Genomic DNA, 56,193 nt, shown 5'->3' with positions numbered 1-56,193 from the left:
CAGGGTACCTTCGCCCCGCCGCCCAAGAAGAACCGCAACGGCCTGATCGCCGCGGTCGGCGGTGTGGTCACGGTGGCGCTGGTCGGCGGCGGCATAGCCCTGTTCGCGTCCGGCGGCGGCTCGGGCGGCTCCAGCGGCGGCACGAGCGGCGGCACCCTGGGCGGCACCGGCGGCATCGACCAGAGCGCCATCCCGGCCGACTTCCCGCTGTCCAGCCTGCTCACCGACGACGACGCGTCGCAGTACCTGAAGACCTCGGCGACCGCCGGCACCCCGGTCGACAACACCTCGGACGACCCCGCGACGTACGACAAGGCGTGGAGTACCTCCACCGGTGCCGAGCTGCGCATCCAGGCCTCGAACTACAAGAAGGACGCGACGCAGGCCGTCGGCGCCTTCCTCGGGAACACCTCGACGCTCGCCACCGAGGCCAAGTTCGAGGACCAGGGGAAGCTCGGCAACTCGGACAAGACCGAGATCCAGGTCGACACAGATGCCAGCAGCGGGTTGCAGCACTGCAGGATCGAGATGATCCGCGGCGGGCTGGACATCACGGTGCGGTTCACCGAGGAGGGGTCGGCGGCCGGCGCGCACACGGACGTGGTCAACCTGGCGAAGCTGGTCGCGGGGCGGCTGCCGAAGCGGTGAGGCGGGGAGCGGCGCGGGTGCCGGCGAGCGGCGCGTGCTGGCGAAGGCCGCGGGTGTCGGCGAGCGCCGGTGCCGGCGGGTGCTGGCGAACGCCGCAGGTGCCAGCAAGCGCCGCAGGTGCCGGCGAGCGCCGCGGGCGTCAGCGAGCGCCGGTGCCAGCAAGCCCCGCGCGTGCTGGCGAAGGCCGCGGGTGTCGGCGAGTGCCGGTGCCAGCCACCCCTGCGGGTGCCGGCGAGCCGGGCGCGGCAGTCCGGAGCGGAGCCCTCAGCCCCGCACGCCCTGCCCGCGCGCCCGGCACACGGTCACGACGCACCGCTCCAGCGCGTAAGCCGAGTCGTCACCGCCGCCCTTCACCGCCGCGTCGGCCTCGGCCACCGCGAGCAGCGCGACGCTGATGCCGTCCGGCGTCCAGCCGCGGACCTGCTGCCGGACCTTGTCGATCTTCCAGGGCGGCATCCCCAGGTCGCGGGCCAGGTCGGCGGGGCGCGCGCCGCGCGGCGCCGAGGCCACCCGGGCCACCGACCGCACGCCGGCGGCCAGCGCGCTGGTGATCAGCACCGGGGCGGTGCCGGTGGCCAGGGCCCAGCGCAGCTGCTCCAGGGCCTGCGCGGTGCGGCCGTCGACGGCCAGGTCGGCCACCGTGAACCCGGACACCTCGGCCCGGCCGCTGTAGTACTTGGCGACCACGGTCTCGTCGATCGGGGTGCGGGCGTCCTCGCTGGTGTCGGCGACCAGCTGCGAGGCGGCGGCCGCCAGCTCGCGCAGATCGTTGCCGACCGCGTCCAGCAGCGCTCGGGCGGCCTCTTCGGTGATCTGCCGTTTGGCGGCCTTGAACTCCTCGCGCAGGAACGCGATCCGCTCGGCCGGCTTGGTGACCTTCGCGACGTCGATCCGCCACGCCCCGGCCTTCTCCACCGCCGTGAGCAGCGCTTTGCCCTTCACTCCGCCGACGTGCACCACGACCAGCGTGATCTCGTCGGCGAGGCCGCCCAGCGCCGCGATCAACGCGGTGGCGTCGTCGGCGGCCAGGTCCTGCGCCGCGCGCACGACGACCACCCGGCTCTCCCCGAACAGCGAAGGGCTCACCAGCTCGGCGAAGGTGCCCGGGGTGAAGTTGCCCGGCGACAGGTCGCGCGTCTCGGTGTCCGGGTCGAGGGCCCGGCGTGCGGCGGCGACCCGGGCCACGGCCCGGTCGACGAGCAGTTCCTCGGCCCCGACGACGAGGACGAGCTGGGGCGGGGCGGCGGTCTCGGCAGGCATCGGGTCAAGCATGGCACGGCGGGGGGACAAGCCCGGCTCAGTCCTCCGCCTTCGCCTCCTTGGCCGCCGCCTTCATCTCCTTCTTGAACGCCCGCACCTTCGCCAGACTGGCGGCGTCCACGACGTCGGCCACGGACCGCGTCGATCCCTCGGTCCCGTAGTCCCCGGCGGCCTCTCGCCAGCCTTGGGGCGTCACGCCGAACTGCTTGCCGAGCAGCGCCACCAGGATCTGCGCCTTCTGCTTCCCGTAGCCGGGCAGCGCCGAGACCCGTTTGAACAGGTCGGCGCCGTCCTTCGCCCCGGTCCAGACGGTCTCGGCGTCGCCGTCGTACTGGTCGACCACGGCCTGCGCCAGCTTCTGGGTCCGCTCGGCCATCGCCTTGGGGAACCGGTGGATCGCCGGCACCTCCGAGAAGACCGCCACGAACTCGTCCGGGTCGTAGCCGGCGATCTGCTCGGCGTCGAGGCGCTTCACGCCGAGCCTGGTGGCCAGCACGTAGGGGCCGGAGAACGCCTTCTCCATCGGCACCTGCTGGTCGAGGAGCATCCCGGTCAGCACTCCCAGGGGGTCCTGCGCGAGGAAGGCGTCGGCGTCGGGGTTCTGGGCCAGATGCAGCGTCACCATGCCCCAAGCCTGGCAGAACCGCCGCCCGGGCAGCGGCGGTTCTGGTCCGTTCGAGGCACCGGGTCGGCGAGGCGGCGCGCGCCGCGCCTCAGTCCTCGGATTCCAGACGCCTGAGAATGTCCAGCACGGAGGCCGCCGCGCGCGGCTCCAGCCACGGGCATGCCAGGACCACGCTGCACATCGACCCCAGGATCGTGACCGGCCGCTTCTCGGCGATCTGGACGAACAGCGCCAGCCGGTTCAGCAGCCGTTCCAGGATCTCCTCGCGCGTCTCGGGGAACGCCCAGCCGACCGCGACCAGCGCCATCCCGGCCGCCTCGCAGATCCAGTCCTCGGGGCCGTCGAGCAGGTCGAACAGGATCCGGCGCCGCCCGGAGACGTCCCACGGCTCGTCGGTGCGATGGTGCGCGATTCCGACGCAGGCGATCGTCTGCACCGATCGGACCCAGTAGTCCGGCGCCTGCAGCGCGAACCCGTCCGGCCAGGGCGCGTCCTGCGGCGCGGGAAGGTGCGCCAGGACGCCCAGCAGCTCCGGCACCGGCACGCCGGCCAGCGCGACGGCGCGGTCGTACAGGCCGGTCGGCCCGGGCCAGTTCGGGGTGGCCAGGTCCCGGACCAGCGCGGTGGTCTGCGGCGACGGCGGGTCGAAGGCCGGCACGGCGTCCAGGCCCTCGTACCGCCAGGCGGCGACGTCGACCTGGCGGGACGGACGGCGCGGGTCCGGGTCGCCGATCTCCAGGAAGGACATGCTCAGCCCGGGGACCACCAGCCGCAGCGTGGCCAGCGCGCTCGGCGGCTCGATGATCGACAGCGACATCTCGCCGGCGATGCCGTGGTTCTCGGCCTCGATGAGCTGCCGCAGCACGTTGACGCAGGCCTCGGTGGCCCCGGTCACCTGTCCGACCCAGGCCAGCCCTCGGCTGTGGTGGCCGAGCAGGTAGGCGGCGTAGTCGTGATCGGGGTGCGCGCGGTGGTGGTCGGCCAGGGCCAGCAGGTGCACCGGGTCGTCGTCGGCCTCGAACCGCATGCCGAGCAGCGCCGGCGCCGCCTTCTCGTGCGCGGGCTCGGCCGCGACCACCTTCTCGAGCAGCGCGATGCCCTCGGCGCGCCGTCCGACCAGGGACAGCGACTCGGCGAGGTCGACCATCAGGTAGGTCTGCGAGGGGTCTTCCTCGACGGTGCGCGTCCACAGCGCGATGGCGTCGCCGATCCGGCCGAACCGGCGCAGCGCGTTGCCCAGCATGATCGCGCCCATCGCCCCGGCGCCGCCCCGGACCGCCGCCTCCCCCCAGCGGATCGCCCCCTGCGAGTCGCCCATCCGCCGGGCCAGCCCGCAGGCCACGGCCGCGAGCTGCGGGTCGGCGTCGTGGCCCAGCACGGCCTGCACGACCCGGGCGAAGGGCACCAGGGCCGGCAGCTCCTCCTCGGAGACCGGATCGCCCAGGCCCTGGCACAGCCGCAGCACGGCCTGTGTCAGCGACGCCGCGTTCAGGCGCGCGGGCAGCTCCGGGTCGGCCAGCCAGGCCACGTCGGCCCAGGGCCGGGCGGGCGCCGCGCTCATGACGCCGGCCAGCAGCTGCACCGCTTCGTCGTACCGCCCGACGGCGGCCAGCAGCGAGGCCCGGCAGGCCAGCGCGCCGGTGTAGCGCTCGGTGTCCGGGAACAGCGGCAGCGCCGCCCCCGGCCCGCCGACCCGCGCCACCAGTTCGGCCAGCGCCTCGTGCGCCTCCGGCAGCGAGGGGTCGGTGCCGATCGCCCCGGCCACGTGGTTCGCGGCGTGCACGAGGTCGCCGCCGTCCAGGATGAGCCGCGCCACCGCGACCTCGCCTTCGGCCTCCAGACGCTCGCAGCATCCGGTGTCGCAGGCGGCGGTGTGGGTGTGGCTGTGGGCGTGCTCGTCGTGGCCGTCCATGAGCCGGCTCCCCTCCTGACTCGGCTTCGGGTACGGGGCACGAGACTATCCATAAGCTGCGACACGCGGCGACGACGCTTTACAGCTCCTCTCTTTTCATGGTGGCGACCCGAAGACGGGACGCCGTCCCGAAGACGACGATCTGCCCGTCGCGATCGGTGCGGAAGACCCGCGCACCGGCGGTGGCGGCCAGGTCGAGGGTGCGCGAGGCCGGGTGGCCGTAGGTGTTGCCCGCACCGACCGATATCACGGCGAGGCGCGGATGCACGGCGGTGAACAGGTCCGGGTCCTGATGCGCGGAACCGTGGTGGGGCACTTTCAGCACGTCGGCGGCGAGGTCCGGATGTGCGGCCAGGACCGCCTGCTGGGCCGGTGGTTCGATGTCGCCGGTCAGCAGCAGGCGGACGGGGCCGTCGCGGGTTGCGATGGTCACGTGGAGGACGACGCTGGCGTTGTTCGGGCCGGAGCCCTCTTCGCGGCGGTGGGGTGAGGCGCGGGAGCGGTGGTTGTGCTTCGGCGGCGGCACGGCCGCGGGGTCGGGCCAGAGAACGTCCCAGGACACGGGGCCGTATGCGCGGCGTTCTCCGGCGGTGGCTTGTGAGGTGCGGATTCCGGCCGAGTTCGCCCAGGTCGCGACTTCGGTCACGCCCCGGGGCGGGTCGGGGTCGTCGGTGGTCTCGATCTCGGCGACGGCGCGACCGCGGAGGACGCCCGGAACGCCGTCGACGTGGTCGGCGTGGAAGTGGGTGAGGAGGAGCAGCGGGATCTTGTGGATGCCGAGGTCGGTCAGGCAGCGGTCGGCTTTCGCGGGGTCGGGGCCGGTGTCGACGACGACGGCCGTGCCCGGGCCGACGGCGAGGGCGAGGGCGTCGCCCTGGCCGACGTCTTCCCTGTCAACTCTGCTGGTGTTGCGGCAAGACCGTGTCGGGTTAGGTCTGACTTAGCTCTGTGACCGCAGGGCACAGGTACCGAAATTGAAGCGCGGCGGATGACGGAACGGGAGGATGATGTTCACATCATCCTGAACCACCAGGCTCGACACCGACCAGGCCTTTCCGGAGATCCGAGGAACCACCTTGCACAGCACGGCCAACACTCACGGCGCCATCCCCGGCTGGTCCGTTCTGGACTCCGCCACCGCCGAGTTCGGCATCCCGAAGGACGCACTCGTCCTCGCGCTGCGCTTCGCCGACCAGACCCCTGAGTATCCGGTGTTCCCCGCCGCAGAGAACCGGCTCAAGGTCTACCTGGACCTCAAGGACTGGGTCTCGCTGGCCAAGGCCCGGCTTGGCCGGCCCCAGTTCCCCGCCGACCAGGTCGCCTACGAGATGCTGCGCGCCACGACGGCCGCCCACCAGGTGATCGCTCCGTTGTCCGCGACGACGTACATGGAGGTGGCGAAGATCTCCTCGCTGCGGCAGCGGACCGATCTGACCGACGTCATCACCGAAATCAGCGGCTTCGCGACGATCACCGGACGGTGGATCGCCGTCGATCACCAGCTGCGTACCGCGCTCGCCGCGCGGTACGGCGGAGACGCCCCCGCGCCGATCCATCCATTTGGACTCGGCGCCATGTTCGCCTTCGGCGACAGCCGCGTCATGGTCCTGAAGGGCAAGGACGCCGCCGTTCCCGGCCTACCCGCCGACGTGGTCAAGGAGATGGAGACCACCGGGCGGGTGCTCGGGGAGTACATGTTGCTGCGCGGCGCGCTGCCCGAGGACCTGCCGGAGCTGCGCAAGCTCGGGTACCAGCCCGAGGCCGTAGCGCAGATGGAACAGGCCCGTCTGAAGCGGGAGACGGACCTGGCCGCGATGGTCGCCGACGGCACCGTCGACCGCTCCCGGTTGGGCAACATCACCGCGGCCCGCCACATGTTCTGGGAGCTCCGCCAGCACCTAGTCCCCGCTCTGGCCGACTACGGCGTCGGCATCGATGACTTCTTCGACAACGGTGCGGAGTGGCTGACTGCGTTCCTGGACGACATCCCCAGCGCAGCCGTCGACATCACGCTCCACGAGAAGGGGTTCCGGAACTCCTACAAGAAGTGGACCGGCAACGACGTCCGTGACGCCGACGCCCTGTCCGCCGCGATCCCGTACTGCCAGGTCGTGATGACCGACAAGTACGCGGCCGCCCAGTTGGCGACGTCGTCGGCGGCCAGCAAGCAGGGCACGCTGGTCTTAAGCCGCCTGTCCGACCTCAACGCCGCTTTGCCCGACATGCTTCCCGCCTCCAGCACCGGGACGCCGTAGCAACCTGGCCGACGCTTAGCAGAAGGAGCGGCTGCGGTCAGGAGACGCCACGACCGCAGCCGCTCAGGCGTGCGGCCACTACCGTCAAGCCACCAAAACACCCGGGGCGCCCGGGGCGATCATCCACATGCTGGCCGGACCGCTGCTGCGCTCCCTGGGCATCGAGCATCGCAAACGGCAAAGAAGCGGCGGAGCCCAAAAGCTCCGCCGTCCGAGCAGAGCGCACCGCGCCACGTCCCCGCACCCCGCCGTCGGCCGACCAGAACGCCGTCCGCCGTCACCAACCGCCCAGTCGATCGTTATGCGATCAAAAGAGCCGCCAGAGCATAGCGGCCCGGGCGGAAGGGACAGATCAGTGGCGCACACTACGGTCAGCGACCACGTTGTCGTCAGCGCCGACGCCGGGCGTGCCCAAGCGCACCAGGACCTCACCTCCACGGCTTTAATTCCCGCCCCTGTAGAAACCACCGGCGCCGACTTCGAACGGTGGCACCGCCGTGTCTTCCTGGCCTTCGGTCTCCGACTCGCCGAACACTCCGACGGCCACCGATTCACGCTCTACGACCAGCGCCTGGCAAAGGAAGAGTTCGACGCCGCGGACACCGCCTACCACGACGCGTTCAACGATGAGGTCATCGCCTGGCCGCTAGAACGGCTCCTGGCCGATGCCCAGCGGGCCACCGCCGTTGCCGCATGCCAGGGGATCACGCCCCCTCCGGGCAAGTTCCAGCTGGTCGCCTGGCAGTAGAGACTGGTCGAATCAGCTGGCCGCGATGTCCCGTTAGGAGTCCCGAGCCTGCCTCCTGGCTGCGATCTCTCGACGCTCGGTCTCCAGCCGAGCTTCGTACTCGTCTGACAGCAACTCGCCCTATGAGCTTGGTCGTGCAGCGTTCTTCCGCTGGCTGGCAGGACCGCCAGGGTAGAAGCGGTCACAAGTAGTTCTGTACGTGCTCGTCGTCGTAGTCCGCGTCGCCGTTCATCATCATGATGGCGAGGCCCTTGTTGTAGTTCGACTCGGTGTCCGAAATGGCGCAATCGGCGCAGACACCCCCATCGTACTGCTCGTCGTAGTCCACATCCCCTCCAAACTCCGACTTGTACTCCTCTCGCGCGTCTTGGACGTCAAAGGGCTCTTGGCACACGCCACAAGTCACCATGACCGGCATGCTATTTGCCCGGGACCAGGCTGGCGCGCCGAAACCGTATATCGGCGTGCACGGCCGTTATCATCAGCGCTGTGAGCAGCGGTTCTGGGGAGGGCATCCAACGCACTAGTTCTGTAGATGTGTTTCTTTCAAGGAACAGTTCAGCGCGTTGGGCAGGGCGTTCTTCCCTGGTCATGCGACGGGTCCGCCGCCCGCTCTGGCCGAGACTTCCGGCGGCGGACCCAACCCTGTGCTTAAGCACCAAGCCCGGCAAGAAGTCGCGGTCAGCACTGCCACCCAACAACGAAGCTTCGCGCTCTCAGCCTGCGTAGGCCGTGTCCAGATGATCCGCCGTCTGTTGCAAGATGGTGGTGTCCATGGTCGTGACGTCCATGGCGTTGCCGCCAGCCGCGCCCTGTGCAAAGAGGCTGATGAGGACGAGGACGTTGCCGCGCTGGACGAAATACTCGTGTGCGTCAGTTCCCCAGTGCCCCACGCCGTTGCCCCGCGTTCCGTCGAATCTGCGGGCGGTGTGCAAATAGGCGAAGCCGCCGCCGATGGTCGCCGTCTTGTTCAACCTGACCAGCTCGATGCCCTCCATCCCGAAACCCGGTAGAGAGGTCACCGTCTTGCAGGCGGTGAAGTCTGCAGCGATCTGGTCGAGCGCGTGGCCGGCAGCCTGCGGGTCTGGGAAGAAGATCATCCGCTCCTCCAGTTGGGCCTGGGGGTTGCCGGGAAGTGCGGTGAAGTTGGCAGCCTGGACGCCGTCTTTCGCCGGGTCGTAACCCCATTCTCTTCCGGTGGGGTTGCAGGTGTACCAATCCTGCTGAATCACACCCGTTGCCCCAACTGGTGTCTGGCCACTGCTCTGCCACGAGAACGCTGCGGCGAAGGGAAGCTCGGTAGGGGCCAGCCAGGCTTCCGCGACGTACTTGTGAAAGTCGGCGGTGAACGACATGGAGCTTGAAGTAGTCGAAGGGTATGTCGACATCGTTGGGATGGGGTTCATCCCGTCCGTCGTCGGGTTCGGGGTGGCAAGCGGGGCTGCGACTGGCGAGGTCGTGCTCGGTCCTGGCGCCGGCGCGGCCGTCTGGCGGTCGGCGTCCAAATCAGGCCCGTTCGGCCCTGCCGCCGACGCGGCGGTCCGGAAACTGCCCGCTGAGGCTGGTCCGGGACTATCCGGCGTCCAGAATGCCGAGTAAATCAGGACCCACAGCACCAAGCCGACTCCCCCGAGCACCAGGGCCGCAGTCAACAGGCCAGCGAAGGCCTCATTTCGGCGCGCGAGCAAAGCGATGACCGAAATCACCACGGTGATGAACCACAGCAACATGTGCGAAGCATCGCATGGAACGGCACGTGTGGAACCCACTCGTTGTGGCCGCCGTGGCGGGGGGCGACTAACCCGCCAGACGTTCCCCATCCTCGGCTCCCTTGGTGTCAGGATGCGCCGGCCGGGCGGCTTTCGGGCGCCGGGACCGCGTAGCGCTCGAGCGCTGGCGCGGCAGCTCCTTGAGGACCGACGTCGCGACGGTCGGCTGTTCGGTGTTCGACAGCTCGATGCCGAAGCCCGACGAGGGGTCCCTCGAGTTGAGCTTCCCGGTGCGGATCGCGCAAACCAGCTGCGCCAAGCGCAGGCTGCGCTTCCCGTCGCTGAGGACCCATACCAGCGTTGCGACGATCGAGATGAAGACGACCGCCGCAACGATCACGGCGGGCCAACCGAGACCGATCCCGGCGGCCCAGCCCGCGACCCCGGTGGCGGCGCTGGCTGTGGCTGCGCGCATGTGACGGATTCCCTTGGAGACGGCGGCGGCGGGGTGCGTAGTCATCGGATCCTCTGTCGGCGGCTGTGGATGCGCAGTCCCCAGGCCAGGGCCGGAAGCTTGCGCCAGATACCGATGACAAAAAGCGCCCGCTGGAGACGGGAGTGAACGAACAGTTCGGCGTTCCACTCCTCGGCGAACTGGCCGCGGTCGGCAGCTGGCAGAACGATCGTGGCCAGCGCCGTCAGATGGCGTGACAGCCGTGGAGGAGCGGATCCTTCGCGACTAGCAGACGACGACGTCTGCCACGACGGCAGGACAGATGGCAGCAGCTTGCGGATCGCCCTGCCCAGCGCCTCGCCCGCGTTGAGGAATTTCTCGTCGGCGAAGTTGTTCCAGAGCACGTCCGCAACGAAGCGGATGAACCGCAGGACGAGCAAGACCGCTGCGATTGCGCGAGTGGTATTCGAGCTCAGACCTAACAGGCTGGGCAATCCCATTATGGCCATACCCAGAGCGACAAACCCGACAGGGTAGGCGGCAATGATGCCGATGACGATAACGGTCACGACCACGTCCTTTGCCTTGGCGAAAGGACGGCGGAGGGATGTGGTCATCGGATCACCTGCCGACGGCCATAGGTGCGCAGTCCCCAGGCCAGGACCGGCAGCTTCCGCCAGATACCGATCACAATCAGGGCCCGGTGAAGGCGAGGATGGACGAACAGCTCCGCATACCAGTTCTGCGCGTACTCCTCGCGGTCGACAGGCGGCAGGGCGAACGCGGCGAGCATCGTCAAACCGCGAGACAGCCGCGGAGTCGAACTCCGGTGGCCCAGCCGAAGTCGGCGCAACGACAACGACGGCATCGACGGAAGAGACCGCGCCGGCAGGTTGCGAATCCAGTTCACCAGGACCGGATAGATCGCCAGCGTGGTCCGTCCGGTGTCGAATGCGAACTCGCCCGCGGCAGCGATAGGCCGGGCGATCAGGATGGCCAGGCGACGAAAGGGCGTCACGACCACCGCCATCGGAACGTAGTACCGAAAAGGCGTCAACGTCACCCAGCTCAATGCAAAGGTCGCGGTGTTCATGTGGCTTGTGACGCGGTCTCGTGCGGCTTGGATCGTGTAGACCCGGGGCGCGACGACCTCCGCAAAGAGGATCACGTCCGAGCCGACGCGACCGCGGCTGATCCGGAACCGATCGATCGACATCGCCAACCCGACGATCTTCATCATGAAGCCGTAGGCGATGTTGAGCATGCTCAGTCGTATGCGTGCGCGGAAGAGATCGAACGCGACGTCGAGCACGCGAACGCGGTTTGTCATGGTCACGAAGTCACACCCGCGGGTCCGGCCTTGCCTCCGAACTTGCGGCCGTTGTGATGCCGAGCCTGGTAACTCTCGGCAAGGGCGAGCCGGGCCGCCTGGGCGCCGTCGCGGCTCAGCTGGTAGTACCGGCGCCGGGGACGGCCCTCGGCGATACTGATATCAGGGTCTTCCCACTCCGACTCAAGCCAGCCGTACTCACGCTCCAGCCGGGCCAGGATCGGATAGATCGTGCCGGACGGGAGGCCGGCCTCAGCACACACCTGCGAGCCATACATAGGTTTGTTCGGCTCGACCAGGAGCGCCCGGAGCACGGCCTGCGTCGGCTGAGTCATCCGCGGACTTCGGTTAGTCTCCATGCGTAGAACTCTACATAGGTAGGTTGAGAGAGCGCAATCTCGTTCGCTTCGCCGCGCCGGGGCTGCAGAAGACCTCTGATTCACGGCTCTGTGAGTCACCCGTATTCTGCCGAGATGAGCGACGCTGCCGACGATCCACGGTTCATGCTGCAGACCGCCATCCTTGGGTTCCACCAGGCGCGGGTGAGGTTTCGGGAGCATGACGCCGACGCTCTTCCCGAACGAGTGGTCATCCCGCTCGCAGAGGCAATGTGGTGGGCAGTAAGCATCCACGAAGGTTTCGCCGAGCTCTGCGCAGCAGACTATGCGAAGCTGTCCGGCCAGACCGGAGCGCTGGTTCTTCAGGGCGCCCGATACGCCCGCAACCGTCTTGGACACCAGCGTGCCCTCGCCGTGGAGCGCGTCAACGGAATCATCCCGCCGCTCACCCCGCCCTTGAGGATGTTCGAGTTCATTTGGCGGCCGGCAGCCGATCTTCCGCCGCCAGATCGTCCGGATCCGCGCGGGCTCGCCAACTACGAGCGATATCTATCGGGCAAAGCCGCGCGTCAGACCTTGGACGACTGCGCTGGATGGTTCGAGACCTGCCGGAACAAGCTGCATAGCCACTTCGGGTTTGCCTGGCCCGCAAGCCCCTGACTGCGAGAGGGGGAGACACAAACGCCCCGGGACGGAGACGCGAGCTTGCCCTGTCAGGACGGTACGACTCCGGCCAGGTAGTCTCGTTTCCTCAGTGCGGCGCGGCCCGTGGGATTAGTCCTCGCCTCGAGCAACCCTGGGGTCGGCTATCTAAGCCTCGGGCAGCGGCCTCAGAAGATCGGGTCCTGCTTTGATCTGCGTCGTCTGCTGCGCTGCTCTTCCTTCAAGCGCGCTGGCCTGGTTCGATTTCACCCCGACACAGCGCCAAGCGGCCGGACCTCCGACAAACGGTGCCGCCTCTGGAAAGCCACCGCAACCGAAGGCTAAAGCAGGACGCCAAATTTAGAGGCTTCTTGAACGACCTGATCCCACAGGGTGCAGATGTCGCTATGCACAAGAGACACGGTCTCGGTCCAGCCGCCGCGAGGCAGGAACTGTTTGGACTCGACTACAGGCGGCCAACCGTGGGTCTGGCGCCAGATGCGAAGAACAGCCTGCTCGGTGGTCCAGATCGGGTAGCCGTCGCCACCGATGGTCTTGTGCGTCACCCATTCGCGGCGGTCGTGTCCGCGCAGACGGCCCGCTGAGTTCGCGATGCCGACCTTCGCGGTGGCGATCGCCGGATGCCAGATCAGGTATAAATGCCCCGGTATAGCCGGGTTGTATCCGCCACCGCCGGAGCAGTTATTGCAGATGCCTTGGCCGCTCTTTATGTTGTCGATTCGGGGGCGGATCTCGTTTCCGCACTCCAGGCATTCGGCGCGCCAGGGCGTGCGGGCGTTGCGGAACCGTTCTAGCGGGATGCCGCCAAAGGGCGGAGCATCCCTAAGCACGGAGGCTGCAGCCTCGTGGGTAAGCGGTATGAGACCTGAGCAGAACCCGCAGCTGCGGATTCCGGCGTTCTTGATGGCGTCCAGCCGCGGCTGGCCCTCCACGCCGCACACGCGATGTCTGCTCGGCCAGGGCTTCGTGACACCGGGGTAGTCGGTAAGTGGGTCCCACCCCGCATCCTGCATGTGCCTCTCGGCCTCCTCCGGCGAGATCGCGATGCCGGCGCAATACCGGCATGCCGCACGCTTTGCCTTCCTTGCCCAGTACAGCGTGGGGTCGGTCGACTCGCCGCACGTGAGACATCGGCACAGCCATGGCGCGTTCAGGCCGGGATAGTGCCTCTGGGGCTCAAGGCCAGCCGCACGCATAGCCGCGACCGCCTCCCGCTCCGGGATTCGCGCCTTGCCGCTGCAGAAGACGCAGGGCCCCTGGCCGGTGCTTACGACGTTCGCGTACCGCGGCCAGATGTCTGCTCCACACGTCATGCACTTGCAGTGCCACCTTGCCAGCGCGTTCTCATACGGTTCCTGCGGATCGGCGCCGCAGTCACGCATTCGCGTCGCGGCGATCTTCGAATCAAGTTTCTTGGTCACGGATCATCCCCCTGGCGAGTATCGTCCGGTGACTGTATCGACAGGCTCTGACTACGCTGTGCAGTACCCACACTGAGGTGGCCGAGGAACTTCGCAACAGCCGCGGCCGAAGGCCAGCATCTGGCGAACCAACACCTCTATCTACGTGCATTCGGCGCACACTTAGGCACACGAAGACGCCTGCTACCGGAGAAGGCTGGCGCCGTACATGCCTACTTCATCGATCTCATCCTCAGAGTCGAGGAGACGCCCCTAGGGCGTGGCCTTGGTCCCAGTGCTCGGCGGGGCGCGTCTAGAACTCAGAGTGCAGGTCTTCACCAACAAGGCGCCGATTCCGGCCATGGGTGGGTCGCAGGTGTCGGGGACAGCGCTCTGCGGCATCATCCATGAGTATCAACATGCCGCCTGACGTACCTGGACGACTTTAGCGGTAGATGCACAGCCTTCGGAGGGGCTCATCCGCTGGCACGAACGAATCCCGTGAAACCGCTTGCCAGCACTTCTGCGAATCTATTGGATTTCACAATCATGCGGCTCAGGAGGCTCCGGTCGAAGAAGCCTCTCGAAGTCCTGGAGCAGGTTGCCATCCCAGCTGATCTTCACCGACGCAGGTGCCTGCTGCGAATCACGACCGGAATCGCTCGTCTTCGCCCGCTGGAGTGCTTCGCGAAGGCGTTGCTGGAGGGCTGGCGGGCTGAGGATGTCGGCGATGGACGCCACCTCGAGAAGGCGGTCCACGTCCGGCTCGTTAGAGGTCTCCGCGAGGTACTCCAGCTCGCCGACAACGAAGTCTTCGAACGCCTCCTGGACTCTAGCGGAGCCGGCGAGCTCGCAGTCACTCCTGTGAGCCCTGATGTGCTCAGCCAGCCTGTCCCACGTGTCGAGGTAGTCGTCGAAGAAGTCGACATTTGTCTTCGCATCGACGCAGGCGTGGAGCCGTTTCCCGACGTCCGTTCCCCTGAGCTCCGCAAGTACTGAATTGTAGGGATATGGATCCACCGTGTCCTCGTCATCGTCCGTTGACAGCTCGACGATATGTGCCTCCACAACCTGCGTCAGCCACTCGCGATCCGGGCGCCATGCGGGAAGCATGCAATTCCAGAAAAGGATGGCGCGGTAGTAGCGTTGCGACTGCGCGGTCACGCGTTGGGCAGCGGCTACGAACGCCTCGCGAACCTGTGGGCTGAGCCTGGATGACCATTGCCTGCGCCCGTCTATCAGCCCCTGTTCATCGCCGAACCACAGCAATTCCAGCGCGTTGAGATCAGTGGCCGTGCGGAGCACGTTCCTGCAAACGGAGACATCTGCGGCGATCCTTCTGAGAACGAACGCTCGGATCGAAGGGTTCATGAACCGCACCTCGCGAACGGTCTTTTGTTGCCCCGAAGACCAGTGGGTCGCCATCTCGACGTTGGTGAATGTCCCTTCAAGTACGTCCAGTGCCCGGTGAAGTTCGCTTTCAGTGAAGCGCAATCCCGTTTCGCGGCATAGGGCATCGAGAATCGCGCAGGCCTCCTCCACGGTGCTGAAGTTACCGTGCAGAGTACTGAGAACATAGAGCAGAAGCCGGTCGAACTCGCGGAGTCCGTTGAACGTGGTCTCCCAGATCGTCTCCGGATTGTCGAGTGCTGCCACGACTCGGGAGACGTAGTGTCGGCCGTCGCCGACGAATTCGGACTGGACACACCAGTCTACGACCCGTGGGTTGAACCCGTGGTGGCCCGCGATCCGCATCCAGCCGTCGTTGGCCAGGTCACCCAGGGCCGGGCCGGGTAGGCTCGCATGCCAGAGGTGGTTGTACAGAACGCGTGCCGCATCAGGAAGCGGAAACTGCGCGAGTCGCACGACGAAGGGCTTGGCGGCGATCCTCCCCACTGGATCGTGCATCCTCCGGGCGTCGCGCAGAATGTACTCGCGACTGGTCATGACGAGCAGAGCGGTCGAGCTGTGCACGACCTCCTCGATGAACTCCTCGATTCGCCTCTGTTCGTTCTTCCGCCCCAGGTGCTCTGCGTAGGAGAGCTCGCCGAGGAAGTCGTCGTAGAAGAAGACCTGCTTCTCGTCCTCGCGCAGCATGGCGAAGGCGTCGTGAATGTCCTCTGACACTTCCACCGGCTGATATCCATCGCCGATGGCCTGCGCGACCAGCATCATGCCAAGTGAGGTCTTGCCGATGCCGGGCGGGCCCACGATGACACAGACCCGATGCTTCTTCAAAAGATCCGTGGCTTCATGATGCGCTTGGGTCACCGCGTAGGCTGGACGCGCCCGTTCGATTCGCTTCTGGAAGGCGCGGGTGCGATTGACGATGCCTGCGTGCACCAGCGTAGTCAGTTGCTCACCGGTGGAGAACAGCAGTTTGATGTGGCGACGCTCGACCGCTGGGAACCGGGTCAGCATGCCGTCCAGATCGCGAGCCCCCAGAACATTCCCGGGTGATCGCATCCACGGCTGGAAGAGTTCGTGGATCTCTTTCTTCTGACGCCCGGTGAGATCGACCGATGTGACCACCCAGTAGTCGTCAGGCTTGTTCTTGCTAACCTTTTCAGCCTCGCGACGCAGTTCACGGAGCAACTTGCTATAGCCAGAGCGAGCATAGTGCTTGCACTGTCCGATCACGGTCTCCTCGCCTAGCCGCCATTGAAGGTCGACGCCGCCGTCCCGTCCAGGCGGAAACCGCTCCACATGTGTGTCGAGCTCGGCCTGAAGCAAGTCAGCCACCAGTTCTTCGAACTCGCGGTCGGAGACGACTGTGAAGTCACGCACGAACACATCATGTCTGCTCCGAGCCCACGCTGGTGCCCGTACCGGCGACCCGGGGCGGTCTTGCCCAGAGGCCGAGGACGCGGCTTGGGTTGAGTGACTTGCCCGTTCAGGTCGCGAGGCCATGTTGATGCTGGTGGCAGCAGCTATATCGGGGCCAGTCGTTCCCGATCGCCAACACGGACGGGAGCCTGTCCGGACCCGCACCTATCGGCACCTGAACGCCACAGCATTGGAGCCGACCGCTCAGCACATCGCGCGCCCTACGTGCAGCTACCACTGTTCAAGCAGGCCGCGTTCCCGTAGGGCGGCGACGATGAACTCCGTTGTCGCGGCGGGGTCTGTCGCCGGTACACGGACGGTCTGCGCCGGGTGCTCGGCCGCGAGCAAGTCGTAGGCCTCGCGCACCTCCTGGCGGTTGTGGTCGTCGCGCTTGTGAGGCGTGGTGAACAGGAACACAGTGTCGGCGTTCTGGCCGGCCCAGACGGTGCCGATAAGGCCGTGGAAGAGTTCGTAGTCAACGCCGTGTTCGGCGAGGTGGCTGGCGTGCCAGCCGTAGGCCACGGTCGACCACCACCACCGGTCCAAGACGACGGCCCGCTCACGGCGGACCTGTTGTAGCGGGCCTAGGTTCTCGGCGTGGCAGGCGAGGTGGAGCAGTTGCCGAGCCAACGGCGAGGCGATGGTCGTGTCCTCGGTCAGCCTGTACACGGCCTGGGTCAGCTCGGTAAGTCCAGAGGGCATGTGCGTGAACTTCGGCGCTGGGTCGGCCCAGCGTAGTTGTTGCAACCGGGTAGCCTGCGAGGATTTGCCGGTGCGGTCCAAACCCTCAAGCACCACCAGCGCCCCGGGGCGCAGGCGCACGGCTTCCCTGACCACGGTGACCCCCTCTTCCTGCGCAGGGTCTATCCCCGTCGGCAGCGGGTCCGAACCAGGGCCGGCAAGTTTCTAATCTCGGGGCTTGCGTCGCGGGCCCCGGCGCCGCAACTCGGGCAGCCCTACCGGGTCTATCTGAGTCCGGAACTCCTCCTCGTGCAGTTGCCGGTACTCCTTGACCAGCTGCGTGACCTTCTCTGGATCGGTGGGACACAGCGCGACAAGAGCGCCGAGGACCTGCGCGGCGCTGGTGTCCCCGCCCTCAGCGATAACCTGCCGCACCAGGATCTCCAGGCGTTCGTCGACCGATTCGGGCCAATGGACGAGCCGCTTGCGCGCGTGGGACCGCCACAGCAGCGCCATTCTTACCAATCCCATCGACCCGAAATGTATCTATCGAATATATACTAGATGTATACTTCAACCATGGCCACTGCGACGAGACCTACGGCAGACCGTTCTGGCGGGCAGAGCCGCAGTCGGGGCGTTACGGCTACACGGCGGCGCGGGATCCGCGTCGCCGGCCGGACGTTGACGCCCAGCGCAGTGTTCGACACGTATTGGCGGTTCGCTGCGGCACGGCAGGCGATTTACGAGGCCCGACTGGCTGGGCAGCCCGGGCCGTGGACCGAGGACCCGATCCTGCTGAACTACCGGTTCACCAACTGCTACCGGGCCGCCGACCGGGTCAGCCAGTACCTCATCCGGAACGTGGTCTACGCTGGCAGCCAAGCCTGGCCCGAAGTGTTCTTCCGAACAGTGCTGTTCAAATCGTTCAACCGCATCTCTACATGGGAGCTGCTGGCCGAGCACCTAGGGACGCCGAGCTGGACAGGATACGACTTCCACAGCTACGACAAAGTACTCACCGGCGCGTTCGACGCCGGGGAGCGGCTGTACTCCCCGGCCTACGTAGTGCCCCCGCCGGCCATGGGCGAGGAGCGCAAGCACAGCAACCATCTGCGGCTAATCGAGCGAATGATGGCCAGCCGGGCGCCAGAGCGGCTCCGGGCGTGCCAGTCCATGGCCGAAGCATTCACGCTGCTGCGTTCCTTCCCGGCCGTGGGGGACTTCCTCGGGTACCAATTCCTGATCGACCTGAACTACTCCGCCGAGCTGAACTTCGACGAGATGGACTTCGTAGTGCCCGGGCCCGGAGCCCGCGACGGCATCCGCAAGTGCTTCGGCGCGCAAGCCGACGGGATCGAGGCCGACGTGATCCGCTACATGGCCGACACCCAGGAGGAGCACTTCGCCCGACTGGGCCTGGAGTTCCACGGGCTACGGGGCCGGCGCCTGCAGCTGATCGACTGCCAGAACCTGTTCTGTGAGGTCGACAAGTACGCCCGGGTCGCCCACCCAGAGATCGACGGCATCAGCGGCCGCAGCCGGATCAAGCAGTCCTACCGGCGCGACCAGACACCGCTGGACGCCTGGTTCCCGCCAAAGTGGCAGATCAACGACACCGTCGCCGGATCAGCCGCCTGACAGCGTCGGCACTATCCCATCTTGTCGAACAAAATTTCTAGCGCCATGGTGGTCGCATCCGCCATGGTGATGTAAGGAGTTGCGCATGATGGAAACGGTCGCCGGCGCTGACGGTGCCGAAAGGCAGGCTGTCGTGGTGCTGGTGGAGGCGCTGGAGCGGTTGTCGGTGCGGATCAACAGGGACCTGAACGTCGAGGTGGGCGAGGGCGCCGCACCGGAGGACCCGCGGTGGGCGGCGACGCTGGCCCGGTTCGTGGACTTCGCCGACGAGTGCCTGACGGTCCTGGACGATCCGCGGGTGCTGACCACGCTGGGCGCCGCGGTATAGCCCCTGGGTATCAGAACAGCGACTTTGGGTGCGATAGCAGGGCCCTGACCTTGGTGATGTTTACCTCTATCTGAGCGTATCCCGCAGTGACGGTCAGACGGCCCCGGGCCAGGCCGGTCTGCCGGCACACGTAGTCCAGCAGCCGGCCCAGCCCCAGATAGTTGCCGTAGCCACGCTCAACCAGGTACTGGCTACGGTACTGGGCCAGAGCGTGGACCCGACCTTCGCGGTCGAGCTGGAACGAGCAGTGACTCAAGCACGGGAACCCACCGACCGGCAGCTTGTCGTGTTCCGCTGAGTAGATCGTCGCAGCAGCTGCGACAGGCGGCGGCAGACGGTCGCCTTCGACAGCGTCCTCGGTATCGTCGAAGCCGCCGGTGTTGCCAAAGGCCGCCTCGTACAGGGCCGTCTTACCGTTGCCCCGCGCGTGCTCGGCGGCCAGCTTGCGGATGATGGCGCCCAGCTGGTCATATCCCGGGTCGGTGCCGGAGGCGCCGAAGGCGATGAGTCGGCCGAAGTACGTCCCCTGGCTGTTCTGGTGCCAGCGGGAGCGCAGCAGCGGATAGATCTCGTGGTAGCGGTTTACCAGGTCTTCGTGGCTGTCGGACAGGGCGGCCAGACTGGCCGGGAAGATGGTGTTGGCGACGGTGTTGATCGGCGCCATGTCGAACTGGGCCAAGAGCCGATCGGCCTCGGCACGCACCTGGGGGTCCTCGGCGGTGGGGTCGTCGATGGTGACGACCGTGTGCAGGGCCGAGCGCTGCGCGTTGTTGTGCAGCGCGGTGAGGGCCTGCAGCCAGGCGTTGGAGACATCGGTTTCGTGGACGGGTCGCGCGAGCATCGGGGTCCTCCTGGATCTCCCGGGTTGGCTGTTCCTTCTGGGTGCGGCGGCGCCGGGCGCCGCCGCGGTTCACAACGTGGGGTTGAGGTGCCCGCGGCGCTCAGGGCACGGCACCAGCGCAACGTGCCAGTCATCGCTGGCGGTGAGGGTGGACGGCTCCTGCAGCAGGCGGTTCACCTGCAGCCGCAGCGTCGGGGTCAGCGTGCCGTCGGCCGGCAGAGCCTGGATTCCGTCCGGCAGCACCGTATGCTCCACGTCTTCCCCGGCCAGGTCGACCGTCAGTAGGTCGCCGGGGCGCACGTGCAGCCGGTGCCCGGAGGCGGCCAGGCCCAGCTGCCAGTGGCGCGGCGACACCGAGTCGGCGTCCAGGGTGCGGCGCAGCCGGGCAGGGCTGGCCGCAATCCAAGCCTGCGCCTGGCGCTGGGACAGTCGGCGCAGGTTTGCCAGGTGACGCACGGTCCCCCGGAAAGAAGTACCCAGCCACAGCGACAGCTGATACACCTGCTCCGGCGAGGCCACCTTGGCAATCCCCAACCCGGCCATCGCGGTCGCGACGCAGTCCGGATGCATCAGAAACCAGGCGGCGAACGCCTCGGCGGCCATCTCGTGCATCGGCCACGACCGGCGCCCGAGTTCCTCCAGCGAGTCGATGTGGTCGTCGGCCTGCGTACCGTGTCCGAACACGTGGTGCCCAAGCTCGTGGGCGGCCGTGTGGCGCACCGCGGTCTCGTCGAACCGCGTGTTCAGCAGCACCGCCGGGCCGGAGTCCTCCGGACCGAAGTAGATGCCGAACGTCTTACTCTGCCGACCACCCAACTCCATGCCCTGTACGAGCACCCCCGCAGCGTCCAAGGCCCGGATCGGGTCCACGTAGCCCCCGGGCTCCCCGAGGAAGTCCGCGTGTGCCTGCACTGCCGCGATCATCGCGGGCCCGTGTGCCGCGTTCCAATTCACCGCTGCTCCGGCGACTCAGCCTCAGCCTCGAGCTGCCCAGCCTTGCGTTGGCGCAGAAACTCTGCGAACTGGATGACCTGCTCGCGCTCAGTCTCGTCCAACGGGTTGAGTGCGCGTGCGACTGCCTTGATCGCGTGATCCCCGACAGCAGCGTCCTCGTCAGCATCCAGGAAGAACGCAACCGGATAGCTGTACAGCCGGGCCAGTTTCTTCAGCTCCAAGCTGTCCACCTTCCGTTCGCCGCGTTCGATGTCGCTAACCGCCGAGCGCGGGATACCGGTGCGCTCCGAGACGAACTGCTGGGTGTAGTTCAGGTACTCGCGCACCTTCTTCAGCCGCTCGCCCAGCTGCCGGGACTCGCCCTGCTCGGCGGAATCAGCGCTCTGCTGCCGATCTGGTTCCATCATCAGCCTTCCTTCCTCGAGGCCTCGGCGATGGTGCGCGAGAAATCCCGCACCGAGCCCAGCGAGCGCGCGGTGTCCTCGTCCGCAGACAGCCGGATGCCGAAACGCGCCTCGACAGCGGTCAGCACCAAGACCATGACGACCGAGTCGACCGGCATGTCTTGGCCCCGGCCCTGCAGGTCCTCGCGCAGCGCCACCGCCTCCACGCCGTGCCTAGCCGCCAGCAGCTCGATCACGACGTCCTCGGCCTCCTCGACGCTCACACCACCCTCGCCCACCGCTGCCGCCTCTCTCTTTCTTGCCGGATTTCCCGACAGGCCGTCGGTTGTGTGTCCTATAGTAGCGCACGGTGTTGGAAAAGGACACACCGTTGTTCTAGATCCCGACAGGGAGTACCCCATGGACCTGCGTTCCTACCAGCAGGCGGCCCTGAAGACCGCCCAGCCGACACACGACGGCCACGACGCGCTCATCGTCGCGCTGTTGGGGCTGGCCGGAGAAGTCGGCGGCGTCGCCACCGCCTACAAGAAGCTGCTGCGTGACGGGCCGGCCTACCGCGGCGCGAAGGCCAAGATTCGGGAGGAGCTCGGCGACGTGCTGTGGTATATCGCCGCAGTCGCCGACCACTTCGACCTGGACCTGGAGGATATCGCCGCAGCGAACCTCGGCAAGATCGCCGACCGGTGGAAGCCGAGCGCGGCTGGCCAGCCGTTCCTGGACCAGGAATACCCTCCCGGGGAGCAGTTGCCGCGCACCGGCGTGGTGACGATTAGCTTGGAGACCAACGAGGGCGGGCGTATGGAGGCCCACACGTACTTCGACGGACAAGCGATCGGCGACAGCCTCACCGATGCCGCCCACATCCAGGACGGGTACGCGCTGCACGACGTTTTCCACCTGGCCTACGCCGCCGTTCTGGGCTGGTCGCCGGTCACCCGCATGCTTCTGGGCCGGAAGCGCCGGAGCGTACCGACCGTCGACGAGGCCGAGGACGGCGGCCGGGCCATCGCCATCGAGGAGGGCATCTCGGCGCTGGTGTTCTCCTACGCCGTCGAGCACGACTACCTGGAAGGCGTCGAGCACGTCGACCACGAGCTCCTGCAAGCAATCAAGGTCATGGTCGCGCTACTGGAGGTCAGCGCCCACCGAGCCGCCGACTGGGAGAAGGCAATTCTCGAAGGCTTCGCCGCCTGGCGCGCTGTGCGCGCCGCTGGTGGCGGGGTCCTCGATCTTGATATGAACAATCGCTCCCTGCGGGTACGTGCCTGAGCCCATTCGCCGCGAGGCCCGGCGTCAAGGGGGCTGGCTCGGCCGGGGTCGGCTCCCATATTCTCTGAGACTGGAGACCGGCAGCATGTGGACCAGACACTGGCGTCGCCAGGCCAAAAACGATAACGCGTCCAGACCATCTGGGGTCCCTACGTGCTCGGACTCGCGACTGCCCCTCTGACCAGCGGAGTCGGAGCATCGAAGCGGCTCCTCGCCGCGACCGACGAAACCGACCGGCGCAGCACCGCGGTATAGGCGGCCGTCGCCATCAGCGCCGCGAGCAGCGGTTCTGGCTCATGCTGGGGTGGCTGGGGCGAAGCGATCGGGGTTGCTCAGTCGACGTGACCCATCCTGCGCTGTGCGTGGCTTTGAGGATGGCGTGGGTGTGAATCCGGTCCCAGCCCCACTGTCTGCCGACCTCGCTCCAACAAGGCCCGGTCCCGTGTTCCTCAAGGTAGCAGCTGATCCATTCCGCGATCTGTGGACCGAGGAGGTCGTAGTCGAGATGGGCAGCCAGGGCGGCGGCTTTGGCATGTGCTTGTTGGCGTCGCCGGTGGCTCTCCATGAAGAACAGGCGGTTCCGCACGGCCTTGCGGGTGGGAGTACGGCCTTTGAACACCTCGATCTTCCATGCCCTGTCCTGCGGCCGATCGCCGGTGAACTCTGGTGGCACCATCCGAGCCAGGGCGAGCACGGAGGCGCGGTCGGCGGGCCGGCCGCACTTCTTGGTGTAGTAGCGAGCGACACCGAGTTGGTGATCGGTGACCGGCCCGGTCTTGGACATGTCAGTTCCTTTCCTTTGCAAGTGCCCCGCGGAGGTTGTCTCGCGGGGCCCGACTGCCCTGCGGTCCCGTAGATCAGAGCCCGGCGACGGCGTGGGGCAGCATCTAACCGCGGACCAGACCCACGTGGTGCGCCGGGAACACTCGCCGCTCCGAATCAGCGGTGACCCAGTACAGGCTGCGCCGTATCGTGACCGTCCCGCCGAGAGCTAGGCCGTCTTGGAGCCAGTCACGCAGCTGGTCCGTGCCAGTGTCGATTCCGCCGACGAAGGAGAAGACACCAGTGCGTTTGGCTTCTGGGCTCCACACGCCGGCCCGGTACAGGTCCCAGGTGCCAGAACCGGATCCGCCGAGCAGCATGTCGTCCGGGAAGTAGGCGAGTACGAACTCCTCGGTCGCCGCGGCAGCGGATTCGGGATCCAGGTGGTGACCCACGGCTGGTGATCATAGTCGTGAAGTGCCCAGAGTCCCGGTTACCGAGCGCGATCGATTAGCGACGCGTCGGTGTCGACGAGCCCGCCTCGGCCGTTTGCCCTGGGGCGGGCGGATGCCATGCCGAACGGACCAGACGCCTTGACCGGTCGCACTGTACTGTCAGCCGCCCGGAGATCAGTCCTCCGGTGCGACGCCCTGAGCAGGGCCCGGCCACAGCCGACGGTACCAGGGGCGGGTCGCCCCCGTTCACCTGGGCGGGTCCGCGGGGTTCGACGGTGTCGTCCATCAACGACCTCCAGTGCGTAGCGGCAGAATCGAGATGCCAATGGAATAGCATCTACAGAAAGGTGTGCCCCTGCGCCACTTCGGAGAGCCGGATGGGTGAGACTGTGCAACGTGCCCCGTGGAGTCAGTCGATCGCGCAACCCTCGCGCGTTCCTGCTTTCCGGCACCTGGCCCCACGGACAGTTGGCTGATCACTACGGCGCCCATGTCGCGCAGGCTCTTGCCGCGCGGCTGGCTGCCGCGATCGAGGCTAAGGGCTGGACCATCGCCGAGTTGTCCCGGCGTTCCGGTGTGGCCCGGCCGACGATCGATAACGTCCTGGCCGGCGAGGTCTGGTGCGACCTGTTGACGATCGCGAACCTGGAGCACGCCTTGGACGTTGACTTGTGGCCGGGCCGCAACCCCTAAGGTTACGACCGAGCGGTCAGCGATGTGTCGGGAACGAGGACGACCGAGCGAAGACCGGCTCTGGCAGATGGCTTTTCCGGCCGTCTACGTGACGCCAGCCTTGTGAACTGGGCCGTCCCAAGGCCCCCGCCAACTGGGTGCGTTCCAGCGCCATCCCGCAGCGCCGACACACCATCGCGGCGTCATGCTGCTCGGGCAGGGTCGGCTCGGTGGGAGATGCAGGTGACTCGCGCCAAATCGTGGCAGGCGCCGGGATCGGCAGTCTGACATGTCGCACGGTGTCGCCCGCGCGGTTGTTGTCCTCGTCGCGGGCGTGCTCCCAGAGCTGCAGGGTCAGATCCACCATGCCGGCCGCAGCCGCTTGCTGTCGGGGGTCGCCTGCGGGCAGTTCTCCGGCCTCCAGCAGGTCCTGGACCCGACGGGCGTGTCGGTGCAGTCGTTCTCGAGCCGTACATTGCGCTTTGCGTTGGGCCTCATTCAGGGACTGCAGCGCCAGCCGGTCATGCTCCCAGAACAGCTCGCCCAGCTCATAGGCCTGACAACGCACGTTGGGATTGGTCACGGCTCCGGACCGTACCTCATCCGAGGGTGCCGGCAAAGACGACCAGGCCGCTTCTAGCAGGCAGAATCACCCATTGGATGGCTGACGAAGCCCGACGTGTTGTAAGGCCTCCTGATTTTGCGGTTCGTTGCTCTCCTTGATGGCATGCCACCAAGGAAAGCAACGTGCTCGGCTCGAATCTGATGGGGCTTCATCGTCGTGAGGGTAGTGGCTGGCCGTGCCGGCCGCGGGTCCGGACGACGGGTTTCCCAGGTCATCCACGGGACGACGCCGGAGGCGGCCGGCTGCTCGTACAAATTCCTCACGCAGCTGTTGACCGCAGAATAGAAATGGAAGACCGCCGAGCTGCGAGAGGAGGCCGGGGACCGAAACGGCGCACAGGCCCTGGCACTGCAGGCCGCCGCCGCCGGGGACACCGGCGCGCTGGTTCGGCTCGCCGAGCTACGGGAGAAGGCCGGGGACCGAGACGGCGCACAGGCCCTGGCACTGTGCACCGTCCACGCCGGGGACACCCACGCGCTGTTCTCGCTCGCCGGGGTGCGGGTGCAGGCCGGGGACCTGGACGGTGCCGAGGCCGTGTACCGGCAGGCCACCGACGCCGGGAGCAAGGGCATCGTCATCGAAAGCTACAACGCGCTAGTCCACCTGGCCAAGCTGCGGGAGCGGGCCGGTGATGGAGCGGGTGCTGAGCTGCTGCGCCGTTACGGCCTCAACCCCGACGGCACGCCGGCCGAGCCCTGGTCAATACCGTAAATGATCACCCTGATGACCGGTCCGGCTGCGCTGGTCGTCGGAAGGCGCGGGGCCGTAGCATCCATAGCAGCGCGCCGGTCGAAGCGCGCAATGGACACGAAGTCGTGGCGTGGCGGAGATGGCGAAGATCAAGCGCAGGCAGCACATTGTCAGCAAGTTCTACCTGTCCGGCTTCGCCAACGGCACGAAGCGCGTCATGCAGATCCGGCTGGCCGGCGGCAACCCCCAGCCGATCAGCATCACTGATGCAACGGTGATCAGCCACTTCTACACGGTCACACTCCCGGACGGGACGCGGTCGGACGCCTTCGAGGACGCCATGTCCGAACTAGAAAGGGCCGCGGCCACTTCCCTCCGTCGTATCCTGTCCGGCACCTGGCCCCTGCCGACGGCCGACCGGGAGGCCGTCGCGTCCTGGATCGCGCTGCAGTACCTGCGCACCGCGGCGGTCCGGCGCACCTTCCAGGAGCTTTCGGACTTCCTGACGGACCTCGCTTTGCGAACCGAGGTCGCCGGAGGCGGCAAAGACCGGCTGCGGACTGTCCTGCAGGAGATTGACGGCGTGTCGCCGACCGAGGAGGACGTCGAGTTCTGGTGGGACGACCTCACCGCTGGCAAGCCGCAACCCGGGCCGACGATCGACCCGGCCGACCACCTCCAGCAGATAATCCGCCAGCACCGTGACAGCACACTGATGATGCGGGCGCGGCCCTGGACCCTGATCCGGTTCCGGCGCAAGGCTCTGATCACCGGCGACTGTCCGGTCGTGCTCCTCGATGACGGCGCAGTCGTCGGCGCGGGCTATGCCCTTGCCCCGACCGTGCTGGTGCCGCTGGACCGCCGCACCGCACTGCTGTTGTCCGAGGTCGCCGCCGGCGTGCCCGAGGGCGAAGCCGACGTACAGATCGCCCCGACCGCGGCGATGGCCCGGGTGTTCAACCAGGCCATCGCGAGCAACGCCTACGCTGCGGTGTTCCACCACCCCGACGACGACCCGCTGACAGGCCTGAGCCTGCCGCCGCCGATGCGCAGCCGCGCCGGACTACCGGACCTGCCGCTCGACGACGAAGACGACGCCGAGGCCGATCCGGTCATATAGCGACGGCTACGGACCCGGCGTTCCGGCCGCCCGCCGGTAGACCCACCTGTCCGGCTCGTCACCGCGGCGGTTCCGCTCATAGAGAACGTCGTGCTCCCGGTTGTCGCCAGCAAGCTGCGCGGTCACGGTCGACCAGGTAAGCGGGACGAAGCGCCGCCCGATCCCGTTGCCAACGGGGGAATCCGTCTGGCCAAGTATGGAACGAGTCAGGATTCGTCGTGGCTTCCGAAATCCTCATGGGATCTCAGGTGAAGGAATCTGGCGAGACACGTACGGGAATCGAGTATCAGAATTGGATGCGGTGGGATCTGAGCCGCCTCGTATCTCTGGAACTGCTGTGACAGACTACGGCTATCTCTGAGAATCTATGAGACGTGACACCGGATAGTCGTGTATCGTAGAAAACAACGAAACCCCGCCCTGAGTCGCGAAACGCTGAGCGGGGCCTCGCCGCAAGTGCCGGTAGCTGGTCGCCTATCAGGGCAGACCAGCTACCGGCCGAGCAGGACCAACACCAGCTCGATCAGCAGCCGCAGCAGCTGGATCAAGCCCTTCGGATCGTTTCGATCTCCGGGGGCAGGTGCCATCTCCTTCACCCCCCTTCATGGCGTTGCATTCGAAGGCGGATGTGCCGCGCCCCAGCATATATGAAAAACAGCGCACGCACATACTTCACGCTGTAAAGACACTAAGGGACCTGGCCTCCAGGCGGGCATTAACCGCGCTCACCTGGGACATATCCGAAGGCGCGGTGTCGCAGCCTTATCCCGGCGATGGCGGACGTAGAGATCACCACCGCTCTGTTCAAGTACCTGCTCGACCTGGCCACCAGGCCATGCGGGACACGGCGAACGTTGTCAGGGCCGGCGACACCGCGGCGAAGGCGACTCTGACTGTCGAGGACACGATCTTCGAGTCCGGAGCCCGCTGGAAAACAGGCAGCCGGAGCGGACGAGTTCGCCGTAGTGTGGCAGCACCATGACTACCGTCTCGGGCACCAACGACGTCAGCTACCTGTACCCGCTGTTCGCGGCCGTGGACCCCTACCGGTCAGCGGACCACATGCTGATGCTGCCGCCGGTGCAGCCGGGCAGCAGCTTGGCCGCCGATGACGCACCGCTGGGGTCCTGGAACGTCACGCGCCTGGTCACCGGCTCGATCTCCATCGGCCTCACGCACGTCGACACCGTACGTCGGCTCGTGGCGGAGCTGAATGTCCTGGACACCGCCAGTCCGTGGACCCTGATGCGGGGAGCGCTGGAGGACTTCGCCACCGCTGTGTACCTGCTGCACGGCACCAGGCCGGAGCGTCAGCTTCGTGCCCTGACCCTGTGGAACGACGATCTTCGCAACCGGGCCCTGTACGAGGACGACATGGGGCACGTCGCCACAGGCAAGGCGAAGACCGGGCGCCAGCGGCAGGCCGAGATCCAAGCTCTGGCCGCGTCGCTTGGTTTCGCCCAGCTCAACAGGCCCCAGGTGATCATCGACACCATCAAGCAGGCGGCGGGGATCGCCGGCATGAACCCGGCGCGGGTCGCCGCCTCCTGGCGGCTGGGATCCGGATTCGCCCACGGCAAGGCGTGGTCGACCATGGCCGGCTCGGTCCCGAGGAGTATCGTCCCGGACCCCCGGGGCGGGCATGTCGTCGAGTTTGAGGTCAGCGACGCGCCGCTACAGGCGCTGGCCTCCGCGTGCCTGGGACTGCTGAAGTGCGCCGAGGCCCAGTACGGCAACCGCCGCGTCAAGTAGTTTGGGCGCCGTGGGTACCGACCGCGGCCGGTCGTCCAGCTGCTGGCCCACGACGTCGTGACCTCGAGGGTTGAATCACAGAACCCTTCCTGCGTCTCTATCGGTGACACAGTCACCACCATCCGGTGCGGGCCTTCCGCAGCGGAGAAGAGAGGTAAGCGCAGATGATCGACGGTAGCGAGGCAGAGCTGGTGATCGGCGTCGGTTCCGCGGTGCGCGGCGTCGCCGGCCTTGGGTCGGCCGCGCTCACGTCGCGCGGGAAGCTTCGACAGGAGCGAGCGCGCACGGAGCGGACCGTCGCGGTGATCCGGGCGTTGCCGCCGGGCGGGGAGTGGACGGAGACCAGCCCGGACGGCTGGACCTGGTCGGTACGGATGCCGCAGGCCTCTGAGTGACATCCGAGTTGACGACGGAGGAGTGGATCCGGCTCTACGAGCCGGGTCTGCTCATGTTCGCCCGTCTGCAGGTCGGCTATCACCAGGCCGAAGACGTCAGGCAGGAGGTGCTGATCCGGGCGGTCCCCCGCATCCGGTCGATCACGGATCCGCCCAGCTGGCTGCGGGCGACCGCGATGAACGTCATCAACGACGAGCTCCGTAAGAAGTTCGCGCTGAAGCGGGGCGGGCGGCAGACCCACACCGATCTGGCCGGCGACACCATCGCGGAGTTGGCCGACGACATGGCCTGGTGCGCCGAGGCAGGGCTTTCCTTGGAACAGACGGCCGAGTATCTGGACGTGATCGCGCTGCTGCGTACCCTGCCGCCTCAGCTCCGACACGTCGGATACCTGTTGGTATTCGAGCAGGCAACCCAGGCCGAGGTCGCTAGAGAGCTGGGATGCTCCCAAACCAACGTTGCCAAACTGATCAAGAAGGCGAATGTGGCGCTGACGGCCGCACGACCTGAGGCGCGCACCGAAACGGCAAAACGTCCGCAGCAGGGGGCTACCGAAGGGAGGACCGCGTGAAGTCGTTCCGATCCGCACGCCCCGCCGAAGCCGATGCGGAAGCGCAGGTCGCAGCCCTGGCCCAGCGGATGGCACCCGTCCACCAGGCACTCATCGAAGCCCAGGCCCGGCGCGCCGAGCTCGACCCGACCAACGAGAAGCGGATTGCCAACCTCGTGCAGGCGGCGAAGAAGCGCCAGGCAGGGACCTTCATCCACCACAGCCACGCTGCCGACCCGGACCCGTCCCCGACGACCAACACCACGTTCTTCCTCCGGATAAGCTCCATTGCGGTGGTGATGACCGCCTTCATCATCGTGGCGGCGATTCATGGGACGGACATCGTCGAGGTCGTCACCGGCGTGCAGCTAGCGCTGTACAGCATTGTCGATGTCACCAGGCATGTCCTCGAGCGTTCGACTCAGCACCGGACCGACAGGAAAGACGTGTCGTCGTGAGGCGCGCCGTCGGCCGGCACCCGTCGACCGGGTGTCGGCCGACGCGAGGCGGGGGGATCCCGGGACATGGCGAGCGGGTAGGCAGACTTGGCGAATCTGGTCCCTGATCAGAGAGCTGTGGTTAGGCTGGGCCTCGTGACCACTTCCGCGCCCAGGGACGCCGAGGACCCGACGCCCGGCGGCGCCGGCCCGGATCGGTGCGCGGTTGATCCGCTGGCCTGGGATACCCCGCCAGCTGACGAAGCCGAGCTGCTCGCGCGCATGGACCACGAACTGGCGCTGATGGGCTACGTCGATCTGACACGTCGCGCGCCAGTGCTGGCGGTCGATCTGGACCCCCAGGGGAATGCCGGGGCGTGGTTGCAGTGAGCGGGCCCGGCCGTGGCCTACAGTAGGTCAGCCGTGGGTTCTGCTCACCGAACCCCTTGGCCTCCTCGACGTACGCGGTGAAGGAGCGGGAGCCGTCCCGCCACCGGCCGTGCCGGGACACCTCGATCCAGGGCTTCCCGGCCCGGATCATCGAGGTGGCGCCGCCGCGGCGCACCGAGTGCCCGCTGTACCGGCGCCGACGCTGACGACTCCGCTCGCGGCCACGGACAACTCGTTACGAAATCAAGGCGAGTGGGCGGGTCACGGTGTCTCATGAGACACGCGAACAGTGGAGAACAGGTGTTCCACGACCTCGTCGGCCCACGCCGTGAGAGTGTTTTCGATGAGGTATTTGTCCGGCACCCGTCCCGGGAGCGGCTGACCTTGAGGTCGGCCGCTCCCGGCAGCCGCCCGCCGGAACGAAGGGAGCCCGATCTCAGTTCGCCGCAGGCGGCGCCGCTCGGACCGGCTGAGGCTCGACACGCTCGGCCGACTTCCACAGGCTCTCGTAGCGGGTGCGGTAGGCATTCATGATCGCCGCATCCGGAGTGATGATCGCCGTCTGGTTTTTCCCGATGCCCGTGACGGATGCACCGAGCAGGCGCACTGTCCCATCCTCGGCGATCAAGCACCGGTCATGGAGGTCAGGGCTGTCGGTGGCGCGGACCTCGATGGTATTCCCCCTCGGGAGCGTGTCCAGGGCGACGGCGATGAGCGACCGCTCCCTGTTCTCCTTCTTGGAGATCAGGATGCGAGACAGTGAGGTAGCTTCGGTGAGCCAACCGAGCATGTCGGCCTTGATATATGGGTCGACCAGCATGCCCGCCCCTGCTTCGGCAAAGCGGCGCGTGAGAGTTGTGAACACCAACGGGTCTTGCGGATTGAGCTCGATGTCGGTGACGACCGGTTCGGCCACCTGCTTCAGTTGTCCTTCGTCGGCGCCAGCTGACAAGACGGCTCGACCCTTCGTGGTCAGTTCGACGCCGCGATCGTCACCTCGGATCCAGCCCATGGCGAACATGTATCCCGCGACCGGTTCGGCCTCCCGGACCTCGCCCAACACCTCAAAGGCTGCCCCATACTTCCACAGCTGACGGATGCTCGCTCGCGGGGGCTCCGTGATCGCGAAGCGATCGAGTTCGTGGGGGGTAACAGCAACGCCGCGTGCGTTCAGCACGTCGACATACCAAAGAGCGCGTGTGACATGAGGGGAGAGCGGGTCCACGGCTCCAAGCTTCGCATCTGACGGCGGCATTGACATGCTGTTTTCCGACCCGCCGCAAAGACCCGCTCGGCGGGCTGCCACAGGTGCCTGTGGCGGCCCGCCGAGGGGCTGGCTGATCAGCCTTGCGCCTCAGATCTGGTGGACGGCAGCAGCCTGAGCACTCCGGCTTCCGGCATCCTTTCCCGAAGCTGATCGTTCTCAACGGTCAGAACATTGACGACCCGGGCGAGGCCTTCGACGTCACCTTCCAGTTCAGCAATCCGGCCGTTGGCCTCCTCCAGGCGGCGCTTGGTTTGGGCCAGCTCTTCGCGCAGCTTGCGTTCAGAGTCCGGGACATGACCACGGGCTCGCACCTTGGCGTAGAACTCGTCCTTCAGATCGACGTGGCGGTGCGTCAGGACATGCCTTTTGACCTGTGCCTCTTCGGCCAGTGACACGATCGTCAGCGCCCCGTCGGAGTGCAGCGGGATCCCGGCCAACAGCCGGTCCATCGCCGCGCGGATGCCAGCGCGCTCGGTTTCCTCGTTCACTGTTCCTCCCGGTCGGCCAGCGTGATCCGGTCGGCCCGGTGCCGGGTGACCAGTTCGTCGAACGTCTCGGCCTTGGCGCGCAACCGATCGGCGATCGGCTCCGGCAGCAGGCCGGAGTCGGCCTGCTGCCGGAGCGAGGCGCTTTCGGCGGCCAGCTGCTCGGCGTGCCTGTCCGTGCGGGCGATGTTCGCGCACGAGCTCTGGCAGCGGTCCAGGCTGGGGACGTCGGACTTGGCCCGGCCAATCTCGCAGAGCGCTTTGGACCGGTCCCAGTTGCAGGTCAGGTATGCCTTCTTGTTCTCGAACACATTCAGCGTGGGGTCTGCCAACAAAGCCTTGGCCTGTCGAGTCGTGGCGACGATGCCACCGAACCGTTCGTGCTGGCCCTTGGCTGATGCGATCAGCCGGCGGGCGGCGGGCCCTGAAACGCCCTGGCCTTCCTCCAGCGCCTCGTGGACGTCGGACAAGTGCTCGGCAACTGTGCGGGCCGTCTCCAAGTCCAGCAGGTGGTGGATGCCGTCCCGGGACCGGGAGGCGTAGCCGGCGCTGACGATCGTGCGCATGTGCCCATACTGGACCGCCAGGGCGACCAGTCCGCCAGGACGGCGGGCGATGTGCCAGGCCAGGGTTCTGCGGAATCGAAGCGGTGCCAGTCGCTCGCCCTCCTCCCGCTCGATGGTCTCGCCGACACGGCCGTTCGCCGCGACGTAGTTGTTCACCCACTTCACGAAGTACTCGATCCGGTTGGCCATCGTGGAGGTGGACAGTGACCGGCCCGACCGCTGCTCCGGCGAGCGGACGTCGTGGACCAAGGCGTCGAATAACAGCCCCTCCCCTGCGATACTCTCCAGCAACCGGATCGCAGTCACCACCTGGGGGATCGCCACCCATCCCGCCTCGCGCACCACCCCGTCTGACAGGTGGTTGCCGTCCTCGTCGCGGGCCCCCTTGAACTCCCGCCCCCGGATCAGGAACCGCTTGGGAGCCTCCGGCGGCCCTTGCGGATCCGGGCAGCACCCGACCTCCAGCCCCAGCACCTCACCGACTCGCATCCCCGTCAGGTAGCTGATGATGACGAAGCAGGAGGTGACCAGGTGCCGCATCAAGGTCACCACTTCCGTGAAGGTGATGTCCTGATGCCAGGGTCGGCCGTCGAGCATGCCCTTGACTGGCGTGCCAAGCAGACACGGCCCCGGGTTGGCCGCGGCATAGCTCCTGAAACGCGGAGCCCTCAACACCGAGATCACCGTTGCGCGCGGTGTGCCGGTCAGACCGGCGATGAACGTCGTGGCGCCGCCGACGTCCCACTTCAGGCCGGTCACGTCGGCCGACGCCATCCTGGGCAGCGGACGCCCTTCGGCAATGAGTTGATCGAGGTAGCGTCTCAGCGGCTCCTTCGTCACCTCGCCAGCTGGCCTCGCCTCGGCTGTCCGCACCCGCTCTAGCAACCGCTCACGCTCATTCCAGGCAGCCAGGATGTCGTCGGCGAACAGCTCGACGAACCGCATCGCCCAGATCAACAGTCCGCCCATCGTCTCCGGCGTAATCGGCGCAGTGGAGTTCTCCCCCAGCGCCGACGCCGCCGGAAGGTAGTCGTCCAGCCCCTCCTCGACCCAGGGCGGCTCGATGAGGCGGTGCTCCTTGGGCAGGAACTTGCTGCTATAGGCGTGCAGCCGGGACAACCCGACGAGAAGCGAAGTGCAGGTGGATCGCGCCAAGCCCTGCTCCTTCACCAGGTAGCGGTCGTAATCGAGCAGATCATCCACTGTGACCGCACCGATCTTGCCGATGCCGCGCCGGTCCATCCAAAGGGCGAACTTCAGCCACTCGTTCACCGTCTTGAACCGGCGCGACGCGCTGAGCCGGGTCCGCATCGCAGAACCATGCCGGACCTGGTAAACCTCGTCCAGCGGGAACCTGGCCAGGGCCCAAGCCGCGTGGCGGAACTGCTCGCGCAGCCCATCCGGAAACCGGTTCCAGTGCATCGCGTCCCCGGTCGACGATGGGTTCTTGGAGATCACGTGGAACGGCCAGACCGGATCGCCGTAGCGCGGCGCCAGCGCCTTAGCCTGCTCCCGAACCTCGGCGGGGTCGAACACCGGATAGTCCACCGGCGGCGGTGTGAAGACCAGGCCTTGATCCCATCCGGCCGCTGTCAGCTCGGTCATGCGTCAAACCCCCTGTTCAACAGCGTGTCGATGATCTCGCGGTCCTCTCCTGTGGCCTGCTCCAGGGCGTCGCTCCATTCGGTGTCGGTGAACTCCGGCCGGGCCCGCAACTCCAGCAGCCGCCGGTGGTGGCCTCGCCAGTCGGCTTCCCAGACCGGGCTCGGCAGCACCGAGGACAAGTCCGACAGCGCACTCAGCAGGTAGGCCAGCCGCGGCAGGTGCCTGAGGGTAACCACGGCATTCGGGCAGCCGGTGCAGAGCAGGAACGAGGCCCGGCAAGGCGACCCGGACCCCCCGAACGGGCTGGCCGTGTAGTCGGTGCAGCAGGCCGTCGCGGTGTCCATGTCCGCGGGGACGTCGCTGCGGCTCACCTTCGCCGCGAACGCCGTCTGCGCGACCTGGACAGCCTCCCCGATCCCGGCCTCGATCACCTCGGCGGCCTCAGCGGCGGTGCGCGGGTCGGAAACCACATAGACGCTGTCATGCACGTCCTGGCTCTGCAGGACCGGCTCCCGCTTGCCGATCAGCACGGTCTTGCGTAGACGCCGGGCATTCGCCGGCCTCTCCAGCCCCATCTCCTCCTGCATGTGCTCGATGACGTTCTCCGGCAGCCCGGTGCGGAACATCGCCTCGTCCATCCAAGCCGAGTGCCAAAGGACCAGGTGGTTGCTGGGGCGGCCGAGCGCGGCCAGCGCCGACCTGGCCGGCGCGGTCGCCTCGATCGCCTGAGTGATCAGCCGGCCCGGAGAATCCGCACCGAAGTCGGCCAAGTTCCTGGTCTCATAGCGGTTCGGGATGTGCCGCCGCCGCTTCTGAAGCTCCAGCCGATAGATCAGCTGCCCGTCCGCCCCGGCGTCCGGGGACGGCTCAGGAACCTCCAGTTCCTGGACAGTGGTGGAGTTCCAGCCATAGGTAGCGATCATCAGCATGATCAGCGCCGCGCCTTCCTCGCTGTCCAGGAACAGCCGCTTCCAGGTCGCCTCGGCATTCGTCCCGCCCAAGATCCGGCCAGCCTGGGTCGTCACCCGCATCCGGCCGTCCTTGCCCACGTAGGTAGCGGCCCGCCCAGTGCGGGCGATGTGGTCCAACTCGGCACCGAGCCGCCACTGATCGCTGTCCGCGGCGAACTCCCCGGCCCGCCAGCGGTCCAGGTGCTGTTGGTTTTCCCGGATGCGGAACAGCGCCGTGCGGAACCTGCGCGTGACCACCGTCTTGATCCGGTCGAACTCCTCCGGGCTGTAGGCGGTCTCCTTCGCTTTCTGATAAACCCCGCGCTTGGCCATCAGTTCTCTGGTCTCGGCCGGCAAGCGGGGATGCCCGCGCAGCAACGCCTGGATCTTGACCACCTGCTTGCCGCCGCTGGTGTTCGACGGCCTGCTGAGCCGGAACGCCGCCCAGACCGCGGCGCTTATGTCCTCGACGTCGTTCACCGGCTCGTCCTGGTCAGCCAGGAACCGGCAAAACATGGTCAGGTAGACCCAGACCTCCCGGCTGGAGATCAGCTGACGCCAGGTGCCGTCCGGCCCGACCCGGGACGCGAACAGCTCGGCCAGTGACCGGCGCAGGGGCTCGGGGACTGGCAACTCCCCGAAGTCGTAGTCCCGCGCGGTCCGACCGCTCTCCTCGACGTGCCGCACCACCAGCGAGTCCGGCGGAAGTGGCGGAACCCTGCGGTGATCGAACGACGGCATCGTCGCCCACGAGCCCGACTTCACGCGACCACCGCCTCAGTGTCCAGCACCCGATGGCTGGCCGCTGCGATAGCCGCCAACAGATCCGTGGTGTCCTTGCTCGGTTCCTCCAGCAACAGCGACCTGACCTGCAAGTCCGCAACCGGCGCCAGATAGATGTCGCGGGTCGTTTCCTCGCTGCGGTGCCCCAGCAGGTCTTTGACCATCCGCCAGACATCGCCGTAGAGCAGCCGGAAGTCCCGCCGCTCCTCAGGCGTGAGCCCGAACCGCTGGTCATGAACGTGCTGGAGAGCCACCAGCATGTGCAGTGCGAACGAGTGCCTGGCCATGTGCGGCGTCATGAACGGCGGCGAGGCGACCCGCCCGGCCAGCACCCGTTGACACCGCTCCGACCCGGCCCGATAGACCGCCTCCCAGGAGTGCGGCCAGAACGGCGTGCCGTCCTGCGACAGCCACAACCACAGCGGCTCCAGCCCGCCCGGGCCCTCGATCAGCAGCGAAGCCCGCTCCACCACGGTCAACGTGGTCAGTGCCCGCTCCACCTTCCGGCCGCGGCGGTCGGTCCAGTGCAGCATCGACCCGGACCGGCCGGTGCCCCGCGTAACAACCACGGCGCCAGCCAGCTTCTCGTAGCGCCCGGCGGCCTGAGCACGGCGGATCACCGCCCGCCGACTCGTCGCGCAGTAGGCGTCCACCGCCGCCAACGCCTCGGCCGAGACGTAGAACGTCCGCTCCCGCTTACTCTTGGTCACCTCCCGGCCCAGTCGCCCGGCGTAGAAGCGGCGACCCTCACCCGTCCGGTCCGGGACCTCGATCGTCAGCAGCGACCCGCCCTCGCTGCGCCGCACTCCGGAGGAGAACAGCACGTCGGAGAACGCGGCGTTGCGGTCATCGTGCCGACCCCGCCAGCTCGGATCGCGACGACCGTACGCGTCGTAGCCGCGCAGTCCCACGTCGCGCCAGAGCCGGTAGGTCCTTGGCGTCAGCCATTTGACGTTGGACGAACGCACATCCTTCGCGCGGGCCGCCGGGATCCGCACCACCTCGCCGGTGCGGCTCATCATCTCCCGCTCGATCACCGGGCTGGCCGACACGTAGCGCTTGGCGACCGCCCAGGTGTAGAGGTGTCGAATCGCTGCCAGCTCGCGGTTCCACTTCGCACCGCCGATCCGCTGCGGGTTACGCGGCGACCAGCGTCGCCAGTCCTCGAAGTCGAGCAGGTCCTCCGGCTCGGCGTCACACCAATTCTTGCCGCGCAGCCACAGGAAGTTGAAGAACAGACAGCAGTCCGTCGTGTAGTTCCGCTTCGTCTCCCGCGCTAGATGCGCAAACGACGACCGCGAGAAGTACCGCGTCAGCCGCGCATCGACCCGGTAGTCAGGGTCCGTCATAAACGGATCGCCCGGGTCGATCCGGCAGGCCTCCTCTCGCTCGTCGAGATCCGTCCATCCGCGCAACATCGGATGCCCCGCGTCAGCTGACAACTGGCGATCCGTCACCCAATGCACACGCCAAACTGAACCCACGTTTACCCCTTTCACTGGCAACACCCTGTCGGGCAACACGTAGATTCAATAGGGAAGCCCCGACAGGCTGCGAAGAGCCAGGTGGGGGGAGGCCAGGGGGCGTTGCGTCCCGCTCGCAGGATGAGGACGGTCGCGACCGCTGCTATCGCGAGCAGGGCGAGCAGGGCCACGGCGCCGACGATGCGGCGATGGCTGTGATGGTTGTGATGGCCGGAACGGTCATGAGGTGACCTGCGGAAGCCGTCCCCTCCACGGCTTTCGCGGCCTGACCCGTCGTCGGTTATCGAGTGGTTCATCGTGCCTCCTTGCGGGGTGCCGCCGCAGCCGAAATCAGAAAGAGCACTGCGTAGACCGCGAGGAGCGCGGCACTCCCGGCGAGACCACCGGGCCAGGGGACGGCCGCACCGGGAACCTGCGCACCGTGCTTCGCGACGGCCACGATCCCGTCGGCCGGCCACTGCGCGAGCCAGGCGATGCCCCGGCCGAGCGGGAGCCAGACTGCCGCGCCGAGCAAGGCCGCGGCCCCGAGGACGGTCGCCGGGCCGACACAGGCCTCGGCGAGCAGGTTCGCCGGGATGGACAGCGGTGTGATCTCGGCGGTGAGGGAGACCAGCACCGGGAGGCAGAAGGCCTCGGCGGCCGCGGTGCACGCCAGCGACTCGGCGATACGGTGCGGCACGCGGCGCTCGGCGAGGGCGTGCTGCCAGCCGGGCGCGAGGACGAAGAGCCCGGCGGTCGCCGAGAGCGAAAGCGCGAAACCGTAGGAGCGGGCCAGCCAGGGGTCGAACAGCAGCAGGAGGGTCCCACCCGCGCAGAGCAACGGGACACCCCGCGCACGCCGCCCGATAGCCGCCAGGAGCAGGCTGAGCAGCGCCATCACACTGGCGCGGACCATCGACGGCTCAGGCCGGGCCAGCACGGTGAAGCCCAGGACGACCGCGAGGCCGGTGAGCGTCAGGAACCTGCCGCGCAGACCCGCGAGGCGGGCGATCGGCAGCGCGGCGGCGAGGACGAAGACGAGGTTCTCACCGCTCACGGCGGTTATCACTAGCTGAAAATAAGATGTCTGTGATGTGGTTGACGCACCCCAGGTGAGGGGTTCGGGCCCGTCGTGGACACTCGGCTCGATCTGTCCAGGACAAGGGTGTGAGCGTGCGCGTTCAGAAGTTGGCGGGTGATTCAGCCGTTTCTTACACGGTGCTCGGTGAGGACGACCTGCCGATCGCGGCAGTGGAGGCGTTCCTGGTGAGCCTGGTGGCGAAGGGCAAGGCACCGAGCACTGTCAAGGCTTATGCCCGCGACCTTGGTGACTACTTCGAGTGGCTGGCCCAGCAGCGGCTCGACTTCGCGGACGTCGAGATCGAGCAGGCGGCGCTATTTTTCGACTGGCTCCGCCGGCCTGCCGAACTCAGGAAGCCTGGTGTGTTCGTGCTTCCCGGCGTGACGTCAACGTTGGAGGGCACGACGTTGATACGCAAGCGCGCGGCCCTCGCCGAGTTCTACCGGTTTCACGCTCTGCGCGGCACCGCCAAGCCGATCTTCGGTGCGAAGACGGGCAGCGGGAGACTGCCAACCGGCGACTACATCCCGCTGCTGGCCCACACTCTTTCCGGCCCGGTGGAGTTCAGCCCGATCAAGATCACGGCTAGACGAAAGCCTCCTCGGGACCTCACGGACCACGAGGTGTCGTCGTTGCAAGACGCCTGCCGCAACCTTCGTGACCGGTTCTTGGTCACGTTGCTCTACGAGTGCGGGCTGAGGATCAGCGAAGCCCTCGGGCTGCGGCACGAGGACCTGGATCCCGCAGGCGGCGCCGTCCACGTCGTGGCACGTGAGGACAATCCGAACCAGGCCCGGGTCAAAGGCATGAAGGACCGGTCGGTCCCAGTCCGCGACTACGTGTTCTTCCGCTATGCCGACTTCCTCGACGCGGAATATGGCGACCTGGACAGCGACTTCGTGTTCGTGAACCTGTGGCGCGGTCACCCCGGGGCTGCGATGACCTACAGCGCTGTGTCCGATCTGGAGGCTCGGCTACAGGCGGCCACCGGCGTCGACGACTTCACCTGGCACACCCTGCGCCATTCGTACGCCACCAGACTGCTTCGCGCCGACGTTCCCATCGAGGTTGTGGCCGAGCTCCTTGGGCACGCCTCGTCGCAGACTACCCGCTCGACCTACGCCCACCTCACCTTGAACGACTACCGCCGCGCACTGTTGGAGCACGGCGTCTTGGACGGAGAAGACGCGCAGTGAGCAGTGCCGTTCCCGCCTCCCGCTCCCGGCTGCTGGAGCTGCTTATGCAAACCGTGCAGCCCCGCTTTCGCACCGACGTCTTCGTCGCAGACCCAGAGGATCCGATTTTCGGACTGGGCACGTGCGACATCACAGGCTGCGAAAGGACAAGACTCTACATCAAAACAGGCCTCTGTGAGCGGCATCGCGACCGTTGGACCGCGGCCGGCAAGCCGGAGTTGGCAGCCTGGATCGCGCAACAGAAGCCCGACCATCGGCGCGGTGTCGAGGCCGTATGCGCTGTCGAGGGATGCAACCGCGTCGGGCACTGCAACAAGCTGTGCATGCGCCACTGGGGCCTCTACACCAAAGCCAAAACCGGCGCCGATCCCACGACATGGGCGGCCGAACACCTATACACCGTCGTTGCCGGCGGCGAGGTTGACTGCCGGGCCGACGACTGCCCGAGATGGTCGGACTACCTCGGGATCAGGCTCTGTAAGGTCCACTACCGGCGCTGGACGGACGCGGGGCGGCCCGAGGACCTGGACGGGTTCCTCGCTCTGAAGTCGGCCTACGCCACCTATGCCCCGCCGAAGCTCGACATGAGTGACCTTCCACGCCAGATTCGGCTCGAACTGGGGCTAGGCCTGCAACGCCGTCTGGAGGAGGGCACCAGGAACACCAAGCTGATTCCTATCAGACGGGCCCTTACCTTAATCCGGGAGACGCAGGTCTCCAGCATTCTCGATCTGGACGAGGCCGCGTGGCGCACGCACGCCACGGGACCCTCGGGCAAGACGTCTAGCAGCGCGCTGACGTTCCTTCTTGATATCCACTACCACCTGGAAGTGCTGCTGGCCGGTGGCATCTGGGAGCGCGAATACGATCGCGACGTGTGGGATCTGCGAAGGCTCACCAACAAGCCGCAGCGCACGTCCCGCTACCTTCACTTCGACCGCATCCCCCAGCCCTGGATACGGGCTCTGGGCAAGCGGTGGGCCCGGCAGGTCTTCAGCCACGGCACTTCCAACAGCGCTCTGGCCGACAAGGTCCGCTATCTAGGGGACTTCGCCGCGTACGCCGCTGGGCGCACCGACGGATGCACCGAGCCGGAGATGCTGACTCGCGATCTGCTCGAGAGCTGGTACGCACACATGGAGGCTGCCGGCGACGGCATCATCCTTCGGCGGACGAAGATCAGCGCGCTCAGCGTCTTCCTAGCCACGAACCACCGTTACGGATGGGAGGAGCGGATCCCGCGCACCGCCATCGTGGTTCCCGGGGACTCGCCCAAACGCAGGCCACCGGCCCCACGGTTCATCGACGAGCTGGTGATGCGCCAGATCGAGGACGAGAAGAACCTGGCCCGATTCCCCGAGCGACACGCCGGGCAACTCGTCATGCGCATCATGATCGCCTGCGGTCTGCGGTCGAAGGACACGCTGTTGATGCCCATCGAATGCGTCGTCCGCGATATTGCCGGGGCACCCTATCTGGCCTGGGTAAACACCAAGGTCGGGGAGCGCGTCGCCTTCTTCCCGATCACCGAGAAGCTGGCCGAACGGATCGCCGTCCAAGCACATGCCGTCCGCGAGCGGTTCCCGCGCGGCTGCCCGTGGTTGTTCCCCGGAGAGAACGACAACCCGCTCGGCGACCGGCCCGTCCCCCGCAGGACCTTCACTGGCCAGCTCGAGGCCTACCTGAGGGACATCGAACTCGTCGATGAGAACGGCAACCGGACCCGGGTCACCACCCACCAGTTCCGGCACACGCTGGGCACCAGGCTCATCAACGCCAACGTCCCGCAGCACGTCGTCCAGACGCTCCTGGACCACATGTCGCCAGCCATGACCGCCGTCTATGCCCGCCTGCACGACACGACCATCCGCGAACACTGGGAGCGGGCGACGCTGACGGTTAACGCCGAAGGCGAGATTGTCAAGGTTGAGGAGAGCGACCCACTGAGCAACGCCGTCTGGAGCCGCATCAGTTTGGGACGGGCCAAGCAGACCCTGCCCAACGGCTACTGCGGTCTTCCCCTGATCCGGGACTGTGAGCATGCCAACCCGTGCCTGACCTGCCCGATGTTCCTGACCACGCCGGAGTTCCTGCCCCAGCACCAGGAGCAGCGCGGCCGGACGCTGACCATCATCGAGTCCGCGAAGTCCGCCGGACATGCCCGGATCGCCGAGAAGAACCAGAAGATCCTCGAAAACCTCGACAAGATCATCACGGCGTGTGAGAGCTGCGAGGATGACGAGGTCGTGTTCGGAGGAAAGGTAGCGAGCCTCGATGCCGCCAGCTGACAACTCCCATCACCTGGCCGCCGCCGCGGCGGCCCGCAGCCAGCAGGCCCGGCGCCGGGCCGAGGACACGCTGCTGGTGCTGCGGGTCTCCGGCGGCCGCGTGACGGTCGCGCGGCTGGCCAGGGACGCGAAGGTGTCACGGTCCTGGCTCTACACACAGCCCGACCTCATCGCGGCGGTCCAGCAGCTGGCCGAGCGGGGGTCCACCCCGCGCTCGGCGCCGGCGTCGGAGAAGTCGCTTCAGGTGAGACTGGCGGCCGCGTTGGCCCGCAACGAGCGGCTGCAAAAGCGCGTCGACGCCCTGACAGAGCAAAACAAGCGACAGCGCCAGCAGCTCGAACGTGCCTACGCCGAGCTGCGGCGGCTTCAGATCGTCCGGCCGACTGCGCCGACCCCTCGCTCGGGAGGCCATGGGCCGTCGGACTCGGCGGGTTGAGACATCGGGGGCAGGCGCGCTGCCATCATGTTTGCGTGGAACTGGCCGTCGAGGACGCCGTCGAACTCGCCGAGATGCTCGACTTCGTGCGCGGCTGGATCGGCGCGGACCCGGAGGAGATGGCGGCGTCGCTGCGCCGGTTTGTCGGCGCGGACGGCTACGACCTGGCCGAGTTGCGCAGGGATCTGGCCCGGTTCGTGTTTCTGCTCGGCGGCGGTGAGGAGCTGTTTGACGCCGAGGCCGTGTGATGCCGACGCTGCCCCGCACCCGTTCGCGGCGATCTTCTGAACGCCTTCCGTGTCGTTCTCGGACAAACCGGAATTGATCAAGTCGAAGCCGTTAGGGTCGGGACCGTGAGTGCCGAGCCCTGCCCCTTCTACCACGTCGCCGACGGCTGCTTCTCTGCACCAAGTCAGGGTGGGCGGGACCTAGCCGGTCAGGACGTCGCACTCCTCGACCCAACGGGCCAACACGCTAAGCGCGACGAGATACTCGAAGGCCTTCTCCTCGGTCCACGATCTGCGTCGATCAATGACTGCACAGTCGCGCCGTCATACGCTGCGTCACCGACATAAGTCGCCTCGCCGTGTTCGTCCTGGGCGTCGATCGCCGCTCTCAGCGCGTCCCAAGCCGCCTCGTCGCTGAAGTCGGTGCGCAGGACAAGGCTCGTGTCTTCGCGGGGCTGCGGCAAACTCATGTCCGGCATCCTGGCACCAGACGTTGACATGCAGCCACCGGGGGGCGAGGAACACGCGACAGTTGAATAGGACCTCACCAGTAACACCCCGGCGGACGTGCCGTGATTCTTGACCTCCTGCGTGCCCGCGCCGATGAGGACCGAAAACGCTTCGTCTGCGGAGATCGGGCTCCGTCTTGATGCGCTGCTGTGTCAGTCAGCCGATACTCCACAACCGCACCGTTTTGTCGGCGCCGGCGCTGGCCAGGGTGCGGCCGTCAGGGCTGAACACCACCGACTCGACGCCGTCGGCGTGGCTCCCACGGCGGCGGCGACCGACACACCTCTTCGAGATATGTAGCTACATATCTCGTCTCAGCGTTCTACAGTGGTGCCATGCGACGGGAACTGCGCCTGACGCGGACCAGCCAAGCCGTTCTGCAAACCCTGATCGACGGGTTCGAGGACGAGCTTTGGGGCCTGCGGATCTGCCATCTGACCAAGCTGCCCTCCGGCACCGTCTATCCACTGCTGGCCCGGCTGGAGGACCTGGGCTGGGTGGAAACCTCGTGGGAAGGCGACGGGCGTACAAACACGCGGACGACGGGACCTCGCCGACGCTTCTACCGGCTGACGCCCAACGGCCTGATCGCCGCTCGCACGACAATGGCGGAATCGAACTCGGACGTGAAGACAACGCACCTTCACGGTCTTGCCGCAGACGGCCCGCAATGATCGGCGACCTCGACCCTGCAGTTCGGCAGGCGTTCGTCCTAAAGCAAGCGATGCTCGGCGCGGGCCAGCAGATCGAAATGAAGCTGCGAGAGGTCATAACGACCTGCGGGAGCATGCCCGTTGTGGTGCTGCCCTCCTTTATGACCCTCAACCACGCCGCCGAGTGCCGCAGCTGGGTACTCGCAGCTGGCGGCACGCCTGTCATGGCTGAGGAACTGAGCGGCGGGGCAGAAGCCATCGAAATCCTTCCGCTGCCCGCAGCCTCGAAGTTCTGGCTCACGCAGGTTGCCGAAACGCTGGTTGTCCCGCACTTGAGCGACACGATTGAGTTCTTCGGGCTCACCAGTCGCGGTGAGATCCATAGGCTCCAGCTTGGTTACGACTTCAAGCACCGCACGATCTACAGGAAAGCTTTCAGCACCCTGGCGCTGTCACAGGATGCGGCGCCTGAGGCGCTCGATTGCAGCGACGGCTCCGTCGATCACGAGTCCCGCCAACGAGGTCTGGAAATCGTACGCCCCAGTCAGCAGGCGGGCGAAGCCACTGCGAGAGTGCTCGCCAGGGCCGCGGCGTTCATTTCCGGCAACGAGTGGGCGATCCAAGCCTGGCTCGGCGACCTGGACTGCGGCCCGTTTGGCCGCGAGACTCCCTACCCGACTTGGCGGAAGATTCTCTACGCGACCGGCTTGCTGGTCGTCACCGGGCCGCTCATGCGTCTACGGCGCCTCACCGCGCAGGTCTCAAACCTTGCTGTCAGGCTCTTCGACAAGTGGCTGTTCTCGAGCGCGCCTGGAGTCACGCTCGGGGCGGTGCTCATCTGGCTCGGGATCCAGAGTTTCCAGTCGGCTGGTACATCGGATAGCACCAAGGCCGGGGTTACTGCCGCTGCGACAACGTTGGCCATTGTCAGCCCGCCGATGGCCTGGACCATCGGCTGGCTCCGGCGGCAGCGCCGTCCACATCGGACAAAGGCGCCTCGCCGCTAGTCCCATCGGCACACATCGCGCTTACCGGTCATCGGGTTCCGCGCCGATCAGGACGGTGGTTCTGGCGGATCCGAAAGCAACTTGCCTTAGAGCCCGTTGTCTTTCCGAACGGTCGGTGTGACTGATCACGTTTTCGGGTGATCCCGCTGTGTCCGGTGCATAGAAGCAGGGCCTCCTGCGTAGCTCCTGGTTGTCGAGACCGAAGCGCGAAGGAGGCCCTGTGTCCATGCTGGACGCTGTAGCTGCCGATGTCACCGATCCCGGTGCGGTGGGCGTGTCGTGCAACTGCCTGCCGTGCCGGTTCGGTAACGCAGCTGATCAGCCCCGGCGGTTCGCGGTGTATCCAACGGATCAGACTGTCAAGGGACAGTTCGATCTCCCCGGTGGCGGACAACAGAGCTCCCCGCTGGTGGACGGTAGAAGTCCCCAGACGGTCAGCGGTTCTCCCCAGTGATCGGGGTCAGTTCAGGGGGACGACGCCGCGTCCGGTGGTGGCTTCGGCGAGCCGGTGGCTGTCGCCTTGGGTGACGACGACGTGCGCGTGATGCAGAAGCCGGTCAACGGTCGCGGTGGCGAGGGTCTTGGGCATGATCTCGTCGAAGCCGGCCGGGTGGAGGTTGCTGCTCACGGCCAGGCTGCGCCGCTCGTAGGCGGCGTCGACCAGGCGGTAGAACCCTTCGGCAGCATCAGCGGAGATCGGCAACAGGCCGATGTCATCGACGATCGTCAGATCGGTGCGGGTGATCCGGGCGATGGCTTTGGTGACGGAGTCGTCGACGCGGTGTCGACGGACCAGAGCGCCGAGGTCCTCGATGGTGAACCATGCCACGGTCATCCCGGCGTCGACCGCGGCCTGGCCGAGAGCCTCGCAGAAGTGTGACTTGCCGGTGCCGGATGGGCCGACGACGCAGAGGTTCTCTCGGCGGCCTACCCATTCCAGAGTGCGCAGCGAGGATTGGGTGGGGACGGGGATGGAGGAGGCGTCCTCGTTCCAGATGTGGAAGGTCTTCCCGGTCGGGAACGCGGCGCGCTGGCGACGGGTGCGCAGGTTGGAGGCGTCACGGCCGGCCGCTTCCTCGGCTAGCAGCGCTCGGACGACCTCGGCGGGGTCCCAGCGTTGGGCTTTGGCGACCGGCACGATCTCGGCCAAGGCACGGCGGATGTGCGGCAGCTTCAGCTTGCGGGTCAGCGTGATCGCCTCGTCCAGCGCCGCGCCGGAGGTCGCCGCGACCGCGGCGGCGGGAGCCGACGGCCGTGGGCGCGGCGGGCTCAAAGTGCTGATGGTCTCGGTCATGGGCTGGTGCTCCTTCTCGTGGGGGGTGCTCGTAGGGGTTGTGTGGTTCGGCTAGGTTGCTCAGGTGACCGACATGGATCCGCTAGTGCCCGTGCTCACCGGGCTTGTCGTCGACCTGACGTGGTTCCTAGACAGCTGCGACGACGACACGTTGAACCCCGACGACGCGGTGAAGATGCTGGAGAGCGTCGTGTGGGTGCTGCACCGGCTGCCGGAGGCTCAGCGGTCCCGCTTCCTTCAGGTGTTGCAGGAGCTAGCGGAAGCGGAGACGGATCCTGGCAGGCGGACGTTCCTGCAGGAGTTCCCGGAGTCCTTCGACCTGCTGGATGACGTGCAGTAGTAGTGGGTTCAGGCGCGTCCTTAGTCTGCGGCTCCGAAGCCTGACCAGGCCGAGGTGCCTGGTTGCAGGCTGTGGGACTCGCCGGGCCGGGTGGGCTCGGTGTCGTCGTGCTCGACCTGGTGGGCCAGGATCGCCATCAGGTCGCCGTCGGCGAACCGCTCGACGGTTGCCGCGGTGCCCAACGCACGGTCGACTTCGGCAGCTCCGTGCAGCTTGGCCAGGGTGACCGCGTCGGCCATCTTCGACCGGACGTGCCGGATCCCGGCTTCACCCGCCTCTTGCAGCCACAACGCCGCACCCGGGCCGAGGGCCAGGAACTCCGCCTCGGCCGGGGTGGTCGGTTTCGGGGTCCGCTCCCCGCGTGAACCCGCCGGGTAGTGCGCATCATCGATGCTCGGATTGCCCGGTGTCGACCGCAGGTGCCGGGCAACCTCGACCGGCTGCCGATCCACCATCGCGGTGACGATCAGGTCCTGGCCGTGGAACCGGACCCAGACGCTGTCGTCGATCAGGGTGTGCGGCACCGAGTAGCGGACCGCGTCGACCTGGATGGTCGCGTCCTTGCCGACCCGGCGGGACTGTCCGAACGCGGCGGTGAACGCCCGCTCGGGCACCGGATGCAGCCGGTGCTGCTCCTCGGCGAGCATCTCGGCCGGGATCCGACGCGTTTCCCGGTGGGCCCGGCCGTTGACCTCCGCCATAAACACGTCGCAGGCCTCGACCAGCTCCGTGAAGTCCTCGAAGGCCGGCCGCAGGTTCACGTTCGTGGGCACCAGGTCCCGCTTGGCGATCCGGACCGTGGCCTCCGACCCGCCCTTGGACTCGGGATCCGCCGGCATGCACGTCCTCACCACCGTCCCGTAGTAGCGACCGATCGGCACGATCTCCGGGTTGCGCATCGCGATCCTGGCGACGTGCTCGACCGTCACGGTCTTCTCGTTGTCGGTCAGGCAGTAGGTCGGCACCCCACCGATCGTCCGGAACGTGGCGTCCAGGCAGGCCGCAACCGTCGGCAGCGTCTTATCGAACACCGGGATCACCACCCGAAACCGGGACCAGGCCAGCCAAGCGCACCACAGCTGGACCTGCCGACCGTCGACCTTCGGGCCCCAGCCCCAGTCCCACTGCAGCCACATCCCCGGCTCCGGGATCCACGGCCGGTAGACCCGGCGGTTCCCGGCCCGATACGACTCCTTCGCCGCCGCAACCGCCCGCCGGGTGGTGCGATCGGTGCCGCCGAACCCCATAGCGGCAATCTTCTTGTGAACAGCGTCCGCGCCGATCTTCCCCAGCGACCGTTCGACCAGCTCCTCCACCTTCGGCAGGAACTCATCGATCAGCTTGGTCCGCGCGGCCGGCTCGGTCGGGTCGACCCCGTGCCCCCGCAGCTGCACATACCGGCGCACCGTGTGGTGATCGCACCCGGCCAGCTCCGCAGCCTTGCGATAACTGCCGGTGAGGTCATAGGCCTCAAGTATCTCCATGATCTCCTCATCGCTCTTCACCGGACCCACTGTGGATCACGGGTCCGGAACCCCGCGGGGAGATCCACTGTCCGTCAGTGGGGAGCTCTCATGTCCGCCAGCGGGGAGGCGGATTGACCGCCAACGGGGAGTTTGCCGTGTCCGCTGACAACTGACGCGGCGTGGGCGCAGGTCAGGCCTCTGATCCCAGTGCCTGCGTGGATGGGTGGTCGAGGCGGCCGGCCGGAGGGCTACTGCCATCGCGTGATGATCGACGCCGTCCTGTACGTCGTGGACAACGGGATCAAGTGGCGGGCGCTGCCGGTCGACTTTCCGGCCTGGGACGCCGTCTACCGGTTCTTCCGCCGCTGGCGCGACCAGGGTCTGACGATGCTGCTGCACGACCGGCTGCGCCGCGCGGTCCGCGTCGCCGACGGCCGCGACCCCGAACCCTCCGCCGCGATCATCGACTCCCAGTCGCTGCGCGCCGCCGAGACCGTCGGAGGCGCCCAGCGCGGCTACGACGGCGGGAAGAAGATCAATGGCACGAAGCGGCATGTCGTTGTCGACACCCTCGGTCTGCTGCTGACCGTGCTGGTCACCGCTGCCTCGGTATTCGACCGTGACGGCGCACAGCCGCTGCTACACCGCATGCGAATGCTGTGCCCGCGCGTGCGACACGTGTGGGCCGACGGCGGATACGCAGGCGCGCTGATCGGCTGGGCCGCACAACACCTGCGCCTGCGCATCGAGGTCGTGCGCCGCACCGACAAGACGCCGGGGTTCGTCGTCCTGCCTCGCCGCTGGGTCGTGGAGCGGAGCTTGGGCTGGCTCACTCGCAGGCGCCGCCTGGTGCGCGACTACGAACGGCTCCCACACACCCACGAGACGATGGTGCGCTGGGCAATGATCCCGCTCATGACACGCCGCCTGACGAAACCGGACAGGCCGCGAACGCCCCGGAACCCAACCGCGTGATCCAGCCATGCTCGGCCAGCCGCTTCGCTTTCCAGCGCACCCCTTCGATCTTCGCCGGCACCGCCTCCAGGCCGAGCAGGCAAGCGATCTGTCCGGCCCGCAACGGCCCCTCTGCCTCGGTCACCGCACGCCACAGGGGCCGGTAGACGGCTGGCAGATCCGCCTCCGTCAGGCCCGGCCGCCGGCGCGGCACGAGCCTGGGCCCGTCCGCCCCGTCGACTACCGGCTCATCACCCGACACCGACGCAGGAGCCTGATCCGTATTCTCGGCACCTCGGGCCAGGGCGGCAGCCAACGTCGACCTGGTGACCGCGACATCGTCCACCGCCCGTTCGGCCTCGGCGAGCTCGGCAGCGATCCGGGCAGCATCCTCCCGCAGCGCCTCGACCTTGGCCCGCACCGCTACCTCATGCGCATCCAGCAGCGCATCCATCGACACCACGCGGGCACCTCCAGCAGAACCGAAACGGCGAAACGTCACCTCGGACACTGCCACGAACAACGACCCCCGACACCTCCAAGCCCGAACTACTTTCCCAGCTCACAGGCCATGTTCGGATTGACAACGGGCTCTTACAGCAGGCGAAGGTGCAGCGCCCGGAGGCGAAGCCGAGGACGCACGACCTTGACCTGCGACGAACGTCGGCGAACATCGCGGCCCCGGGAAGGACCGAGGCTACTTGCGCGAGACCGCAGAGCCGCTAGTCGATCAGATGCCGGTTGGCCCGGCTCCACGCGACACGGGCTCGAAGCTCGTCCAGCAGCCCCTCGGCAACCCAGGTGGCCTGCGGCTCGTGGCCCTGCTCGGCCAGGCGTCGAACAGCGTCGATATCCTGTTCTTGAACCGTGATGACAGCATCGACCAGACCCGCAATGTCCGTGAGGCCATACGCGCCGGCGAACACCTCGAGACGGCGGCGCCGGTCGGGCGGCTCAGGGTAGCGCAGCCAGCGCAGGCACTCGGTATCGGCGCGGAACGGGGCGACGTATTCGAGGGCGTAGGCGACATCATGTCGGCGCGGCGCCGGACGGGCGTGGTCCCAGTCGATGATTCCGATCGGCCGGTCACCGCTCCAGACGACGTTCCAGGGGCCGAAGTCGCCATGGCAGACCACCTCATCGCCCACCGCTCCGGCCGTCGTGGTCGACCAGCAGGTCGACTCATCAGGACGGTACTCGGCAACAGCATCGTGGTAGTCGCGCAGCAGGTGGGCGAAGGCGATCAGCCCGCGGTCATCGATGACCTTGGCCCAGCCGTCCGGCCCGGACTCCCCATCGATCCAGGTCAGAACCTCGCGACCCTGCTCATCGAAGCCGAGAACACGAGGCGCCTGGTCGTAGCCGACGGCCTCAAGATGACGAAGCAGCCCGTGAACCGCCGCAGTCCACGGCCCCACCGGCCGGTGCACCGTCTCACCAATCCGCTCGACCCTGCCTAGATCGTGTGCTGTCACCAGGCAAAGGTGGCGAAGCAACCCGCAGGGCACAACTGGTTATCGCGCCGCTGCTGGCGAACTGGACAGGTGCTGCCAAAACTCATCGACACTTTCCACCAGCTCGACCATCGACCGCTGCCAGAACTCATTGACAAGTGCTGTCACGTCTCACAGACGAAGCCAATCCTTCAACACCGGAGCGTGAACTCGTCATCGATCTGATCGGCCTGGTGGCGGTCGGCTACCGCGATGAGCGTGACCTTCCGTTCGATCCGGACACGGTCTTTGCCGGCGCCGAGTCCGCCGAAAGCAGTTGGGAGTATGCCGAGGCGTTGTACGGAGGCGACGACGTGCCCGAATGGGAGATCGTCGTGGTGAGGTTCCCGGATGTTGCCGAATTTGCACACATCGCCTGGTTCCGCGACGCCTATCGCGCGGCAGCCGCCGAGGCCCGCCGTTTCGGCGGCTGGGCTGCCAGCCCCGATCCAGCCGTCGCTGAGGCGGCGGCCAAGCTCATTGTCTGGTTCCCTGCTGCCTGACGTACCCCTCGGGGCCGGGCTGCCGCCGGACGTAGAAACGTGAAGACACCGAGCGATCTGCCGGGTCGCCCGGCCACCGACTCAGCCGGAACCGCCGAGAGCGGACCGGGCGGCCGTCCAGACCGCCTCGAACTCAGCCTGCGTGATCTCCTCCGCGCGCGGGTCTTCGCGCCAACCGTCGAGCGGGGCGAGCTTTGTAGCATCCGCCGCAAGACCAACCGATATCCCTGACCTGCGGAAACGCTGCCCGCTCTGACGCTTAGATCCAAAGGGAGTGAAAGCCACCCTCTTTAGGGGCGATTGCCGGCTACATCCGACCAAGTGTTAGCGATCTACAACCAGCGTGGACGGCAATTAGGGATGTCAGGGTGTCGGTAGCCGTGCATCGAACCCAAACGGCTTCGATCAAGCTGCTTTAGCTGTGTAGCCACGGACTCCGTGACCCCGGTACTCCCGGAGTCTGTAGACAAGACCAAGGCCCCGGCGATTTCGCCGGGGCTCTTGTAATGCCCGCCGTCTGAATCTCCCCGTCCCAGCTCAGCCCGGGTGGAGGGTCGTGCTGCAGAACGCGAGCTGCACGCCGCACGCCTCGCCAGCCACAGCTGCACCACGGCCGACGAGACTCGTATCACGCCTTCATCGTCTGATCCCGACGAGGTCAGAGGGCGGACTCGAACGCTGCCACGGCCAGGGTTCGGCTCCCAGGATTAAGATCTCGCACGATCCGCACGAGGTTCTGCACCTCGACGGTCTGATCCTCCAGCTGAATCGCGAGCGAGCCGTCCGTGGATATGGCCGCCAGCGGCATTGATCTGATGTCGGGGAGCCGACCACGGCGCGGTACCGAGGGGCGCTTACCCGTCTTCTCCTCCATCTCGGAGGACAAGCGAGTCCACGCGGCGTCCCACTTCGGCCAGTCTTCTGCGGCTTTACACGCGCCCACCAGGGCCCGCAGCATCTCACGGGACGGCAAACGTTCCGGGTGGCGCAACGCTTCGGACAACGTACTTTTGGGCAACCTGCCGCCGGCTCGCGTCTCCAGGTCCCGATAGGACGGCGACCCCGCCCAGACGATCAGATCCCTCATGCAAGCCACGAGCTCGGCGGAAGCGGCAGCTTGCCGCGGGTCTGGCGCGCTGCGCCAGGTTTGGAGCTCGGGAACCGCAGTTGCCCGAGCCGGACGGCGTGCAGTTGGCCCGCCGAGTCGTGCACCGTGCGCCTCGGCGTACTCCAACACCGCCGCGACGAATGCGGCGGTGCCTACCCGCGGATCCATCCGGGCAGCCTCCCCGAGCAGGTGACGCGCAGCCTGCTGGACGGACGTGGGGTGCATGGGCACTCCTGCGGCGACACAACCGCATCGTGGACAGCATCGCGGGCGAGGTGTCTGTGCTGGCCTCATGGGCTGGCCCTCAAGACGCCTGCGCGCGCACTCGGCGCACGCACTCGGCGCCGGCCAAACCGGCGGCACCTGCGGCCGCCGCCGCGGGGGCCGCAGGTGTGCCGCTCAGTGCCATTACCACGGCGGCGACTACCACCACCACGATGACCACCGCTGGGACGATCACGGCTGGGATGATGACGATCGGGGGAACCACCGCCAGCCAGCCGGCTGCCGGGATCCGAGCCGGGAGCGGCACGCCATAGATGGTGCAGGGTTGGGAAGGGTTCATCGGTGTTGCCTCCTTGGACAACTGGAGTGCGGCCCCGCCGAGACGGGGCCGCTGGTTGAGGCCCAGACGTCAGATAACGCTGCGCAAAACAAGCCCTGACGTCGCGATTGCCGTCGCATATATCAGTGCTCTGAGAAGTCAGAATCCTGATGAAATCTGGCCGCCTCCGATTGTGCCGCGCGCCACTGTGTTCGTCCAAAAACGGGGCGGAAAGTGTCCGGTCCTGTCCGGCGTGCCTAGACGTGTGGCCACACCCGCTCCCATACTGACACCGCCCCGGAAACAGAACTCTGACACGATAGGGGCAGCCTCCGAACCGGCATCTTGCCCGGTCAGGACGGACACGGCAGGGATGAGGCCCAGACGCGTCCGTGACATTCGTCGGCGGCGTGTTGCCGCACCCTGCCGACATAGCGAAGGGCCCGGCCAGGAAGAACTTCCTGGCCGGGCCCTTCTTCTCCAGGGGCACCTGCTGTTCCCACGCGGACTGGATGACACGCAACGCCAACCGAGCCGTTCCGGCCACCTCGGCCTACCGGTGCCCTGTCCCGGCGTTTGCGGCTGCGGCACCGAACTCCCAGCCCTACTTGGCGGCTATGTATATCCGAGTCGCTTGCAGGCGCACGTCTACCAAGGTCAGAGACGCGCGGTCGAGAGAACTGCCAGATAGACCTGGGATTCGCCATATATAGTATGGTCACATCATGATGGGCTCCTCGCCTCATCAATCCACGTTTGCGGGATCAACTTCACGCCGTTCCTGAAGTTGTGCTCGACGGACTCCTGGAACCAGGGCTCCGGCAGATTCGCGTGATCACATACGATGATTTGAAGGTCGGGGGCCAGCTCCTGGACCAGCTCGTAGATCAGGCGGAACATGCGGCTGACAGTTTCGCCATCACTGTCGCGGTTGAGTACGCCGGACTGCTTGTCGACCTCTGACTGGTACCACGCCTGCGTCGGCTGATCGAGTATCAGAATACGCGGTACTGGACGGTTTCGCCGAACGAAGTATCGGTGAAGCGCCAGATGGGCCAGGAGATGATATCCCACCCAGTTCTCGCCGCTACCAATGCGGGAGAGCGGCGCCGACCCCAGTTCCGTGTCGGCGACGACGGTCAGCTTAGTCAAGTCGAGCCGGACGTCCGCACCTGCGTGCTCAAGTTCCAGCCTATTCGCCCAAAGCGTCATGTCGCGGCCGATCACATTGAGCCGGGAAGTCAGCTGTTCGCGCTCTTCGTCAGGATCGAGCTCGGACTCGAGCGCGCGCACATGGTCAGCGACCGCATCGCGGAGCTCCGCCAGCCGGCGGACTTCCGCATCCGATGCCGCCGGGAGCGCCTGCAAGGAGGCGTGAATGCGCCCACGAGCGAAGGCGATCCTCGCATCGAGCGCGAGCTGTTCGGCGACAGCGGCTCCGGCCGTGATCGAGCGGTGCGCCGCGTCAGCTGCGCGCAGCCGGGCACGAAGGTCGGCCACACGCTCGTCCAACGCCGTGATCGCCGCCCGGCGTGCCGGCTGTGTTGCGTCGATGTTGGCCAGCTGCGCCTGAAGACCACGCAGGCTCACCTCGAGGTCAACAGTTTGAGGATCCGGCTGGCGCAGGGTGCTCTGGCACACAGGACAGCGCATGTGAGTCTCGTCGTCTGTTGCGCCGTCGCCGTTCCCGGCCAGACCAAGAAGATTGAGGCTTTCCAGCCGAGCTGTCTGGGTGGCGACGGCGCCCGTGTAGCTGTGCTCTGCCGTTCCCTGCTGGAGAAGTACCTCGCGGTCACCGCTGACATTGCGAAGCTGCTGCCGCAAATCCTCGCGCTCGGTGTCAAGCGCAGCGAGCCTCTCGGCGGTTTCGGGATCGAGGTCACGCGCTGGCTGTTCAGAAGTGACGGCGGCGTGGAGCGCGCTGACAGCGGCCAGACGCTCGGGCTGTTCCAGCGGCGCCACCAGGCCCAACGCGTAGGCCTCCCGCCACAGCGATGAAAGACTCGAGTCCGCCGACCTGTGCGCTTCCTCGGCACGGCGGTACTCGGCCTCCGCACGGCTCAACTCGCGCCGTGCAGCCTGCAGCTGCGCACGCTTGAGTGCCTGATCACGGGCAACAGCTCCGAGGAAGTACGGGATCGTGTCCTTGAGCGCCTGCGCCATGAACGGCTCGCCCTGGCGGTGGAAGAGCAGGTTGCGATCTGCTATTTCGCTCTGACTCTGCAAGCACAGGAGCGCTGCATGTCCGATATGCGCCTCGAGGGGAGCTCTCGTCGAGCCGCGAGGCGGCTCGTGAAGGTTCTCCTCGATGCCGATCCGCCGCCCAAGCTGTTCGCGCAGCGACGTGGAGTCGATATCCGCACGGAGCTCTGCGAAGTCGAGCGGCTCGAGCTCCGTGCCGAACCGGAGCATCGCACGCACGGTCGAGCCCTTCCCCTGGGCGGGAGCTGGCCGGGCTGCGAACACTCGTCCATCGCCGACCTCGAAGAGAACCGCGTACCAGGCCACGGTCTGCGTAATCGGCCCGATGGACATCTGGACGTCGTCGCGTCCAAGACAGAACTCGACGATATCCAGCAGCGCGCTCTTACCGGTTTTCGACCCGCCCGTGACGATGTTGAGCTTGCCCGGGACAAAGGGCAGCACTCGCCTTGCCCCGGTTGAGCTGTATAGAACGATCGCGAGGATCTGCACAATCGTCTAGGGTGCCACGCCCAGGATCGCGAAGATAGCCGACGGGCTGTCCGACTTCGCCATCCAGCGGCCAGCGAGGTTCGCCTTGCGGATGATCTCGCCGAGTTCTGCCGGGATCTCAAATCCTCTCGGTTTGCGGTGCGCCGGGGCAACGATGCGGTCGCCGACGAGGTGGAATACGTCGCGGGCCAGTCCGAAGCGAATCCCTTCGCGAACATGTTCGACAAGGCCGATTGCTCGCTGCGGGAAGCCGGCCCTCAGCACCGGGTTGTCTGAGGCCCAAGTAGCAAAGTGTGTGCGCGTGGATGTCGGCAAGCTTTCCCGGGTACCCCGATGCAACACCATAGGCGCCACGACGAACGACAACATCCATGGGATGTCATCGCCCGATTCCTTCAGATGCCCCCGGCTAGCCTCGGCGACGATGACCGCGACAAGCGCGGGGTTGAGCATCGAGGCCACAACGGCAGGGCGATCGGTCTATGAAACCACCTATCCTCCATTGACCAACTGAGAGCCTTCAGGTGCTCACATGAAGGAGCTGCTCGACGCGCTCCTGAAAGTCGGTGTGCCAGCCTACGCGTCCGCCATCTGCAAGCACATGCCGACGCCCCCGGGCGAAAAAGGAATCGTTGTACTTCGGCCGGACGATGATGGCGGTCTGGGCCAGCAGGGTGCGTAGCAGGTTCGTCCCCGCCGCCTGCTTGGCGGCCTCGTCGGCGTCATCGTCGAGCCCGTACTGCATGAACTCGAACTCACGTTCCCACTCGTCTACAAGCTCTGCTTCAAAGCGCTCGAGTTCGGCCAGAGCGATCAGGTCCTCGTCGAGCCATCTCACAGCCTGTGTATAGGCGCGGTAGTAGTCGACGATCGCCTTCTGAAGGTTCCGCGGCGGGAAGGCGATCCAGTTCATCTGCTGAACGAACACGCTGTCGCCATACTGCCGCGCAAGCTCGGTCTCGTTCGCATCGGCAAGCCCGACCATGGTGGGAAGGGTCTCGGCGGTGAACTGGTCGCGGATGTACGAAATCATCTCTTTGGCCGCGCCGACGTCGACTTTGTCGAGACGCCGCTGCAGCAGGGCCAGAGCCCAATGCCGCTTAGCTAGTTTCTGATCAAGGTTCTGATCTGGTGGTTCGGTGTGG

The 56,193-nt window shown here is 66.9% G+C and carries 61 protein-coding genes and 2 pseudogenes (1 of these 63 only partly in view); 25 read left to right on the top strand and 38 right to left on the bottom strand.

What is annotated here, in order from left to right:
• A protein-coding gene (locus ABD466_RS10435; RefSeq protein ID WP_344656764.1) for a serine/threonine-protein kinase crosses the window boundary here: on the top strand, positions 1-648 show its end. The gene continues 1,230 nt to the left of window position 1, outside the view; the window shows 648 of its 1,878 coding nt (coding positions 1,231-1,878); its start codon lies off the left edge, out of view; the stop codon is at positions 646-648.
• Between the two features lie 264 nt (positions 649-912).
• Here the strand turns inward: ABD466_RS10435 and holA are convergent, their stop codons facing one another.
• The 4 genes and pseudogenes from holA to ABD466_RS10415 form a co-directional block, all read right to left on the bottom strand.
• The gene (holA, locus tag ABD466_RS10430; protein WP_344656763.1) at positions 913-1,908 is read right to left on the bottom strand and encodes a DNA polymerase III subunit delta; all 996 of its coding nucleotides are present in this window, start codon (positions 1,906-1,908) and stop codon (positions 913-915) included.
• Positions 1,909-1,945: 37 nt separating this feature from the next.
• Positions 1,946-2,533 (bottom strand): HhH-GPD-type base excision DNA repair protein, encoded by a 588-nt coding sequence (locus ABD466_RS10425; protein WP_344656762.1) that lies wholly within the window; start codon positions 2,531-2,533, stop codon positions 1,946-1,948.
• Positions 2,534-2,621: 88 nt separating this feature from the next.
• The gene (locus ABD466_RS10420; protein ID WP_344656761.1) at positions 2,622-4,445 is read right to left on the bottom strand and encodes a tetratricopeptide repeat protein; all 1,824 of its coding nucleotides are present in this window, start codon (positions 4,443-4,445) and stop codon (positions 2,622-2,624) included.
• 79 nt (positions 4,446-4,524) lie between these two features.
• Positions 4,525-5,265: pseudogene (locus ABD466_RS10415) on the bottom strand (ComEC/Rec2 family competence protein); the annotation flags it as partial.
• Positions 5,266-5,521: 256 nt separating this feature from the next.
• Here ABD466_RS10415 and ABD466_RS10410 point away from each other — a divergent pair.
• Together ABD466_RS10410 and ABD466_RS10405 are read left to right on the top strand one after the other, a co-directional pair.
• Positions 5,522-6,700 (top strand): hypothetical protein, encoded by a 1,179-nt coding sequence (locus ABD466_RS10410; RefSeq protein ID WP_344656760.1) that lies wholly within the window; start codon positions 5,522-5,524, stop codon positions 6,698-6,700.
• Between the two features lie 355 nt (positions 6,701-7,055).
• Positions 7,056-7,448: a hypothetical protein gene (locus ABD466_RS10405; RefSeq protein WP_344656759.1), complete on the top strand. Its 393-nt coding sequence runs from the start codon at positions 7,056-7,058 to the stop codon at positions 7,446-7,448.
• A gap of 181 nt (positions 7,449-7,629) precedes the next feature.
• Here ABD466_RS10405 and ABD466_RS10400 read toward each other — a convergent pair whose 3' ends face one another.
• The 6 genes from ABD466_RS10400 to ABD466_RS10375 form a co-directional block, all read right to left on the bottom strand.
• Complete coding sequence (locus ABD466_RS10400; RefSeq protein WP_344656758.1) at positions 7,630-7,776, bottom strand: hypothetical protein; 147 nt, start codon at positions 7,774-7,776, stop codon at positions 7,630-7,632.
• 388 nt (positions 7,777-8,164) lie between these two features.
• A complete protein-coding gene (locus tag ABD466_RS10395) occupies positions 8,165-9,178 on the bottom strand; it encodes a hypothetical protein (RefSeq protein ID WP_344656757.1) in 1,014 nt (337 codons plus the stop codon).
• Between the two features lie 67 nt (positions 9,179-9,245).
• Entirely contained in the window at positions 9,246-9,632 is a 387-nt protein-coding gene (locus tag ABD466_RS10390; protein ID WP_344656756.1) for a hypothetical protein, read from the bottom strand.
• Between the two features lie 41 nt (positions 9,633-9,673).
• Positions 9,674-10,228 (bottom strand): hypothetical protein, encoded by a 555-nt coding sequence (locus ABD466_RS10385; protein WP_344656755.1) that lies wholly within the window; start codon positions 10,226-10,228, stop codon positions 9,674-9,676.
• The gene (locus ABD466_RS10380; protein ID WP_344656754.1) at positions 10,225-10,947 is read right to left on the bottom strand and encodes a hypothetical protein; all 723 of its coding nucleotides are present in this window, start codon (positions 10,945-10,947) and stop codon (positions 10,225-10,227) included. The genes ABD466_RS10385 and ABD466_RS10380 overlap by 4 nt, the downstream gene beginning before the upstream one ends.
• On the bottom strand, positions 10,944-11,300 hold the full coding sequence (locus tag ABD466_RS10375) for a PadR family transcriptional regulator (RefSeq protein ID WP_425558603.1): 357 nt from the start codon (positions 11,298-11,300) through the stop codon (positions 10,944-10,946). Before ABD466_RS10375 ends, ABD466_RS10380 begins: the two co-directional genes overlap by 4 nt.
• A 114-nt stretch (positions 11,301-11,414) precedes the next feature.
• On the opposite strand from ABD466_RS10375, the gene ABD466_RS10370 reads away from it, so the two are divergent.
• Complete coding sequence (locus ABD466_RS10370; protein ID WP_344656753.1) at positions 11,415-11,939, top strand: hypothetical protein; 525 nt, start codon at positions 11,415-11,417, stop codon at positions 11,937-11,939.
• 323 nt (positions 11,940-12,262) lie between these two features.
• Here ABD466_RS10370 and ABD466_RS10365 read toward each other — a convergent pair whose 3' ends face one another.
• From ABD466_RS10365 to ABD466_RS10350, 4 genes are all read right to left on the bottom strand, one after another.
• Complete coding sequence (locus tag ABD466_RS10365; protein ID WP_344656752.1) at positions 12,263-13,363, bottom strand: hypothetical protein; 1,101 nt, start codon at positions 13,361-13,363, stop codon at positions 12,263-12,265.
• A 510-nt stretch (positions 13,364-13,873) separates the two neighbouring features.
• The gene (locus tag ABD466_RS10360; protein ID WP_344656751.1) at positions 13,874-16,129 is read right to left on the bottom strand and encodes an nSTAND3 domain-containing NTPase; all 2,256 of its coding nucleotides are present in this window, start codon (positions 16,127-16,129) and stop codon (positions 13,874-13,876) included.
• Positions 16,130-16,399: 270 nt separating this feature from the next.
• The gene (locus ABD466_RS10355; protein ID WP_344656750.1) at positions 16,400-17,005 is read right to left on the bottom strand and encodes a dTMP kinase; all 606 of its coding nucleotides are present in this window, start codon (positions 17,003-17,005) and stop codon (positions 16,400-16,402) included.
• Positions 17,006-17,074: 69 nt separating this feature from the next.
• Entirely contained in the window at positions 17,075-17,380 is a 306-nt protein-coding gene (locus ABD466_RS10350) for a hypothetical protein (protein WP_344656749.1), read from the bottom strand.
• 168 nt (positions 17,381-17,548) lie between these two features.
• Between ABD466_RS10350 and ABD466_RS10345 the strand changes: the two genes are divergently transcribed.
• Both ABD466_RS10345 and ABD466_RS10340 read left to right on the top strand, forming a co-directional pair.
• Complete coding sequence (locus tag ABD466_RS10345; RefSeq protein ID WP_344656748.1) at positions 17,549-18,490, top strand: nucleotide kinase domain-containing protein; 942 nt, start codon at positions 17,549-17,551, stop codon at positions 18,488-18,490.
• Positions 18,491-18,575: 85 nt separating this feature from the next.
• Positions 18,576-18,818 carry a hypothetical protein gene (locus tag ABD466_RS10340; RefSeq protein ID WP_344656747.1) on the top strand — a complete coding sequence of 81 codons (243 nt, stop codon included), beginning with the start codon at positions 18,576-18,578 and terminating at the stop codon, positions 18,816-18,818.
• 10 nt (positions 18,819-18,828) lie between these two features.
• Here ABD466_RS10340 and ABD466_RS10335 read toward each other — a convergent pair whose 3' ends face one another.
• The 4 genes from ABD466_RS10335 to ABD466_RS10320 form a co-directional block, all read right to left on the bottom strand.
• Positions 18,829-19,659 (bottom strand): thymidylate synthase family protein, encoded by an 831-nt coding sequence (locus tag ABD466_RS10335; protein ID WP_344656746.1) that lies wholly within the window; start codon positions 19,657-19,659, stop codon positions 18,829-18,831.
• Between the two features lie 69 nt (positions 19,660-19,728).
• The gene (locus tag ABD466_RS10330) at positions 19,729-20,571 is read right to left on the bottom strand and encodes an ImmA/IrrE family metallo-endopeptidase (protein WP_344656745.1); all 843 of its coding nucleotides are present in this window, start codon (positions 20,569-20,571) and stop codon (positions 19,729-19,731) included.
• 38 nt (positions 20,572-20,609) lie between these two features.
• Positions 20,610-21,020 (bottom strand): helix-turn-helix domain-containing protein, encoded by a 411-nt coding sequence (locus ABD466_RS10325; RefSeq protein ID WP_344656744.1) that lies wholly within the window; start codon positions 21,018-21,020, stop codon positions 20,610-20,612.
• Positions 21,020-21,280, bottom strand: a complete 261-nt coding sequence (locus tag ABD466_RS10320; protein WP_344656743.1) for a hypothetical protein — start codon at positions 21,278-21,280, stop codon at positions 21,020-21,022. Before ABD466_RS10320 ends, ABD466_RS10325 begins: the two co-directional genes overlap by 1 nt.
• Positions 21,281-21,416: 136 nt before the next feature.
• On the opposite strand from ABD466_RS10320, the gene ABD466_RS10315 reads away from it, so the two are divergent.
• On the top strand, positions 21,417-22,286 hold the full coding sequence (locus ABD466_RS10315) for a nucleoside triphosphate pyrophosphohydrolase family protein (protein ID WP_344656742.1): 870 nt from the start codon (positions 21,417-21,419) through the stop codon (positions 22,284-22,286).
• A 268-nt stretch (positions 22,287-22,554) separates the two neighbouring features.
• Here the strand turns inward: ABD466_RS10315 and ABD466_RS10310 are convergent, their stop codons facing one another.
• Positions 22,555-23,070, bottom strand: coding sequence for a hypothetical protein (locus ABD466_RS10310; protein WP_344656741.1), 516 nt, complete (start codon positions 23,068-23,070; stop codon positions 22,555-22,557).
• Between the two features lie 103 nt (positions 23,071-23,173).
• Positions 23,174-23,503, bottom strand: a complete 330-nt coding sequence (locus ABD466_RS10305) for a hypothetical protein (RefSeq protein ID WP_344656740.1) — start codon at positions 23,501-23,503, stop codon at positions 23,174-23,176.
• 468 nt (positions 23,504-23,971) lie between these two features.
• On the opposite strand from ABD466_RS10305, the gene ABD466_RS10300 reads away from it, so the two are divergent.
• Entirely contained in the window at positions 23,972-24,196 is a 225-nt protein-coding gene (locus tag ABD466_RS10300) for a helix-turn-helix domain-containing protein (protein ID WP_344656739.1), read from the top strand.
• Positions 24,197-24,212: 16 nt separating this feature from the next.
• On the opposite strand, the gene ABD466_RS10295 is transcribed toward ABD466_RS10300, so the two are convergent.
• Entirely contained in the window at positions 24,213-24,758 is a 546-nt protein-coding gene (locus ABD466_RS10295; protein ID WP_344656738.1) for a hypothetical protein, read from the bottom strand.
• 537 nt (positions 24,759-25,295) lie between these two features.
• Here ABD466_RS10295 and ABD466_RS10290 point away from each other — a divergent pair.
• The 8 genes from ABD466_RS10290 to ABD466_RS10255 all read left to right on the top strand — a co-directional run bounded on the left by ABD466_RS10290 (position 25,296) and on the right by ABD466_RS10255 (position 30,341).
• Entirely contained in the window at positions 25,296-25,511 is a 216-nt protein-coding gene (locus ABD466_RS10290; RefSeq protein ID WP_344656737.1) for a hypothetical protein, read from the top strand.
• A gap of 118 nt (positions 25,512-25,629) precedes the next feature.
• Positions 25,630-26,610 (top strand): DUF4238 domain-containing protein, encoded by a 981-nt coding sequence (locus ABD466_RS10285; RefSeq protein ID WP_344656736.1) that lies wholly within the window; start codon positions 25,630-25,632, stop codon positions 26,608-26,610.
• Positions 26,611-27,588: 978 nt separating this feature from the next.
• Positions 27,589-28,362: a hypothetical protein gene (locus tag ABD466_RS10280; protein WP_344656735.1), complete on the top strand. Its 774-nt coding sequence runs from the start codon at positions 27,589-27,591 to the stop codon at positions 28,360-28,362.
• Between the two features lie 164 nt (positions 28,363-28,526).
• The gene (locus ABD466_RS10275) at positions 28,527-28,757 is read left to right on the top strand and encodes a hypothetical protein (RefSeq protein WP_344656734.1); all 231 of its coding nucleotides are present in this window, start codon (positions 28,527-28,529) and stop codon (positions 28,755-28,757) included.
• A gap of 8 nt (positions 28,758-28,765) precedes the next feature.
• A complete protein-coding gene (locus ABD466_RS10270; protein WP_344656733.1) occupies positions 28,766-29,329 on the top strand; it encodes a sigma-70 family RNA polymerase sigma factor in 564 nt (187 codons plus the stop codon).
• The gene (locus tag ABD466_RS10265) at positions 29,326-29,766 is read left to right on the top strand and encodes a hypothetical protein (protein ID WP_344656732.1); all 441 of its coding nucleotides are present in this window, start codon (positions 29,326-29,328) and stop codon (positions 29,764-29,766) included. Before ABD466_RS10270 ends, ABD466_RS10265 begins: the two co-directional genes overlap by 4 nt.
• 135 nt (positions 29,767-29,901) lie before the next feature.
• Complete coding sequence (locus tag ABD466_RS10260; protein ID WP_344656731.1) at positions 29,902-30,135, top strand: hypothetical protein; 234 nt, start codon at positions 29,902-29,904, stop codon at positions 30,133-30,135.
• Between the two features lie 56 nt (positions 30,136-30,191).
• Positions 30,192-30,341 (top strand): hypothetical protein, encoded by a 150-nt coding sequence (locus ABD466_RS10255; protein ID WP_344656730.1) that lies wholly within the window; start codon positions 30,192-30,194, stop codon positions 30,339-30,341.
• 230 nt (positions 30,342-30,571) lie between these two features.
• On the opposite strand, the gene ABD466_RS10250 is transcribed toward ABD466_RS10255, so the two are convergent.
• The 6 genes from ABD466_RS10250 to ABD466_RS10225 all read right to left on the bottom strand — a co-directional run bounded on the left by ABD466_RS10250 (position 30,572) and on the right by ABD466_RS10225 (position 38,311).
• Positions 30,572-31,360: a hypothetical protein gene (locus ABD466_RS10250; RefSeq protein WP_344656729.1), complete on the bottom strand. Its 789-nt coding sequence runs from the start codon at positions 31,358-31,360 to the stop codon at positions 30,572-30,574.
• Between the two features lie 116 nt (positions 31,361-31,476).
• Positions 31,477-31,890: a hypothetical protein gene (locus ABD466_RS10245; protein ID WP_344656728.1), complete on the bottom strand. Its 414-nt coding sequence runs from the start codon at positions 31,888-31,890 to the stop codon at positions 31,477-31,479.
• Positions 31,887-33,989 (bottom strand): integrase, encoded by a 2,103-nt coding sequence (locus ABD466_RS10240; RefSeq protein WP_344656727.1) that lies wholly within the window; start codon positions 33,987-33,989, stop codon positions 31,887-31,889. Before ABD466_RS10240 ends, ABD466_RS10245 begins: the two co-directional genes overlap by 4 nt.
• 65 nt (positions 33,990-34,054) lie before the next feature.
• The gene (locus ABD466_RS10235) at positions 34,055-35,773 is read right to left on the bottom strand and encodes a hypothetical protein (RefSeq protein ID WP_344656726.1); all 1,719 of its coding nucleotides are present in this window, start codon (positions 35,771-35,773) and stop codon (positions 34,055-34,057) included.
• Positions 35,770-37,311 (bottom strand): integrase, encoded by a 1,542-nt coding sequence (locus ABD466_RS10230; RefSeq protein WP_344656725.1) that lies wholly within the window; start codon positions 37,309-37,311, stop codon positions 35,770-35,772. The genes ABD466_RS10235 and ABD466_RS10230 overlap by 4 nt, the downstream gene beginning before the upstream one ends.
• Before the next feature lie 256 nt (positions 37,312-37,567).
• Positions 37,568-38,311 (bottom strand): ComEC/Rec2 family competence protein, encoded by a 744-nt coding sequence (locus ABD466_RS10225; protein WP_344656724.1) that lies wholly within the window; start codon positions 38,309-38,311, stop codon positions 37,568-37,570.
• Positions 38,312-38,427: 116 nt separating this feature from the next.
• Between ABD466_RS10225 and ABD466_RS10220 the strand changes: the two genes are divergently transcribed.
• The 4 genes from ABD466_RS10220 to ABD466_RS10205 are packed head-to-tail and all read left to right on the top strand — an operon-like array spanning position 38,428 to position 42,503.
• Positions 38,428-39,531, top strand: a complete 1,104-nt coding sequence (locus ABD466_RS10220) for a tyrosine-type recombinase/integrase (RefSeq protein WP_344656723.1) — start codon at positions 38,428-38,430, stop codon at positions 39,529-39,531.
• Positions 39,528-41,819 carry a tyrosine-type recombinase/integrase gene (locus ABD466_RS10215; RefSeq protein WP_344656722.1) on the top strand — a complete coding sequence of 764 codons (2,292 nt, stop codon included), beginning with the start codon at positions 39,528-39,530 and terminating at the stop codon, positions 41,817-41,819. Before ABD466_RS10220 ends, ABD466_RS10215 begins: the two co-directional genes overlap by 4 nt.
• Complete coding sequence (locus tag ABD466_RS10210) at positions 41,806-42,255, top strand: DUF6262 family protein (protein ID WP_344656721.1); 450 nt, start codon at positions 41,806-41,808, stop codon at positions 42,253-42,255. Before ABD466_RS10215 ends, ABD466_RS10210 begins: the two co-directional genes overlap by 14 nt.
• A 35-nt stretch (positions 42,256-42,290) precedes the next feature.
• Complete coding sequence (locus tag ABD466_RS10205; RefSeq protein WP_344656720.1) at positions 42,291-42,503, top strand: hypothetical protein; 213 nt, start codon at positions 42,291-42,293, stop codon at positions 42,501-42,503.
• Between the two features lie 188 nt (positions 42,504-42,691).
• Here the strand turns inward: ABD466_RS10205 and ABD466_RS44415 are convergent, their stop codons facing one another.
• Complete coding sequence (locus ABD466_RS44415; RefSeq protein ID WP_425558601.1) at positions 42,692-42,952, bottom strand: DUF6924 domain-containing protein; 261 nt, start codon at positions 42,950-42,952, stop codon at positions 42,692-42,694.
• Between the two features lie 202 nt (positions 42,953-43,154).
• Positions 43,155-43,247, bottom strand: a pseudogene (locus ABD466_RS10200) (hypothetical protein); the annotation flags it as partial.
• An 80-nt stretch (positions 43,248-43,327) separates the two neighbouring features.
• On the opposite strand from ABD466_RS10200, the gene ABD466_RS10195 reads away from it, so the two are divergent.
• Positions 43,328-43,666 carry a PadR family transcriptional regulator gene (locus ABD466_RS10195; RefSeq protein WP_344656719.1) on the top strand — a complete coding sequence of 113 codons (339 nt, stop codon included), beginning with the start codon at positions 43,328-43,330 and terminating at the stop codon, positions 43,664-43,666.
• Entirely contained in the window at positions 43,663-44,652 is a 990-nt protein-coding gene (locus tag ABD466_RS10190) for a hypothetical protein (protein WP_344656718.1), read from the top strand. Before ABD466_RS10195 ends, ABD466_RS10190 begins: the two co-directional genes overlap by 4 nt.
• Positions 44,653-45,112: 460 nt before the next feature.
• Here ABD466_RS10190 and istB read toward each other — a convergent pair whose 3' ends face one another.
• Positions 45,113-45,946 carry an IS21-like element helper ATPase IstB gene (gene istB / locus ABD466_RS10185; protein ID WP_344656717.1) on the bottom strand — a complete coding sequence of 278 codons (834 nt, stop codon included), beginning with the start codon at positions 45,944-45,946 and terminating at the stop codon, positions 45,113-45,115.
• Positions 45,947-46,019: 73 nt separating this feature from the next.
• Here istB and ABD466_RS10180 point away from each other — a divergent pair, with 73 nt between their 5' ends.
• Positions 46,020-46,286 (top strand): hypothetical protein, encoded by a 267-nt coding sequence (locus ABD466_RS10180; RefSeq protein ID WP_344656716.1) that lies wholly within the window; start codon positions 46,020-46,022, stop codon positions 46,284-46,286.
• A 20-nt stretch (positions 46,287-46,306) separates the two neighbouring features.
• Here ABD466_RS10180 and istA read toward each other — a convergent pair whose 3' ends face one another.
• Entirely contained in the window at positions 46,307-47,791 is a 1,485-nt protein-coding gene (istA, locus tag ABD466_RS10175) for an IS21 family transposase (protein WP_344656715.1), read from the bottom strand.
• 111 nt (positions 47,792-47,902) lie between these two features.
• Here istA and ABD466_RS10170 point away from each other — a divergent pair, with 111 nt between their 5' ends.
• Positions 47,903-48,727 carry an IS5 family transposase gene (locus ABD466_RS10170; protein WP_344656714.1) on the top strand — a complete coding sequence of 275 codons (825 nt, stop codon included), beginning with the start codon at positions 47,903-47,905 and terminating at the stop codon, positions 48,725-48,727.
• Here the strand turns inward: ABD466_RS10170 and ABD466_RS10165 are convergent.
• Both ABD466_RS10165 and ABD466_RS10160 read right to left on the bottom strand, forming a co-directional pair.
• On the bottom strand, positions 48,666-49,169 hold the full coding sequence (locus tag ABD466_RS10165; protein WP_344656713.1) for a hypothetical protein: 504 nt from the start codon (positions 49,167-49,169) through the stop codon (positions 48,666-48,668). The genes ABD466_RS10170 and ABD466_RS10165 overlap by 62 nt on opposite strands.
• Positions 49,170-49,428: 259 nt before the next feature.
• Positions 49,429-50,181 carry an aminoglycoside phosphotransferase family protein gene (locus ABD466_RS10160; RefSeq protein WP_344656712.1) on the bottom strand — a complete coding sequence of 251 codons (753 nt, stop codon included), beginning with the start codon at positions 50,179-50,181 and terminating at the stop codon, positions 49,429-49,431.
• A 137-nt stretch (positions 50,182-50,318) separates the two neighbouring features.
• Here ABD466_RS10160 and ABD466_RS10155 point away from each other — a divergent pair, with 137 nt between their 5' ends.
• Positions 50,319-50,702, top strand: a complete 384-nt coding sequence (locus ABD466_RS10155) for a hypothetical protein (RefSeq protein WP_344656711.1) — start codon at positions 50,319-50,321, stop codon at positions 50,700-50,702.
• A gap of 658 nt (positions 50,703-51,360) precedes the next feature.
• On the opposite strand, the gene ABD466_RS10150 is transcribed toward ABD466_RS10155, so the two are convergent.
• The 5 genes from ABD466_RS10150 to ABD466_RS10130 all read right to left on the bottom strand — a co-directional run.
• The gene (locus ABD466_RS10150) at positions 51,361-52,035 is read right to left on the bottom strand and encodes a hypothetical protein (protein WP_344656710.1); all 675 of its coding nucleotides are present in this window, start codon (positions 52,033-52,035) and stop codon (positions 51,361-51,363) included.
• Between the two features lie 79 nt (positions 52,036-52,114).
• Positions 52,115-52,375 carry a hypothetical protein gene (locus tag ABD466_RS10145; protein ID WP_344656709.1) on the bottom strand — a complete coding sequence of 87 codons (261 nt, stop codon included), beginning with the start codon at positions 52,373-52,375 and terminating at the stop codon, positions 52,115-52,117.
• A gap of 702 nt (positions 52,376-53,077) precedes the next feature.
• Complete coding sequence (locus tag ABD466_RS10140; RefSeq protein ID WP_344656708.1) at positions 53,078-55,048, bottom strand: DUF3732 domain-containing protein; 1,971 nt, start codon at positions 55,046-55,048, stop codon at positions 53,078-53,080.
• Between the two features lie 6 nt (positions 55,049-55,054).
• Complete coding sequence (locus ABD466_RS10135) at positions 55,055-55,501, bottom strand: three component ABC system middle component (RefSeq protein ID WP_344656862.1); 447 nt, start codon at positions 55,499-55,501, stop codon at positions 55,055-55,057.
• A 67-nt stretch (positions 55,502-55,568) separates the two neighbouring features.
• The coding region (locus tag ABD466_RS10130; protein WP_344656707.1) for an ABC-three component system protein at positions 55,569-56,193 on the bottom strand (625 nt) is incomplete at its 5' end.

Source organism: Catenulispora subtropica (genome assembly GCF_039531675.1).
Lineage (GTDB): Bacteria > Actinomycetota > Actinomycetes > Streptomycetales > Catenulisporaceae > Catenulispora > Catenulispora subtropica.
Note: the sequence above shows the minus strand (reverse complement) of the source record. Positions and strands in the feature narration are given on the sequence as shown.

Bases quoted from the DNA above. Each gene is read 5' to 3' on its own strand.
- ABD466_RS10335 (WP_344656746.1), bottom strand. From the start codon at position 19,659: ATGCTCGCGCGACCCGTCCACGAAACCGATGTCTCCAACGCCTGGCTG.
- ABD466_RS10420 (WP_344656761.1), bottom strand. From the start codon at position 4,445: ATGGACGGCCACGACGAGCACGCCCACAGCCACACCCACACCGCCGCC.
- ABD466_RS10145 (WP_344656709.1), bottom strand. From the start codon at position 52,375: ATGAACCCTTCCCAACCCTGCACCATCTATGGCGTGCCGCTCCCGGCT.
- ABD466_RS10210 (WP_344656721.1), top strand. From the start codon at position 41,806: ATGCCGCCAGCTGACAACTCCCATCACCTGGCCGCCGCCGCGGCGGCC.
- ABD466_RS10280 (WP_344656735.1), top strand. From the start codon at position 27,589: ATGACTACCGTCTCGGGCACCAACGACGTCAGCTACCTGTACCCGCTG.
- istB (WP_344656717.1), bottom strand. From the start codon at position 45,946: ATGACCGAGACCATCAGCACTTTGAGCCCGCCGCGCCCACGGCCGTCG.
- ABD466_RS10180 (WP_344656716.1), top strand. From the start codon at position 46,020: ATGGATCCGCTAGTGCCCGTGCTCACCGGGCTTGTCGTCGACCTGACG.
- ABD466_RS10370 (WP_344656753.1), top strand. From the start codon at position 11,415: ATGAGCGACGCTGCCGACGATCCACGGTTCATGCTGCAGACCGCCATC.
- ABD466_RS10340 (WP_344656747.1), top strand. From the start codon at position 18,576: ATGATGGAAACGGTCGCCGGCGCTGACGGTGCCGAAAGGCAGGCTGTC.
- ABD466_RS10375 (WP_425558603.1), bottom strand. From the start codon at position 11,300: ATGGAGACTAACCGAAGTCCGCGGATGACTCAGCCGACGCAGGCCGTG.
- ABD466_RS10390 (WP_344656756.1), bottom strand. From the start codon at position 9,632: ATGCGCGCAGCCACAGCCAGCGCCGCCACCGGGGTCGCGGGCTGGGCC.
- ABD466_RS10395 (WP_344656757.1), bottom strand. From the start codon at position 9,178: ATGTTGCTGTGGTTCATCACCGTGGTGATTTCGGTCATCGCTTTGCTC.
- ABD466_RS10195 (WP_344656719.1), top strand. From the start codon at position 43,328: ATGCGACGGGAACTGCGCCTGACGCGGACCAGCCAAGCCGTTCTGCAA.
- ABD466_RS10190 (WP_344656718.1), top strand. From the start codon at position 43,663: ATGATCGGCGACCTCGACCCTGCAGTTCGGCAGGCGTTCGTCCTAAAG.
- holA (WP_344656763.1), bottom strand. From the start codon at position 1,908: ATGCCTGCCGAGACCGCCGCCCCGCCCCAGCTCGTCCTCGTCGTCGGG.
- ABD466_RS44415 (WP_425558601.1), bottom strand. From the start codon at position 42,952: ATGAGTTTGCCGCAGCCCCGCGAAGACACGAGCCTTGTCCTGCGCACC.
- ABD466_RS10385 (WP_344656755.1), bottom strand. From the start codon at position 10,228: ATGACCACATCCCTCCGCCGTCCTTTCGCCAAGGCAAAGGACGTGGTC.
- ABD466_RS10135 (WP_344656862.1), bottom strand. From the start codon at position 55,501: ATGCTCAACCCCGCGCTTGTCGCGGTCATCGTCGCCGAGGCTAGCCGG.
- ABD466_RS10310 (WP_344656741.1), bottom strand. From the start codon at position 23,070: ATGTCCAAGACCGGGCCGGTCACCGATCACCAACTCGGTGTCGCTCGC.
- ABD466_RS10425 (WP_344656762.1), bottom strand. From the start codon at position 2,533: ATGGTGACGCTGCATCTGGCCCAGAACCCCGACGCCGACGCCTTCCTC.
- ABD466_RS10150 (WP_344656710.1), bottom strand. From the start codon at position 52,035: ATGCACCCCACGTCCGTCCAGCAGGCTGCGCGTCACCTGCTCGGGGAG.
- ABD466_RS10275 (WP_344656734.1), top strand. From the start codon at position 28,527: ATGATCGACGGTAGCGAGGCAGAGCTGGTGATCGGCGTCGGTTCCGCG.
- ABD466_RS10325 (WP_344656744.1), bottom strand. From the start codon at position 21,020: ATGATGGAACCAGATCGGCAGCAGAGCGCTGATTCCGCCGAGCAGGGC.
- ABD466_RS10315 (WP_344656742.1), top strand. From the start codon at position 21,417: ATGGACCTGCGTTCCTACCAGCAGGCGGCCCTGAAGACCGCCCAGCCG.
- ABD466_RS10285 (WP_344656736.1), top strand. From the start codon at position 25,630: ATGGCGAAGATCAAGCGCAGGCAGCACATTGTCAGCAAGTTCTACCTG.
- ABD466_RS10350 (WP_344656749.1), bottom strand. From the start codon at position 17,380: ATGGGATTGGTAAGAATGGCGCTGCTGTGGCGGTCCCACGCGCGCAAG.